The following is a 47,971-nucleotide window of genomic DNA, read 5'->3' on the forward strand; positions in this document are numbered from 1 at the left end:
ATAGTGGTAATCGTCGTTATGTCCCAGTAGAGAAAGTGTCATCATCAAGTACTACCCCATCTGCTGCCACGACACCAAGTTCAACAACACCGGTTAAGACGGATTCCGCTAAGGTAGAAACATCACAATCAGCTGCAAGCAATCTATCATCAAGTGGAACTTATGAATTTAAAACACGCACAGGTGTTAAAAATGAAGCGAAGTTGTCAAGTGAAGATTTGGCATATTATGAAGTAGGTCAGACGGTTAACTATGATAAGGTAGTGTCATCAGAAGGTTATAACTGGTTGAGCTATGTTTCTTACAGTGGTAATCGTCGTTATGTCCCAGTAGAAAAAATAGAGGAAAAAACAAGTGTTGCTACTAGTTCAACGTCAAGCAATACTTTACCTGAGACAAATGCGGCTGCTGAAATTAAAGAAACTGTCAAAGCAGAAAATGGTTACACAACACGTATTCGTTATCAAGGAACGGGTGTTTACAAAGTTAGTATTGATAACATTGATGCTCGTAAAGGAACTGTTAAAATGGCAGTTTGGTCAGAAGAAAATAGCCAAGATGACATTCGTTGGTATGACTTGACGACAACCAATACTACTGCTGAAGCTAAATTTGACGTTACTAATCACGTTGGAACTGGTCGCTATCAAATCCATCTTTATCAAAATGAAGCTGGAACAATGAATTTTCTGTCGGCAGTTAGTCAAGAAGTAAAACGTAATAATTTTGACGCACCATATTATTCACAGCGTGATGCTCGTTGGGCAAATAAGCAATATGGTCTGTCTAATATGGATGCGACAGGGTGTGTGCCTACAGTCTTGAGTATGGTATTTTCAGGTTTGACAGGTGAAGACATTAAACCAACAACAGTTGCAGACTATCTCTATAAGGAAACAGTTGCTTTCAATAAATTAGAATTAGGTACAGATGCAACAGGTATTATCTTGGCTGCTGAAAAATGGAATATGGATGCAACACCTTTGAAAACACAAGCGGATATTGAAGAAGCTTTGAAAGAGGGACACTATGTTCTAGCAGCTGTTCAAGGATCGCCGTTTGTTCGTGTTTATGGTAGTTTGAGTCATGAGTTACTTTTGGCAGGTTACGATAATGGTAAAACTTATGTTCGTGATCCATATACACCAAGCTTAAATGGTTGGCATTCTTTGAGTAATATCTTCACACAACAAAGTAAATTTGCGTCAGATATTGTAGGAATTGGTAAACCATTTGTGAAAATTACCGATCGATTGTAATTTCTAAAAGAAAAGAAGTCTGCTAGTCAGACTTCTTTTTGTTTTGAAATAAACTTAAATTTTCATATCTTTTCTAGAAGATTTGCTATATAATAGGAATAGTGATAAATGGAGGTTGTTAATGAAGGAAGAATTATTAAATCGTTTTTTAACCTATGTCAGTTATAATACTAGGAGTAATCCTGATAGTCAAACCACTCCTTCCACTCAAAGTCAGGTTAACTTTGCTCTGACTGCTTTAAAACCAGAGATGGAAAAAATCGGCTTGGTCAATGTTCATTACTTAGAAAGTAATGGCTATATTGTTGGAACTTTACCTGCTAATTCATCAGATTTTAAGTATAAAATTGGCTTCATTGCCCATATAGACACAGCTGACTTTAATGCTGAGGGTGTAAAGCCGCAAGTTATTGAAAACTATGATGGGACAGCAATTGCTCTTGGTGAGAGTGGTTATACTCTTGACCCAGTAGAATTTCCTAATTTAGCTAATTATTTAGGACAAACGTTAATCACAACAGATGGAACAACCTTATTGGGTAGTGATGATAAATCTGGTATTGCTGAAATTATGACAGCAATGGCTTATCTACAAGCTCATCCCGAGATTCCCCACGGTGAAATTCGTGTTGGTTTTGGTCCAGACGAAGAAATTGGTATTGGGGCAGATAAGTTTGATGTGGCAGATTTTGATGTCGATTTTGCTTATACGGTTGATGGTGGTCCTTTAGGTGAATTACAGTATGAAACCTTTAGTGCTGCTGCAGCTCAAGTAACTTTTTTGGGACGCAATGTTCATCCAGGAACAGCTAAAGGAAGTATGATCAATGCGCTACAATTAGCTATTGATTTTCATGAAAAATTACCAGCTAGTGATCGGCCAGAATTGACAGAAGGCTACGAGGGATTTTATCATCTCATGGATTTATCAGGTAATGTGGAAGAAAGTCATAGTTCTTATATCATTCGTGATTTTGATGCCACCATTTTTGAAGAACGTAAGGCCTTAATGTTAGCTTTGGCAAAAGAGATGAACGACCAATTAGGTAGCGAACGGGTCTTGGTTGAATTAAAGGATCAGTATTATAACATGCGTCAAGTGATTGAAAAAGATATGACACCAGTACATTTAGCTAAGGCAGTGATGGAAGATTTAGCGATTGAGCCAGTTATTGAGCCAATTCGTGGTGGAACAGATGGCTCTAAAATATCCTTTATGGGAATTCCGACTCCCAATATTTTTGCTGGTGGAGAGAATATGCATGGACGATTTGAGTTTGTTAGTTTAGAAACCATGCTGCAGGCCGTTCAAGTGATTGTTGGAATTGCGAGTTTTGATTTGACAAGAGTAGAAAAGTCGAAAAAAGTGTGATAAAATAAAGATTAAGGAGGGTTCGACATGATTACACTATTTGGTAAAAATAGGTATCATTGGCAGCCAGAATTGTCTTGGTTCATTAGTTATTGGTCAATTGCCATTACACCGATTTTTCTTAGTTTGGCCTTGGTTTATGAACATACTAGGATACCACGCAACATTTTTATTTTATTTACTTTGTTTGTGGTTTTGGTTGGTCTAGGGTTTCATCGTTATTTTGTGATAGAAGGTGCTTATCTAAGGATTGTTTCACTCAATCTTTTTAGACCTTATCGGGTAGCGATTGCAGATATTGAAAAAATTCAAGTGACCAAATCAACCTTGACCTTGATTTTCAAAAATCAAAAAAAACGCTGTTTTAGTATGCGGAAATGGCCTAAAAAATATTTTTTAGATGAATTAGCACTTCAAGAAGATTTTCAAGGAGAGGTGGAATTGGTAGATAATTTTATCAATCTCGATTACTTTGAACTTTATAAGTATGATAAAAAAGCACTTAATCAATGATCAGTGCTTTGGTTGGACAAGATTTGACAGCCAAAAGGGTATCAGAACGATTTGCTAGCTCTTGATTTAGCTCGTCAGTATGGGCGAATTTAACAATGCCATCGTCATGGTAGTCAAAAACGTCAGAATAAGTTTGGCAAAGGCCACATGCGATACATTTTTCTGGAATTAGTGATACTTTCATAGTATTATTGTAATATGAATTTTAAAAAATAACAAGGGGGACATGGTAGTGAAAAAACCGTGGGAACAAAAAGTTGATGAAAAGAAAGTCGATAAAGTCGCACGTTCAAAAAAAGGAGCTTTGATTAGCACGCCAATTTTGACTATTTTACTTAGTATCTTTTTCTTCATTGTCGTTGCGATTTTATTTATCGTTTTTTATACGTCAAATGGTGGTAGTGATGAAGCCAAAGCTACGCAAGGTTTTTATGGGGCGTCATCAGTTTCAAGTGAAAGCTCATCTAAATCATCATCTACTGAAGTAACTTCTTCAAGCTCATCAAGTACGTCAGAAACAACAAGTAGTTCTAAAAAGACTAAATCAAGCTCTAGTTCGCAGGAATCAAGTAGTGAAATCGAAAGCGAAGTAGATTATTATAGTCAAGAATATGTTGCAGAAAGTCAAGTTGAAGAATATTATGTGAGCTCATCGGAAGTTGCAACACAAACGATCACAGTTTTAGCTGGTGAAGGAGCTGGCTCAATTGCTGCTCGTGCAGGTATTTCAGTAGCTCAACTAGAAGCACTTAATCCAGGTCACATGACTCGTGGTTACTGGTATGCGAATCCTGGCGATGTTGTTTATGTAAATTAGTGGTGATCATGAAACAAATAACTATTGCAATAGATGGTCCAGCTTCAAGTGGAAAAAGTACCGTTGCCAAAATTGTTGCTGATAAATTAGGTTACACCTATCTTGATACTGGAGCTATGTATCGTTCTGTTACTTATCTAGCTTTGCAGCATGCTCTTTCAGAGGAAGACGTAGAAGAATTGGTTAAATTAGTTGATCAATATCCTATTTCCTTTTCTTTAGCAGAAGATGGAAGCCAGCTTGTCTTTTTGGGAGAACAAAATGTTACAGATGCCATTCGTCAAAATGATGTGACGGCTAATGTATCATGGGTTGCAGCTCTGCCGCAAGTTCGAGAAAAATTGGTTAAAGAACAACAACGCATTGCAAAAACAGGTGCTATTATCATGGATGGTCGTGATATTGGGACAGTGGTTTTACCAAATGCTGAGTTGAAAATATTTTTAAATGCTTCAGTTGAAGAGAGAGCAGAACGACGTTACAAGGAAAACCAAGCCAAAGGCATTGAAGCAGACTTAGAGCGTTTGAAACAAGCTATTGCAGATCGTGATTATAAAGATAGTCACCGTAAGGTTTCTCCTTTGAAAGCGGCAGATGATGCCATTACTTTTGATACCACTGGTGTATCAATTGATAGTGTTGTTGCATTTATTTTAGAAAAAGTAACTGAAATTATTGACAAGCAATGATTAGTATGATAGAATACTAATAATGAGAAAAGCAGAAGTGAGAACTTCTCGCCTTGCGACTAACGTTGTCTGGCTCTACATGTCAAGTTTCAGTGATGAAATACAAGATGTAGTGCGGACTTAGTGATAGGTCCGCATTTGTTTTTCTCTAAAAAAGTAAAGAGGTGAAGAACATAGCTAAAAAGGATTTGTTCATCAACGATGAAATTCGTGTCCGCGAAGTTCGTCTCATCGGTCTTGAGGGAGAACAATTAGGAATTAAACCGTTATCAGAAGCTCAAGCTTTGGCTGATAATGCGAATGTTGATTTGGTTTTAATTCAACCTCAAGCAACACCACCTGTTGCTAAAATCATGGATTATGGCAAATTCAAGTTTGAATATCAAAAGAAACAAAAGGAACAACGTAAAAAACAAAGCGTTGTGACGGTCAAAGAGGTTCGTCTGAGTCCTGTTATTGACAAGGGAGATTTTGAAACCAAACTTAGAAATGGTCGTAAGTTCATTGAAAAGGGGCATAAGGTCAAGGTATCTATTCGTTTTAGAGGACGAATGATTACACATAAGGAAATTGGAGCTAAGGTCTTGGCAGACTTTGCTGAAGCGACACAAGACATTGCCATCATCGAGCAACGTGCAAAGATGGATGGTCGTCAGATGTTCATGCACCTTGCACCAATTCCTGAAAAGAAATAGGGGAAACCCGTAGTTTATCAAAAGGAGAAATTTATCATGCCAAAACAAAAAACACACCGTGCATCAGCTAAACGTTTCAAACGTACAGGTTCAGGCGGTCTTAAACGCTTCCGTGCATACACTTCTCACCGTTTCCACGGAAAAACTAAGAAACAACGTCGTCATCTTCGTAAAGCAGCTATGGTGCATTCAGGAGATTTCAAACGTATTAAAGCAATGTTGACTGGTCTTAAATAAGATAGTCGCTAAGAAGTAGATTAACAGAATTTTTGGAGGAAACAATAAATGGCACGTGTTAAAGGTGGCGTTGTATCACGCAAACGTCGTAAACGTATTTTAAAATTAGCTAAAGGTTATTACGGAGCTAAGCATATCTTGTTCCGCACAGCGAAAGAACAAGTAATGAACTCTTACTACTATGCTTACCGTGATCGCCGTCAAAAGAAACGTGATTTCCGTAAACTTTGGATCACTCGTATCAATGCGGCTGCTCGTATGAACGGTTTGTCATACTCACAATTGATGCATGGTTTGAAATTGGCTGAAATCGAAGTAAACCGTAAAATGCTTGCTGATTTGGCAGTTAATGATGCAGCAGCTTTCACAGCTCTTGCAGAGGCTGCTAAAGCAAAACTTGGTAAATAATCTAAGTCTAAAAGAAGCTAACTCGTCTAGCTTCTTTTTTATTTATATTTTTTAGGTTATAATAGACAATGAAAGCGGTAAGGAGAGTAGCTATGTTGGAAAAAATGGACGCGACAGGTTTGGCAGAAAAAGTCAGATTAAAGGAAATATCACCTAGAGAATTGGTTGAGTATTCGATTGATAAAATAGAAAAATTGAATCCAAGCCTTAATGCTGTGACGAGTAAACGTTATGAAAAGGCTTTATTTGAAGCAGAAACTCGAGATTTCACGAATAAAGCATTTGCGGGTGTTCCTATTTTGTTGAAGGATTTGGGTCAAGAACAGGCGGATGAGCCATCTAGTTCAGGGTCTAAATTATTTGTGAATTACCGTGCTAAACTATCGGATAACTACGTCAAAGGATTGGAAAATCTAGGTTTCGTGATTCTGGGTCGTACCAATACGCCTGAATTTGGTTTTAAGAATATCAGTGACAGTCAGTTTAATGGCCGAGTTAATTTGCCTATGGATTTGTCACGCAATGCAGGTGGTTCTAGTGGTGGTGCTGGGGCAGCAGTGGCTTCTGGTATGGTGCCTTTGGCAGGTGCTAGTGACGGTGGTGGGTCGATTAGGATTCCAGCGTCTTTTAATGGTTTGATTGGTTTGAAAACCAGTCGAGGTCGTATTCCTGTTGGCCCATCATCTTTTCGTGGTTGGCAAGGTTTGTCTGTTAATTTTGCTTTAACCAAGTCAGTGAGAGATACCAAGCGTTTATTGGCTGGCTTACAAGTTTGTCAATTAGATAGTCCCTTTCCTTTGCCACTTCTTAGTCAAGACAGTCTGAACAGTTCATTTCCTAAAGGTTTAAAAATTGCCGTACAGAAAAACTCACCTGTTCATAGTTCAGTGTCAGATTCTGCCAAAAAGGCAGTTGATAAGCTTGCCCATTTTTTAGCTACTCAAGGTCACGAGGTAGTAGAACTGGATAATCTTCCAGTTGATGGGCTTGAAGCCATTAGCAGTTATTATGTCATGAATAGTGTTGAAACGGCAGCTATGTTTGATGATATTGAAATGTTATTAGGGCGTTCAGTGACCAAGTCTGATATGGAATTGATGACGTGGGCGATTTATCAAACAGGTAAAGGAGTTAAAGCCAAAGATTATAGTAAGCTGATTCAGCTTTGGGATCGCTACACTTATTTGATGGAAGAGTTTCATCAAGAATATGATCTAATTATTTCTCCAGCAACGGCTGATGTGGCTCCTAAGCATAATCAGTTAGATTTATCAGAAAGCTTAATAGAATCTTTGAACCATATTACTGACTATAATCAAAAACAACAGGAAGAGTTGATTGTGGAGATGTTTGCTCCTAGTTTAGCCTTAACGCCATTTAACCAGTTGTCAAATATTACAGGACAACCGTCGATTAGTCTGCCAGTTTATCGAACAGCTTCAGGTTTGCCTTTGGGTGTACAGGTTACTGCTGCTAAGGGAAGAGAGGACTTACTTTTGGCGTTAGCCCAGTTGTTAGAGGATCGAGAACTTTTATGTTATAGCAATGAGATAAAATAGGGAGAAATAGATGACGAAATTTATTGATATACCCTTGATGATAGATAGTTTCAGTTTTGTCATTAGTGGCTTACCTTATACTCTAGGAATTGCAGGTCTTGGTTTTATTTGTGGTTTAATCCTAGGTTGTTTCATTGCTTTGATGCGCTTGTCAGATAAAGCTTACTGGTCATGGCCAGCTCGTATATTTGTTTCAATCATGCGAGGAGTGCCCATGATTGTGGTTTTATTTGTTCTCTATTTTGGGTTACCCTATTACAATATTCAATTATCTGCTTTGACTTGTTCTTTGATTGGTTTTAGCGTGGTTTCTTCTGCTTATATATCTGAAATTTTTCGCTCTGCGATTAGTGCAGTTAATAAAGGTCAATGGGAGGCTGCAACAGCCCTAGGTTTACCAAAAGCCAAAGTGATTCGCTATATTATCCTTCCTCAAGCCATTCGTATTGCCATTCCACCGTTGGGAAATGTGATGATTGATCTGGTTAAAAGTTCTTCCTTGGTCGCCATGATTACAGTACCTGATATTTTTCAAAATGCCAAGATTATCGGTGGTTCCAAATGGGATTATATGTCTATGTATATCCTAGTCGCTATCATTTACTGGTCTTTGAGTTTCTTATTAGAATGTGGTCAAGGCATTTTAGAAAAACGGCTAAAATTAGACCGTTCTTAGTATCCATCACCTTGAGTTTGAGAAAAAACTTTCAAGTCTGTTAAATTTATGATAGAATAGAGAATGTAAATAAAAATAGAAGAGGTATGTGAAATGTCACGTAAACCAATTATTGCTGGTAACTGGAAAATGAACAAGAATGTTCAAGAAGCTATGGCTTTTGTAGAAGAAGTGAAAGATAAATTGCCATCAGAAGAAGTGGTAGAATCTGTTATCGGAGCTTCACCTGTTTTGCTTAACGGTGTTAAATTCCAAGCAATGGGTAGTCAATTGAAAGTTGCTGCTCAAAACTGTTATTTTGAAGATGCTGGTGCGTTCACTGGTGAAACAAGTCCAAAAGTTTTGGCTGATCTTGGTGCAGACTATGTAATCATCGGTCACTCAGAGCGTCGTGATTACTTCCATGAAACAGATGAAGATATTAACAAAAAAGCTCATGCGATTTTCCGCAATGGCTTGACACCAATCATCTGTTGTGGTGAGTCGCTTGAAACTTATGAAGCTGGTAAAGCGGTAGAATTTGTTGGTGCTCAAGTATCAGCAGCCCTTAAAGGTTTGACAGCAGAGCAAGTTGCAGCATCAGTGATTGCTTATGAGCCAATTTGGGCTATCGGTACTGGTAAATCAGCTACTAAGGATGATGCACAAACAATGTGTAAAGCAGTGCGTGATGTGGTTGCAGCTGATTTTGGTCAAGAAGTGGCTGACAAAGTTCGTGTTCAATACGGTGGTTCAGTAAACCCTGCTAACATCGCTGAGTACATGGCTTGTCCAGATGTTGACGGTGCTCTTGTAGGTGGTGCATCACTTGAACCAGCTAGCTTCCTTGAATTATTGGCAGCAGTTAAGTAATTAAAAAAGAACTGGATAACCAGTTCTTTTTTAGCGTTTCAAAACTTTTTTAATCATTTGGATAAACTTGTATTTCAAAGGACGAGGGTAGTAATAAAAACTTCCAGGTTTACGTTCAATGTAACCGTTGAAATTTTGTTTGAAACGAAGGACACCGTCCTCACCTGAAAAATCTCCAGAAAAACCGAGTAAATTGTAGCGGGTGATACCACGCTTGATACTTTGGAGCATGACATACTCTTGTAAAAGGGCAGGTGCATAAAATTTGTTGAATTCGGTATAAGAGCCACTAAAGAGGTAGATAGACTCTTGTGGTGTATAGACAAAAAGACTACCAGCTAGGAGAACATCTTGGTTGCCATACTTGTCAATAAAGTCGGCAGCTTCCTTTTTTCGGACGGTAAAGGTATCAAATTGACTTTTTAACTCACGCAATTGGTTTTGTTTTTTCTCAGAATTAGGATTTGTGAGCAAATCATTTTCTAATTTTTCAATTTTCTTTTGCAGTGTGTCTTGATCTTCTTGGAGATTGGCTAAATAATCTTGAAAGTTAAGACTAGCGACCATAAATTCACAATTGGAGCCAAAGCCATCATAAAAATATTCATAATAATCAAGACTTTTAGCGACATAACCACGTCGATCAGAAGTCGTATCGACAATTTCCTTAAAAAGTGGCAGTTCTTCACGGTTGAGGGCTCGTAGTTTAATGCCGAAGGTTTGTGCTTTTTTAACGAGTGGTCGTCCTTTTTTGCTGAAGGATTTGAGAAGCGTGTCAGGTGTTAGCCCATTTAAATTTTTAATATAGTGCCAATCACTTGTTTCAAATCCCTTAGTGAGTCCACCGTAGTGATAACCAGCTTTTTGATAAAGCTCCACCAAATCATCGTTTGCTGTTTCTAGTGGCTGACCTTGGTCATCAAAATATTGATAGGTATCATAGGGTTTGATTTCTAATTCAATAATGCCTTCTTTTTTGGCAAATAGTTTTAGTTGATTGAGAAAAGGAAGAAGAAATTCTTTTTCCTTATAAATAGGCCCATAATGGATCTCCATACGCAAGCCGCCAGCAACCGGTAAGCCAAATAAAATAGCAGCTACTTGAATCGTTTGTTTGTTATCAAATAAGCCAATGGCTTTTACTTGATAGCCTCGCTTTTCTAACAAAGACATCATTTGGCTATTTTGTTCAAAATTGGCTTCAGTTACCGTTTGATGAAACTGGTCAAATTGCTGAGGTGTGAGCAGTTCTAAATACATGACAATTACTTTCTATTGAGTAGTCGTTTGACAAGCTGAATGAGCTTGTATTTGTAAGGATTTGGATAGTATCGGAAGGTTCCCATTTTACGAACAATATAGCCATTAAAGTTTTGCTTGAAGCGAAGAACACCATCTGAATGGTCAAATTCCCCTGTAATCCCTAGGAAATTATAGAAAGAGATGTTTCGTTTCAAACTTTCCAGCATCACGTATTCTTGTAGGACTGCTGGTGCATAAAATTTGTTGAATTCTGTATAAGAACCGCTAAAAAGATAGACGGTTTCTTGAGGAGTGTAGATAAACAGGCTGGCCGCCATGATGACATCTTGGTCACCATACTTATCAATGAAGTCTTGTGCTTCTTGTTGACGAATGGCTAGGGTATCCACTTGTTTGATGACTTGTTGTCGTTCTTTTTTCTTCTTAGCAGAATCAGGATTTTGACTTAGTTCTTGTTCGATGCGTTCTAACCTACTTTGAATTTCTGCAGCTTCTAGATTGAGATTATCTTGATAATCTTGAAAATTGAGGCTGGCTACCATAAATTCACAGTTTTCCTTGAAACTATCATAGAAATCTTGATAATAGTCCAAAGATTTATCAGCATATTCACGTCGATCAGATGTCGAAGCAGTAATATCTTTGAAGATTTGCAGTTCTTCACGTTTAAGTGGACGAATTTTAATTCCAAAACTATTAGCTTTCTTAATTAGTGGTCGTCCTTTTTTACTAAAAGAAGCTGTTAGATTTTCTGTCGTAAGACCTGTTAAATCTTTGACATAATGCCAGTCAGGTTCTCCTCCAGGATAACCTGTTTTTAAGCCATCATGAGTATAACCCAAATCAGTTAATTGTTGAATAAACTCAGTATGCTCTTGGCTAGTTGCTTGACCTTGGCTGTCAAAGGTTTGATAAGTTTGATAGGGTTTAACAACTAATTCTAAAGCCCCTTGTTGTTTAGCGTAATTTTTAAGTTCTTGATAAAATTCTGGTAAATCATCCGTTACGTTGCAGACAGGGCCGCCATTGATTTCTAAGTGCAGTCCACCAGTCATTGGAAGACTGTAAAGAAGAGCAGATACCACAATTTGCCCTTTTTTTTCTAAACCAATAAAACTGGTGTTGTAGCCTCGTTTCGTTAGCAAATCTGCCATTTCAGAGCTTTGAAGAAAGGATTTTTCCTTAACTTGACTAACATGGTCTAGAAATTGCTCTTTGCTGAGAGTTTTTAGCGTCATTAGTTTTTCTTCCTTAATTTTTTACGTCCAGCGTAGGCCAACATGAAGAGTCGATAGAGAACAGGATTGATTGGTAAATTGAACTCGCCGATAAATTCTTCAATGGTTGGATTTAGTTTTGATTTAAAGTTATATAGGCCACCAGAGAGGTCATTTTCCACCCCTCCCATATTCTGCCAAGTAATGCCCATGTCAAAGGCGTGTTGAGCCGTTTGGTGCCAAGTCAGTAAGGGAGCATTGTAGCTACGGAAAATCTCATCCATTCCAGCATAAAGATTTTCAGATGTTGGTCCAAAATTCAATGACAAGGTTGCTGCAAGCGGCACCATTGAACGTCCTTTTTCAAGTTCTGTTTGAATAAAATCAAGTTCTTTTTGCAGACGATTGATTTCATTTTGAGTATTTTTGACCTTGTTTTTGTGAGTGTTTTTGGTAAATTCAGCAAAGGTTGCCTGAGCCTTAGCCAATTCTGAACTGAACTGTTCTTGTTTTTCAGTAAGATTGAGAAAAGCCATGGTGATATAGGCTTGTTCACCATAGGTTTCAAGGAGTTTAGTGTAATAGTCCTTGTTACGCAAATGGATTTGTTTGCGAGTTTCCGTTTTTTTCATCAATTCAGTAAAATCTTCTACCAAATTGAGATGACCAAATTGAATTGATACTCCCTTGTTTTGTGCCACACGAATGATTTGCTTTGTTTTTTTATGGAAATCCGCTAAATCATAATGGTCAGCATAGAGATTGGCTTGGAAACGAGGTTGAATGTTATCTGAGATGTCGGTGGTTAAACCAGTCCATTGAGCTCCCTTGGCTTGCAATAAGGCGATTTGCTTTTGAGCATCGGTTTTTTCTTGAGGATCTTGCCCAATTTGATTGGTTCGTAAATGAAGATTGGGATCAAATTTGATAAAAATAGCCCGTTGTTTGCGTCCAAATGCTTTTAGGGATTTGAAAACAAAACTAACCAATTCTTCATCATTATAATCCATAATTGGTCCTCTTGGAATATAAAGCATGGTAAAACCAAGAGGAAGTTTTCTAATTAGAATCGAGGCAGAAGCAACCAGTTCTTGATTGCGATAAAAGCCCACTCGTTGATTGCCCCAATTGTCCTTAATCTTAGCCCATTTTGAACTTTGAAGTAGATTGGCTTGGGGATGATTTTGGACGAAGGTATCGTGTTCGTCTTGGGAAATTCCAATTTTATAGCTGAACATATTATTTAAGTGCCCACTTTCTAATGGCGTAAGCAACGCCTGACTCATCGTTTGATTTGGTAATGTGTTTGGCAATTTTCTTGATTTCTGGATTGCCATTTTCCATAACAACAGGATGAGCAACGACTTCTAGCATGGCACGATCATTTTCCTCATCGCCAATCGCCATGGTTTCGGTCATATCAAAACCTAATTGTTCTGCCAAATGGATAATGGCATTTCCCTTGCTGACTGTTTTAGCCACCACTTCAAGATAGAAAGGTTGCGATTTGACCAAGGTATATTGCTCATAAAAATCACTTGGGATTTGTGAAATGGCTTGATCCAGTAGCTCTGGCTCATCAATAAACATGATTTTGACAATTTCCTTGTCCTTCATCTCTTCTGGTGTCCGATAAAAAACAGGCATATTGACCAACTGAGCTTCATGAATGGTATATTTGCCAATATCTCGATTGGCAGTATAGATACCATCTTTGGTAATGGCATGCATGTGGACGCCTAACTGACGAGCTAGGTATTCCAAAGCCAAGTAATCTTGATAGCTCAAGGTTTCTTTGACCAAGTCTTGTCCACTAGCGACATCTTGCACCAAGGCACCATTAAAAGTGATGACATAATCACCTGCCTCGGTTAAATGAAGTTCTTTTAAGAGGTTGGTGACACCAGCAATGGGTCTGCCAGTAGTAATGACAACCTTGATACCAGCAGCTTTTGCTTCTTGAACCGCCTGAAAAACCTCAGGTGTGATTTGTCGTTGGCTAGTAAGTAGCGTGCCGTCAATGTCAACGGCGATAAGTTTGACTGACATAATATTTCCTTTAATATTGATAAAAATTCCAACTACTATCTTACTAAAATTATCATCATTTGTCATGCTTGGCAGCTAACTGTCTAGTTTAATGAAGCTAATAGTTGTAAAAATCTCTCTTTATGGCTAGCAAAGAGGTCTTCTGCAAAAAGCATTTCTTTTGGAAAGTAAAACCGACGATCGCCATGGACAGTCCCCATTAAGCTAGAAACCAAGGGTGATTCGTGTGACAACTCCAGTAGGCTGTTGTCCTCTTGTAAGATGTCAATCTGGGTTCTTGGCTTGTTACTTTCTGGGCGATAAATGTCATAGGGAAGGTCAAAACTACTATTGATGGCAGTATAATAAGCAGGATCAAAGCCAATAGCAGCGATTTCTTGTCGTAGTTGTTGGATGACTGGTTCGTCTTTTTCAGCAAAGGTTACCGATTTTAGAACTCTGCGATTGATAAAACGTTGCGACAAATCAGACAAGATAGGGTCGGTGGAGTCCATCCAGGACTGGATATAAGTGTTGAGAATACTGTCATCTAATTTAAGGTAGTCTTTAAGCGTATAAGTTTTATCAAAAAATGGAATGAGTTTGGGTGATTCTTTACGGAAAAAATTTTGGTGTGTAGGGTAGAGTATCTGAGCTCGTTTCAGTAGATTTTTTAACAAAACCTCCATAGCACGACTGGCTGGGTGGAAATAGACCTGCATGTACATTTGGTAGCGGCTAATGAGATAATCTTCGACGGCATGGTAGCCACCTTTGGTAAAAACAAGACCAGAATCGAGAGGTCGTAGGCTGCTTAAAATCCTGGCTAAATCAAATTGACCGTATTGAACACCTGTCATATAGGAATCACGAAGAAGATAATCCATACGATCACAGTCAATCTGACTAGAAATGAGTTGAATGACCTGTTTATTGGGATAAGTGTGGTTAATAACGCTAGCAACCTTATCAGGAAAGTCTGGTGCTACCTTGGTTAAGATTTGGTTGATTGCTGTGGTGGGACTAGTGATGATTTCCTGAGTAAATTGTTCATGATCAGTAGCAAAAAGTCCTTCAAAAGTGTGCGAATAAGGACCATGACCAAGATCATGAAGAAGGGCAGCGACCATTGTCAACAGGTTGTCGTCTGCCTGCCAATGCTCAGCATAATTTTCACTAAAGGTGCGTGTCACTTGTCTTGCTAAATGATAGACACCAAGGCAATGAGAAAAGCGGCTATGTTCCCCACCGTGAAAGGTAAACCCAGTGGTGCCAAGTTGTTTAATTCGTCTTAAACGCTGAAATTCTGGTGTGTTAATTAGATCATAGACAACAGGATGATCGACCACAATTTGATTGTGGATGGGGTCTCTAAATATTTTTTCTTTCATATTTTCATTATACCAAAAAATGCCTTTATTCTAGGCTTGAAAGATGGTTAAAATCTTGATAAAATGAACTAAAAGAAGGGGACGATGATGAAGATTGAGATAAAAAATAAGATTGATTTAGATGGTCAAATCGAACTGATTCATGAGGAGCATGACGTGGTCGTGACTGAAAAAAATGATTGGCTATATCTGATTTACCAAAATGATGACGCAGAAAAAGTGGTGATTAAATGCCAGAATCAAGAAATGATTATGACACGGTTTGGTCAACCAAATACCATTATGCGATTTGTAAATGGTGCCTATGCTTTAGCAAGTATTCCTACGCCAATGGGGTTACAACAACTGGTGACCCTAACCAAGTCTTTTGACCGATCTGAGAACAGTTTGCGTGTGACCTATGATTTATTACCAAATGAAGAAGCAAACCAGGTCTTTGCCTCTTACACGTTACAGATTAGCTGGAGCTAGTTCTTAGTTTATTTAAGGAAATGAGCGTAAAATCCTTGTGAAATCTCTTTTTTTCGTGTAAAATAAAAAGGAAATCAAGGGAGTAGCGACGGTATTACCGTGACAAGGTCGTCAAGCCGAAAGAAATTTCCGGCCTTGTCTTAAACAGCAAGACTTGTTTAGAAAACAAACAGGTCTTTTTCTTATGAAAAAGATCGCTAGAGAGGAGTTTTATTTTGTCTAAAGAACAAAATAAAGAATTGTTTTATACGAAACATCAAGACGATGTTTTGAAATCCTTGGGGGTAACCAAGGACGGTTTGACCAATGCTGAAGCACAAAAACGCTTGGAAGAATATGGTCGTAATGAGTTGGCAGAAGGAGAAAAACGTTCCTTCTTGGCTAAATTCCTTGATCAATTCAAGGATTTGATGATCATCATTTTGATTGCAGCGGCGGTTCTTTCTTTAATTGCCTCACATGGTGAGGAGTGGGCTGACTCAGTTATCATCATGGCTGTGGTTATCTTGAATGCTGCTTTTGGTGTTTACCAAGAAGGTAAGGCGGAAGAAGCGATCAATGCCCTTAAATCAATGTCAAGTCCTCTTGCCCGTGTCCGTCGTGACGGTCATGTCGTTGAAGTGGATTCTAAAAAATTGGTGCCAGGAGATGTGGTAATGTTGGAAGCAGGAGATGTTGTTCCTGCTGACATGCGCTTGTTGGAATCAAATTCATTGAAGATTGAAGAAGCGGCATTGACTGGTGAATCTGTTCCGGTTGATAAATTCCATGAAGCTATTATTGCAGATGATGCTGGTGTTGGCGACCGTGTTAACATGGCCTACCAAAACTCTAACGTCACCTATGGACGTGGGATTGGTGTCGTAACCAACACAGGTATGTTTACTGAGGTTGGTCATATTGCGACCATGTTGCAAAATGCCGATGAAACCGATACACCATTGAAACAAAATCTTCATCAGCTTTCTAAAATCTTGACCTATTTGGTGCTTGGTATTGCTGTCGTGACGTTTGCAGTTGGGGTCTTTGTCCAAGGAACAGCTCCCCTTAAAAGTTTATTGACTGCGGTTGCCCTTGCCGTAGCAGCTATTCCAGAAGGTCTGCCAGCTATCGTTACTGTGGTCTTGTCACTTGGTACACAAGTTTTAGCAAAACGCAATGCGATTATTCGTAAATTGCCGGCAGTTGAAACCCTTGGGGCGACAGAAATTATTGCTTCTGATAAAACGGGTACCTTAACCATGAATCAGATGACAGTTGAAAAAATCTATACTAATGGTGAATTATTGCCATCAAGTGCTGATTTAGCTCTTGATAACAATACCTTGCGTGTGATGAACTTTGCTAATGATACCAAGGTTGATCCAAATGGCAAGTTAATCGGTGACCCAACAGAAACTGCCTTGGTTCAATTTGGTCTAGATCATAATTTTGATGTGCGTGACATTTTAAAAGATGAACCACGTGTGGCAGAGCTACCATTTGACTCAACCCGTAAATTGATGTCAACCATCCATAAGCAAGCGGATAATCAATTCTTTGTTGCAGTTAAGGGTGCTCCTGACCAGTTGTTGAAACGTGTTCGTCACATCGAATCAAACGGTCAAGTTCGTGAAATTACAGCAGAAGATAAAGAAGCTATCCTAGCTATCAATAAATCAATGGCCAAACAAGCCCTTCGTGTCTTGATGATGGCTTACAAGTATGTGGATAGTGTACCAACACTTGAAACAAGTATCGTTGAAAATGACTTGGTCTTTGCTGGCTTGGTTGGTATGATCGACCCTGAGCGTCCAGAAGCGGCAGAAGCCGTTCGTGTCGCTAAAGAAGCAGGCATTCGCCCAATTATGATTACAGGTGACCATCAAGATACGGCAGAAGCCATTGCTAAACGTTTAGGAATTATTGATCCAAATGACAAGGAAGACCATGTCTTTACTGGTGCTGAATTGAACGAATTGACGGATGAAGAATTCCAAAAAGTCTTCAAACAATATTCTGTTTATGCGCGTGTGTCACCAGAACATAAGGTGCGTATCGTTAAGGCATGGCAAAATGATGGTAAGATTGTTGCCATGACAGGTGATGGTGTTAATGATGCGCCATCTCTGAAAACAGCAGATATTGGTATCGGTATGGGGATTACAGGAACAGAAGTATCAAAAGGTGCTTCAGATATGGTTCTTGCTGATGATAACTTTGCAACGATTATCGTGGCAGTTGAAGAAGGACGTAAAGTCTTCTCTAACATTCAAAAAACCATTCAATACCTCTTGTCAGCTAACATGGCAGAAGTATTCACCATCTTCTTTGCAACACTATTTGGTTGGGATGTCTTGGCACCAGTTCATTTGTTGTGGATTAACTTGGTAACAGATACCCTACCAGCCATTGCCCTTGGGGTTGAGCCAGCAGAACCTGGTGTCATGAGTCATAAACCTCGTGGACGTAAGTCAAGCTTCTTCTCAGGTGGTGTCATGACGTCAATCTTGTATCAAGGTATTTTACAAACCATCCTTGTACTTGGTGTCTATGCTTTTGCTTTGAAATTCCCAGAGCATAGCACTTATCAAGAAATTCATGCAGATGCCTTAACGATGGCTTATGCAACACTTGGTTCAATCCAACTCTTCCATGCTTATAATGTTAAGTCAGTTTATCAATCAATCTTAACTGTTGGTCCATTCAAGAATCGTCTCTTCAACTGGTCAATTGTTATCGCAGGACTTCTTTTGGCGGCTACTCTTGTGATTCCAGGCTTTAAGAACTACTTCCATGTGACGACTTTAAGTTTGACACAATGGCTAGTTGTTTTGGTGGCTGGTTCTATGATGATTGTGATTGTTGAATTGGTTAAGTTTTATCAACGTAAAGTTGGTTTGGATAAAAATGCGATTTAGTGATTAACCCAAAAACTCTCGAACATTTTTGCCGAGGGTTTTTCTTATTAAAAATAGCTATCACGTCTTGAAACTTCTACTTTTTTCCTTTAAGATAGATAGTATGAACATCAAGGAAGAAATTCAACGTTTAGCTAAGGAAATTGGCATTTCAAAAATTGGTTTTACGACGGCAGATGATTTTTCTTATTTAGAAAAATCACTCCGTATGGCCTATGAAAATGGTACGAATTCTGGTTTTGAACATAAGAATATTGAAGAACGGTTGGATCCTAAATTATCTTTGGAAAGTGCCAAAACGATTATTTCGATTGCAGTAGCTTATCCTAATAAACTTCCTATTGCTCCACAAAAATCGGATTATAAGCGTGGTAAGTTCACGCCCAATAGTTGGGGGTTGGACTATCATCATGTATTACAGGATAAGTTAAAACGTTTGGCTGCTGGTATTGAGGAGTTGTGTGCAGACTTCCCCTTAGAACATAGGGCTATGGTGGATACAGGAGCTTTGGTAGATACGGCAGTGGCTAGACGGGCGGGAATTGGCTTTATTGGTAAAAATGGACTGGTCATTTCCAAAGAATATGGTTCTTACATGTATTTGGGCGAATTGATTACCAATTTGGAAATTGAACCAGATCAGCCTGTTGATTATGATTGTGGGGATTGTAGGCGTTGTTTGGATGCTTGTCCGACCTCTTGTTTGAATGGTGATGGCACGATGAATGCCAAGCGTTGTTTGAGTTTTCAAACGCAGGACAAGGGCATGATGGACTTGGAATTTCGTAAGAAAATCAAGACGGTTATTTACGGTTGTGACATTTGTCAGATTTGCTGCCCTTATAATAAAGGCATTAACAATCCCTTGGCCAGTGATATAAACCCTGACATTGCCCACCCTGAATTGATTCCCTTTTTGGAGTTGAGTAATAAGACTTTCAAGGAAAAATTTGGTATGATTGCAGGTGCTTGGCGGGGGAAAAATATTTTGCAACGTAATGCCATTATTGCCCTTGCCAATGCTCATGACCGCTCTGCTATTATTAAATTGCTAGAAATTATTGAGAAAAAGCAAAATCCCATTCATGCGGCGACAGCCATTTGGGCTTTGGGGGAGATTGTTAAAAAACCAAGTCCAGATTTGATTGAGGTAATTTTAGAAGTATCCTCGGACAATCAAGACATCATGACGGAACGTGAGCTCTTGCTCAAAAAATGGCAGGTTTAGGCCAAATATGGTACAATAAATAGACTTTAATTTAGCGAGGTAAGAAAGATGGATATGGCAGAAATTCGCCAAAAAATACAAGCCTACGAAGAAAAGCTAGCTAGCTTTGGGAGGTCTCTTTGACTTAGAGGCTTTGGAAGAAGACATTGCTCAGCTAGAAAATCAAATGTCAGCACCAGATTTTTGGAATGACAATTTAGCTGCTCAAAAGGTGTCACAAGAACTAAATGGTCTAAAACAGACCTATCAGACCTATCATGACATGGCTAGTTTACTGGATGATGTGACAGTGTTACAGGAGTTGGTGGCAGAAGACGAGAGTTTACTGGAAGAATTGAGCAACAACTTGACCCAACTGGAACAGATAATGACCAGCTATGAAATGACCCTTTTGTTATCAGAACCTTACGATAGTAACAATGCAATCTTGGAAATCCACCCAGGTTCTGGAGGAACTGAAGCACAAGATTGGGGTGATATGCTACTTAGGATGTACACTCGTTTTGGTAATGCCAAAGGTTTCAAGGTCGATGTTTTAGATTATCAAGCTGGTGATGAAGCAGGGATCAAGAGTGTTACCCTATCGTTTGAAGGGCCAAATGCTTATGGTTTACTCAAGTCTGAAATGGGTGTGCATCGCTTAGTAAGAATTTCACCTTTTGATTCAGCCAAGCGTCGTCATACCTCATTTGCCTCGGTTGAGGTCATGCCAGAGTTAGATGATACCATTGAGGTGGAAATCCGTGATGATGAAGTGAAGATGGACACCTTCCGTTCAGGTGGTGCCGGAGGTCAGAATGTCAACAAGGTATCAACAGGTGTGCGTTTAACCCATATTCCAACAGGAATTGTTGTGGCTTCAACTGTTGACCGTACCCAGTATGGTAATCGTGACCGTGCCATGAAAATGTTGCAGGCCAAGCTCTATCAACTTGAACAAGAAAAAAAAGCTCAAGAAGTGAACGCCCTTAAAGGTGATAAAAAAGAAATTACTTGGGGAAGTCAAATTCGTTCCTATGTCTTTACGCCTTATACCATGGTTAAGGATCATCGCACTAGTTTTGAAGTGGCTCAAGTGGATAAGGTCATGGACGGTGATTTGGATGGTTTTATTGATAGCTATTTGAAATGGCGAATGGAATAGAAAGGAAAATAAATGGCAATTATTGAAATGAAAGGCGTGACGAAAAAATACAGTCGTGCCAATACCGTTTTGGGAGGTTTGGATTTGACCATTGGTTTGGGTGAATTTGTTTATCTCGTTGGCCCATCAGGAGCAGGAAAATCAACACTCTTAAAACTGCTTTATCGGGAAGAAAAAGCGACTAAAGGGCGTTTGCGTGTGGCTCGTTTTGATTTGACCAAGATGAAGAAAAAAGAAATCCCTGTATTACGTCGCAGTCTAGGTGTTGTGTTTCAAGATTATAAGTTACTATCTCAAAAAACAGTTTATGAAAATGTTGCGTTTGCCATGGAAGTTATTGGTAAGAGTCGCAAGGAAATTAAAAAGCGAGTCCCTGAGGTGCTTGAAATGGTCGGTTTGAAACATAAGCAACGCTCTTTTCCAAGGCAGTTATCGGGTGGTGAGCAACAACGTGTGGCGATTGCACGCGCTATTGTCAATAACCCTAAAGTTCTGATTGCCGATGAACCAACAGGTAACTTGGATCCAGAAATCGCTTGGGAAATCATGAAGTTGCTAGAAAAAATCAATCTTCATGGCACAACCGTGATTATGGCAACTCACAATAGTCAGATTGTTAATACCATGCGTCATCGGGTTATTGCCCTTGAAGAAGGCCGCATTGTCCGTGATCAAGAGGAAGGAGATTACGGTTATCATGATTAAAAGTTTGTTTGAATCCTTGAAAAGTTTGAAGCGTAATGGCTGGTCAACCTTTTTTGCTACCACTTCAGTGGCAGTAACCTTAACCCTAGTTGGACTTTTCTTAGCAGTCTTACTCAATGTGGAACGCTTGGCAACAGGTGTGCAAAATAACCTAACCATCAATGCCTATCTAGCAGTTGATTCCACAGAAACCCAAGAAAATATTACTGACGGTGAGGGCAAGACCCAACCCAATCCTAACTATCATCAAGTTTACAATCAAATCACTGCACTTACTGGAGTTAAATCAGTTACCTTTTCTAGTAAGGATGAGCAGTTGGAACAACTCAAGGCAACCTTGGGTGATGAATGGGATACTGTTGAAGGCAATGTCTTATCTGATGTTTATGTGGTAGAAGTTGATTCAGCAGACCAGCTCAAGTCTATTGCTGAACAGATTCAAGGCATTTCAGGTATTGATGAAGTTAACTATGGCGGTCTTGATACGGAAAAATTACTAGGTATTTCTAAGATGGTTCGCTTATGGGGCTTGGTTGGCGCAGGTATTTTAGTACTGGTAGCGATTATTTTAATTTCTAATGTGATTAAAATAACTATCATGTCACGTCGTCGTGATATTGAAATCATGCGTTTAGTTGGAGCAAAAAATTCTTACATTCGTGGTCCCTTTTTCTTTGAAGGAGCATGGATTGGCTTAATCGGGAGTGTTTTGCCAGCTTTATTGACTTTCTTTTTATACCAAGTTGTTTATAATTATTTGCAAGGTGGTTTGGCAGCTTCAGGTCTTAGCCTTTATCCGCCAACCATGTTTAGCCTTAGCTTGATTCTTGGCTTGACCTTGCTGGGTATCTTGATTGGTTCATTTGGTTCTTTACTAGCTATGGGACGCTATTTGAAAAAATAATAAAAAAGCCTTAGGGCTTTTTTTATTATTGATGATGTGTTGATTTTAAGCCTTGAAATTGGCACCGTATGCCGTTTGTTCAGTTAAGTCATAGCCAGATTTTTGCCCTAATTGCCAATAAAGTTTTGAACGGAAAGAAAAGAGAAAGACAAAAATAAACCAAGCGACTGCAAGAACGTAGTCAAACCAAGTCAATACGTTTGCTTGAAAGACAGTTGTAAAATAATAGATACCGATGATTCCCATGCCAACACTTGTCACTAGTCCAGCATTATAAATGGTTTTCAATTTTATCGGAAAGATAAGAAAGTGCATAATAACTTCGGCAAATAAAAATAGCATGGCAGACAGAGTAAGAAAACTAAAGTTTGGGAAAAGCAAAGGCAGGATGTAAACTAAAAATAGAAAGCTCCAATTTCCAAACATGGAATTAAGATTATTACAATTCCACTTGGTATAATCCATCTCATCACTATTCATCATGACTTTCATCCCCATTAAAGGAAAGCCACCTGGGAAACCAAATTCCTCAAAGAAATGTAGAAAGAGAAAAATAATAGCTGTTACTAAACAAACTTGACTAGCATTAAGTGGGAAAATGAAGGCTAACGCACTGATACCAGAAAGATAGACGGAAAGATAATGCCAATTATTTACGATTTTTTTCATAAAAGTTCTCCTAAATGATTGATAGTTGTATTATAAATGTTTTTTAACTATAATAAAACAGACAATGCTAAGCAAAATGTCTAATTAAAGGAGATAATGATGGCAAGGCCTAAAAAATCAGAAAAAGATGACCTGGCAACCACAAAAATTGAAAAAGCTTTTTTGGATTTACTTGAAATAATGCCTTATTCAGACATAACGGTTCTTCGTATCTCGCAAGAGTCGGGTGTTAATCGTAATTCTTTTTACTATCATTATGCCGATAGTTATGATTTGGCACAAAAGATTTTTCTAAAATTAACTAACAATGACGTGGCTAAACAGTTTCCTATGTTATTATTGGATTCTCTCAAAAAAGAAGAAAATTTTGCAAATCTGGATGAAGCACTTTTAACGTCTTCTAAACACATTATGCTCTATGCTAGAAATGACTCGTTATATTTAAATCAATTGGTCAAGGACTTATTAAAAGATGCTTGGTTTAAGGCTTTTGGGATTTGTGAGGAGCGTTTATCAATAGAAGAAAGGCTACAAGTGAATTTTATATTTACAGGTCTGGTGGCTGTCTTGGGAAGTCAAGAGATGAAAGACAATCCATTTAAGTTATTAACATTGTCTCATTCTAAGATTGGAAAAGCCATCATAATGACCTTAGTAGATTTGGCTAAGTCGCAAGAAAAATAAAAAACCACTTCGAAACATTAGTTAGAAGTGGTTTTTTATTTTATTTACGGAAATATGTTTTAGTTTCTTTAATAATAACTGGTGATAGGGCCAAGAGAGCGATTAGGTTTGGTAGGGCCATCAGACCATTGAAAATGTCTGCCAAAATCCAGACTAGCTCTAATTGTAAAAAGCCACCTAAAGCAACCATTAGAACAAAAAAGATTCGGTAGGCTGGGATGCCTTTAGTACCAAAGAGAAACTCAAAACAACGTTCGCCGTAGTAAGACCAACCTAAAATGGTTGTAAAAGCAAATAGAATCAAACAGAAAGTCAAGGCATAACTTCCCCAAATACCAAAAACAGAAGCAAAAGCTGCTTGAGTAAGGGCAGCACCACTCAGGTCAGTTGACCATTGACCGGTCACTAAAATGGCAAGTCCTGTCATGGTACAAATGATAAGGGTATCAATAAAGGTACCAGTCATTGAAATCAAACCTTGTTCGACGGGTTCATTTGTCTTGGCGGCAGCTGCAGCAATCGGAGCAGATCCCAAACCAGATTCGTTTGAGAAAACACCACGTGCAATCCCTTTTTGAATGGCATCTTTTATGGTTGCTCCAGCAAAACCACCAATAGCAGCTGTTGAAGTGAAGGCAGATTGAAAGACGAGAGTCAAGGTTGGCAGGAGTTTGTCAATATTGATTAAAATAACACAAAGACTAGCTAAAATGTAGATAATCGCCATAAATGGCACAATTTTTTCAGAAATTTTTGAAATGGATTGAATCCCACCAAAGATAATGATAGCAGTGATAATAGCAATCACGATACTGGTCACTTGTGGTGCAAAATTAAAGCTATTTTCCAACGAAGCGGTAATCGAGTTAATTTGTGCAAAGGTTCCCGTTCCAAAAAGTGCCACTAAGATACCTGCTAGAGAAAAGAATTGAGCAAGGGGTTTCCATTTTTGTCCCATACCATGAAGAATGTAGTACATTGGCCCACCGGAAATTTCGCCATTTTGGTCGGTTGTGCGATATTTGATGGCAAGTAGCCCTTCGGCATACTTGGTTGCCATGCCAAAGAAGGCAGCAACCCACATCCAAAATAAAGCCCCAGGTCCACCAGCAGTGATAGCAGTTGCAACACCAACAATATTCCCAGTTCCAACCGTTGCAGCAAGAGCAGTTGCTAATGCGGCAAAACTTGAAATATCTCCCTCTCCCTCATCTTCAGTAAAAATTAGCTTGAAGGCGTGTGGCAGATGAATGATTTGTAATAAGCCCAAACGGATAGTTAGGTAGATGCCTGTTCCAACCAGTAAGGCGAGAAGAGGGACTCCCCACACCAAATCATCAATAGTTGTAAAAAATGCAAGCATGTATAAGCTCCTTTTCTAAAGTGATTGACAAAAAAGACTGTCCGTTAAGACAGCCTTCTGGAAACAACAAAAAGAAAGACAAAAAGACTCACACAGTCATTTTTGTTTTTTCTTCTGTCCTTTTACCTGAGAGATTGAGCATCAATGCCTTGCCCCTTCGGTGCCGTAAAATCGGTCTCTCCAGAAGTCCGTCAGTAAATCAGTCTTTATCTTACAAGTAAGACACCTGAGAGTTTTACTCCTTGGGTGAAGACCGTAGTCTTGCTTTCCTGATTTCGTCAATCGGTTTATTTAATTTATGAATTATTTTACTTCAAAATAGATTTTCTGTCAATAGGTTTCAAAAAATGATTGTTTTTGAAAGAATTTGCTTGACAATGATAGAAAAAAGGGTATAATAAAATTGTAAACGATTGCAGTAGGAGGTGGTTTTATCTTAAAATCAGAGCGAAAACGATTGATTATAGACAAAATTCACCAAGAAGGTGTGGTTAGTTTAGAAACTTTGGTTTGTCTGCTTAATACCTCTGAATCAACAGTTAGACGTGATTTGGAAGAATTAGCGGCAGATAAGTTGCTCAGACGAATTCATGGAGGAGCGGAACGCCTACCTAGCTTGCAAGAGGAATTAAGCAATCAACAGAAATCTGTCAAAAACATTCAAGATAAAAAAGAGTTGGCTCTTTTGGCGTCCGGCTTGGTGAATGAAGGTGACGTTATTTTTGTTGATGCTGGCACAACAACAAATTGTTTGATTGAAGCCCTTCCTGAACTCAAGCTGACCGTGGTGACCAATTCCATTCAACATGCTAGTAAGTTGGTGGAAAAAGGTATTGAAACCATGATGATTGGTGGTATGGTTAAACCAACAACCAATGCCAATATTGGCAGCATGTCGGTTGAACAAATCAATCAGCTAAATTTTGACAAGGCTTTTTTAGGCATGAATGGGGTGAATGACTCTTATTTCACCACACCAGACTTGTCAGAGGCCTCTATTAAAACGGCGGTTATTAAAAACAGTCAGGAAAGTTACATTTTGGTTGATTCGTCTAAGTTGGATCAAACTTATTTTGTTAAGGTTGCTACAGTTGAGGAAGCAACTGTGATTACCAATCGGAGTTCTGTTTCGTTTGTACAAAAATTAAAGGAGAAAACAAGAGTTATTGAAGCATGATTTATACAGTAACACTTAACCCGTCCATCGATTTTATCGTTCGTCTAGAACAGTTAGCATTAGGTGGTGTGAACCGCATGATTAGTGACGATAAATTTGCTGGAGGAAAAGGAATCAATGTTAGTCGCATCTTGCAACGCTTAGGGGTTGACAATACGGCGACAGGTTTTATCGGAGGTTTCACTGGTCGCTTTGTTGAAGACGGACTTTTGTCTGAGAAAATCCAAACGGATTTTGTCTGGGTTGACCAAGACACTCGTATCAATGTCAAAGTTAAGGCTGACGAAGAAACTGAAATTAACGGAGCAGGGCCAGTTATCAGATCAGAACAGTTGGCTGCGTTAGAAGAGAAATTATCTCAATTAACAGCTGATGATGTGGTTGTTTTTGCTGGTTCTGCACCAGCAAATCTAGGTAATGAAGTCTATAAGCAACTCATTCCCTTAGTCAAGCAGACAGGAGCTCAGGTGGTTTGTGATTTTGAAGGGCAAACTCTCCTTGATTCCTTGGCTTATCAGCCCTTATTAGTTAAGCCGAATAACCATGAATTAGAGATGATTTTTGGGGTTCAACTATCTGGTCTGGCTGATGTTGAAACATACGCTAAGAAAATTTTAGACCAAGGTGCTCAGCATGTCATTGTTTCTATGGCAGGTGACGGTGCTTTGCTAGTGACGCCAGAGGCAACTTACTTTGCTAAACCAATCAAGGGACAGGTAAAGAATTCTGTTGGTGCTGGTGATTCTATGGTGGCTGGTTTTACTGGCGAATTTGTCAAATCAAATGATCCTATTGAAGCTCTGAAATGGGGCGTGGCATGTGGAACGGCGACAGCTTTTTCAGATGATTTGGCAGAATTGGAGTTTATTAAAGAGATTTATCAAAAAGTGGAGGTAGAAAAATTATGAAAATTCAAGATTTATTGAGAAAAGATGTCATGATGCTTGATTTACAAGCAACGACTAAGGAAGCTGTCATTGATGAAATGGTCAAAAACTTGGTTGACAAGGGTTATGTAACAGACTTTGACACGTTTAAGGCAGGTATCGTTAAACGTGAAGAGCAAACGTCAACTGGTTTGGGTGATGGGATTGCTATGCCACATAGTAAAAATGCAGTAGTTAAAAAAGCAACGGTTCTGTTTGCCAAATCTGCTAAGGGAGTTGACTATGAAGCCCTTGATGGTCAACCAACTGACTTGTTCTTCATGATTGCTGCTCCAGAAGGAGCAAACGATACTCACTTGGCTGCCTTGGCTGAATTATCTCAATACCTTTTGAAAGATGGTTTTGCAGATCAATTACGTCAAGCGACAACAGCAGATCAAGTGTTAGCAGTATTTAACCAAGCAAAAGACAAGAAAGCAGAAGAAGTTGTGGCAAGCTCAGCAACAAATCAAGACTTCATCGTAGCAGTTACTGCATGTACGACAGGGATTGCCCACACTTATATGGCAGAAGAAGCCCTTAAAAAACAAGCAGCTGAAATGGGTGTAGGTATTAAAGTTGAAACAAATGGTGCGTCGGGTGTTGGTAACAAATTGACGGCTGACGATATTGCTCGTGCTAAGGGGGTAATCATTGCGGCTGACAAGGCTGTTGAAATGGATCGTTTTAACGGCAAACCTTTGGTATCACGTCCAGTTGCTGACGGTATTAAAAAATCAGAAGAGTTAATCAACCTAGTCTTGTCAGGTCAAGCTGATACTTACACTGCCAAATCAGGTACAACAAGTGTGAAATCAGAGCAACCAACAAGCTTGGGTGGTGCTTTCTATAAGCACTTGATGAGTGGTGTTAGCCAAATGCTTCCATTCGTTATTGGTGGTGGTATTATGATTGCCCTAGCCTTCTTGGTAGATAACATGCTAGGTGTCCCACAAGATTCTCTTGGTAGCTTGGGTTCTTACCATGAGTTTGCCTCAGTCTTTATGAAAATCGGTGGTGCAGCCTTTGGCTTCATGTTGCCATTATTAGCAGGTTACATTGCTTACTCAATCGCTGAAAAACCAGGTTTGGTATCAGGTTTTGTGGCAGGAGCGATTGCATCAAGCGGTCTAGCTTGGGGTAAAATTCCATTTGCAGCTGGTGGTGAAGAAACACTAGCACTTGCAGGGGTATCGTCAGGTTTCCTTGGTGCCCTAGTTGGTGGTTTCTTGGCAGGTGGTGTCATTCTTGTCTTGCGTAAACTTTTGGCAGGATTGCCACGCTCACTTGAAGGCATCAAGTCAATCCTTTTGTTCCCCGTTTTGGGTGTCTTCTTGACAGGTTTCTTAATGTTATTTGTCAATATTCCAATGGCTGCTATCAATACTGGTTTGAATAATTTCCTTGAAGGTCTATCAGGAAGCTCAGCAGTTCTTATCGGCTTAGTTGTTGGTGGCATGATGGCTATTGACATGGGTGGTCCAATCAACAAGGCAGCTTATGTCTTCGGTACAGGTACTTTGGCAGCGTCTGTTGCTAATGGTGGTTCAGTTGTTATGGCAGCCGTTATGGCAGGTGGTATGGTACCGCCGTTGGCAGTCTTTGTGGCAACACTTCTTTTTAAAGATAAATTTACTGAAGAAGAACGTGAGTCAGGTTTGACGAACATTATCATGGGTCTATCATTCATTACAGAAGGTGCGATTCCATTTGCGGCAGCTGACCCAGCTCGTGCGATTCCAAGCTTTATGGTCGGCTCAGCCCTATCAGGAGCTTTAGTTGGCCTTGCTGGTATTAAATTGCTAGCGCCTCACGGTGGTATCTTCGTTATTGCCTTGACAAGTAATGCCCTACTTTATCTTGTCTTTGTCCTTATCGGAGCAATTGTTTCTGGTATCCTATTTGGTGCCCTTCGTAAAAAAGCATAATATTTAGAGGTTAGGCAAATTGTCCTAACCTCTTTTTATCGCTAGTGTTTAGAAAGCGTTTTATTTTCTGATAAAAGATGGTACAATAAAGTTAGTGACAAGGAGACGATGATGAAAAAACGTGATAATGTGACTGTTTTACTTTATTTTGGAATTTTGGCTATGGGTATCATGGCTATGGTAGCCAGTATTTTTGTACCAAAAAAAGAGAGTAATCAAACTAATTCAACGACTCAGACGGCACGAATTGTGGCTAATGGGGATATTTTGCTTCATAATGTTCTTTATACCAGTGTTCGTCAGCCAGATGGCACTTATGATTTTGATGATTATTTTACCTATGTCAAGGACTGGATTAGTGATGCCGATTTAGCCTTGGGTGATTTTGAAGGCACAATCAGCTCAAATTATCCCTTGGCTGGCTATCCCTTGTTTAATGCCCCGCCAGAAATTGCAAAAACGATGAAAAAAGTCGGCTATGATGTGGTAGATTTGGCACATAATCACATTTTAGATTCTCAGTTGGATGGGGCTATTGAAACGGTACAAACCTTTAAGCAAGAAGGGATTGACAGCATTGGGGTTTATACTAAAGATCGTGCCAAGGAAAATATCTTGATAAAAGACGTCAATGGTATCAAAATTGCTATTTTGGGCTATGCTTATGGTTATAATGGGATGGAAGCTAATCTGACTAAGGAAGAATATGAAAAACATTTGTCAGATTTAGATGAAAAAAAGATGAAGGCTGATATTGAAAAAGCCGAAAAAGAAGCAGATGTAACGGTTATTATGCCTCAAATGGGAGAGGAATATGCTTTGAAGCCTACGGCAGAACAAACACGACTTTATCGTAAGATGATAGATTGGGGAGCAGATGTGGTCTTTGGAGGTCATCCTCATGTGGCAGAACCAGCAGAAACCATTGAAAAAGATGGTCAAAAGAAATTTATCATCTACTCTATGGGGAATTTTATTTCTAATCAAACCTATGAGCAGTTGGGCAACAAATGGACTGAACGTGGGCTTTTGATGGATGTAACCTTTGAAAAGACAGGTGATGAAACCATCGTGAAAACAGTCAAGGCTCATCCAACCTTAGTTTGGGCTTGGGGCAAGGGAATTTATGGTGAAGAGGGCTATGAATACTTTGACTATCGTGTGATGGTGCTGGAAGATTTTATCCAAGGCGGTCGCTATCGTAACCAATTAGATCAAAGCATGCGACAAAAAGTTGATCAAGCCTATAAGGAAATGAATCGTTTAGTCAATTTAAAATGGTAAATAAAAGATGTGTTTGCTCTACTAACACGTTACTTAATCAAGGACATAAAAAATGAGTTGCTTAGCAACTCATTTGTCTTATTTACCGAAAAGTCCTTTAACTTTATCAAGGATGCCGTTAACACCTTCGCCACCACTAACAAGTGCTTTAGCTTGTTCGAAGTACTCACCTAGGTTGTCTTTGTTTTCATTGATAAAATCTTGAGCTGCTGAAAAATCTTTTTTAGCAATCATCTCTTTAATTTGTTCTAAAAGTTCTTGTGGATTCATTTAAATATACCTCTTTTCTTATTTGTTTCTATTAAACCATAAAAAAGCCTAAAAGTCCAAGGAGTTTGCTTAAAGTTTTTGATTTATTGTGCTATAATATCAATAAAACGTTTACAAGGTAGTTGAATTGAGAGAGAAAGGATGAAGACAATCTTGACTTGGTTTACAGAATTGTCAGTGGTTTGGCAAGGTTTTTTAGGTGGTCTATTTACTTGGTTTTGTACGATTATAGGCGCTGCAGTAGTTTTTTTATTTAAGACCATCAGTCGAAAATTATTAGATACCATGCTGGGTTTTGCGGCAGGTGTCATGATTGCAGCGTCGTTTTGGTCACTTCTAGCTCCATCCATTGAGTATGCAGATACAATCTATGGCAGCTGGTCTTGGGTACCTGCTGCTGTTGGTTTTCTAGGAGGCGGCATTTTTATGCGTCTTGTGGATTTTTTGGTTCCTCATTTACATTTGGGAAATGACATTGATCAAGCAGAAGGTGGTGCCGAAATTGAACGTAAAAAATTATCAAAAATTACCCTGCTTTTTTTAGCCATTACCATTCACAACATTCCAGAAGGTTTGGCGGTAGGAGTAACGTTTGGTGCCTTGGCTAATAATCCCTCTCCTGCTGCGTTTATTGGAGCTGTCGGCTTGGCCATGGGGATTGGTTTACAAAATATCCCAGAAGGAGCAGCCCTAGCCATTCCGATTAGAACAGATGGCAAATCAAGAAAAACGGCATTTTTTTGGGGTGCCATGTCAGCGGTTGTCGAGCCCATAGCGGCTTTAATAGGAGCAGCGGCAGTTATCTATATGACACCAGTCTTACCTTATGCCCTATCTTTTGCTGCGGGAGCCATGATTTTCGTCGTGGTTGAGGAACTCATTCCAGAATCTCAAACACATGGTTATACCGACTCAGCAACCTTAGGCTTAATGCTAGGCTTTACTATCATGATGATTTTAGATGTTGCTCTTGGATAAGGAAATAGACTGGATTTATCCCAGTCTATTTTTTTGCTTCTTTGAGGATTTGAATCTCCTTGATGATAATATCTTCTTTTGGCTTATCTTGACTATCCACCTTGGTTTGGGCAATCTTATCAACCACATCCATCCCTACTGTGACTTGACCAAATACAGTGTAATTGCCGTCTCCTTGAGGATAACCACCTTTTTGATAGGCTTGGATGATTTTTTCAGGATAGAGTTGGTTATCGAGTTGATAGGTGACGTCATCTTTATTTTGGACAATGTAAAATTGACTACCGTTGGTATCAGGTCCAGCATTAGCCATGGCAAGTGCTCCACGGATATTGTAAAGGTAGTCAGACACTTCATTGACAAAACCATTACCTGAATCAATCGAGCTATCCTTACCATTCCAAATGGATTGTCCCCCTGTTCCATTTCCTTCTGGATCTCCTGACTGAATCATAAAATTATTGATGACACGATGAAATGTTAAACCATTGTAGTAGCCTGACTTAGCATGGGTAAGAAAGTTTTCAACGGCTAAGGGGGCATATTCTGGGAATAATTTGATGGTGATGTCACCAGCAGAAGTTACCAATTTTATCTGGGCTTCATTTTCTCCAACTTGATCGGAAAGTTGTGGGAAATCAGCCTTATTTAATACAGCTAGACGTTCTTCAGCTTCTTTTTGTGCTTGACTTGATGCAATATAGTCATCTCCCTTAATAGCACGATCCAAGCTAGTGCAAGCGGATAAAGCAAAAATACTAACAAAAAGAGAGAGTAGGGTAAAGCTTTTTTTCATAGAATTCCTTCTTTCTTTTAGGGTATAGATAGTTGAGTAATCTTTATTATAGCATAATGACAGAAAAAGTTTCTCACTTTGATGAGTAAACTTGACGAATACCAAACATGTTTTGATTTATTGCTATAAATATATTAAAATAATAGTCAACAGAAAAGAAGGGGCGACTCTTTAGAGGGGAATAGTTTATTGGTAAAATGACATCAGTAATGGTGATGTCATTTTATAGATAGACGATAAATAAAACGATGACAAAATCAAAAAAACAAAAAAAAGGACGAACACGTCGTCCAACTAAGGCTGATTTGGAACGCCAAGCAGCCATTAGACGTTTATTAACGGCATTATTAACAGCTTTTATTTTCTTTTTTGCGATTTTTCAGCTAGGTCGTTTTGGCGTGACCACCTATAATCTCATCCGTTTTGTCGTCGGGAGCTTGGCTTATCCAGTCATGTTTGCCTTGTTAATTTATTTATTCGGCATCAAATGGTTGAAAAAAATGACAGGCTTAATAAGTGGTAGCTTGATTTTTTTCATTGGCTTGTTATTGGAATGGCATGCTTATCTTTTTAGTCTAACGAATTTGGCTCGACAAGATGTCTTTGCGGGAACCTTTGACCGTTTAACCAGTGATTTGTTAACTTTTCAGACCAAACAATTTGTTGGTGGTGGTTTATTGGGTGCTTTGATTTACAAGCCTGTAGCCTTTCTATTTTCCAATATTGGTGCCTTTTTGATTGGTGGTTTATTTATCCTGTTAGGCTTGTTTTTGATGAGTCCTTGGGAATTGTTGGATCTCATCAATGGTTTTAAAGTCAGATGGGCTAAATGGCAGGCTGCTCATGAACTGAGAAAGCAAGAACGTTTTTTGGAGCGTGAGGAAAAACGACAAGCTCAAGCCAGTCTTTTGGCTGAAAAGATGGCAGAAAAACAAGTCGATTTTGAAACCGGAGAAATTCTTGAACCTCAGAGTATTATGTCAGAAGCTGAAATTATCTCGTATGAAGACGATAGTCTTTGGCAAGAAGAGCCAGTTTATGACGAGGAATGGTTGGCAGATTCGATAGTTGATGATGAGAGAGATTTTGCTTTTACGACTAAGGAAAACTTGTTTTATCAACTTCCTGATCTAGATTTGTTTGCGCCTGATAAACCCAAAAATCAAAATCGTGAAAAAAAATTGGTTCGAGATAATATCAAGATTTTGGAAGAAACCTTTGCCAGTTTTGGCATAAAAGTTGTAGTGGAGCGAGCAGAGATTGGGCCTTCTGTAACCAAGTATGAAATCAAACCAGCCGTAGGGGTTCGAGTGAATCGTATTGCCAATTTGGCGGATGATTTAGCCTTGGCACTAGCTGCCAAAGATGTGCGAATTGAGGCTCCTATTCCAGGGAAGTCCTTGGTCGGTATCGAAGTGCCTAACTCAGAGATTGCCACCGTGTCGTTTCGTGAGTTGTGGGAACAATCAAAAACCGATCCCAAAAAACTCTTGGAAGTTCCCTTGGGTAAAGCAGTCAATGGAACCGCAAGGAGTTTTGATTTGGCTCGTATGCCCCATCTCCTAGTGGCAGGATCTACAGGTTCTGGTAAGTCAGTTGCAGTGAATGGTATTATTTCCAGTATCTTGATGAAGGCAAGACCAGATCAAGTTAAGTTCATGATGATTGATCCTAAAATGGTAGAATTATCTGTTTATAATGACATTCCCCACCTTTTAATTCCTGTTGTAACTAATCCTCGAAAGGCGAGCAAGGCTTTGCAGAAGATTGTGGCTGAAATGGAACATCGTTATGAACAGTTCAGTCAATTAGGTGTTCGCAACTTGGAAACCTATAATAGTAAAATTGAGGCTTACAATGCTCAATCTGATCAGAAGTACATTCCTTTGCCACTTTTGGTGGTCATTGTTGATGAATTGGCAGACTTAATGATGGTGGCTAGTAAGGAAGTTGAAGATGCTATTATTCGTTTGGGTCAAAAAGCGCGTGCCGCTGGTATTCACATGATTTTGGCAACCCAACGCCCATCGGTTGATGTAATCAGTGGCTTGATTAAGGCTAATGTCCCATCGCGAGTTGCTTTTGCTGTGTCTAGTGGGACAGATAGTCGTACAATTTTAGATGAAAATGGCGCTGAAAAACTTCTAGGACGAGGAGATATGCTTTTTAAGCCCATTGATGAAAACCATCCAGTTCGCCTACAAGGTTCTTTTATTTCAGATGATGATGTCGAACGTATTGTCAACTATATTAAATCTCAGGCAAGGGCAGATTATGACGAGAATTTTGATCCGGGTGAGGTGTCAGAAGATGAGATGAGTGGATCGTCTTCTGGGCAGAGTGATCCCTTGTTTGAAGAGGCCAAGCGTCTTGTTATTGAAACGCAAAAAGCAAGTGCTTCAATGCTTCAACGTCGCTTGTCTGTTGGCTTTAATCGTGCCACTCGTCTGATGGAAGAATTGGAAGAAGCTGGTATTATTGGTCCAGCCGAAGGCACGAAACCTCGTAAAGTTTTACAAAGTTAAAATAAATAAGGTTGAAACAACATTGTTTCAACCTTATTTTAAAAGAAAAATCATTACCAACATGCCCAAGTAAAAAACTAAAGTGACCAGAAAACCAGTTCGCCAAAAAAGTTTGAAAAAAGCCTTGTAAGAAAAATAGTTGGGCTGTTTGTTTAAGAGCCAAAAGCTCACAAAGATAGCCAACAAGGATAATAAAATCAAATAATGGGGTAACAGAGAATGGAGAAAAAATTGTTTAGAGAGAAAAAAAGCAGCAACTGAGAGAGCTGGGAAAGCTAAATCAGGAAATTTCAGCCCCAATCTATGTAGTTGACAAAATTTAGTGATTAGGAAAGATACTAATGGAATTAAAACAAAGAGAGCTGTAGCCACAATTTTATAAATCATCATATCCTTATTGTAGCTTGAAAAAGCGAAATTGTAAATGCAAATGCTATAATAAAGACGTGAAATTAAAGAAAAAAACAATTCCAAGCCCCCTGGGTCAGCTCCTTATTATTGCTGATGACAAGTCTCTATACACCTTGACTTTCAGTGATAGTTCCAACCAGTCCAGTTTACTGGAAAAAATCTGTCGGCAGACAGGTGCTATTATTGAAGCGGGGACAAATGATGTGATTGAGCGAGTCGTCATAGATTTGCAGAATTATTTTGCTGGCAAGTCCATGTCCTTTAATCTGCCAATGACCTTGATTGGCACAAGTTTTCAGCAGGCAGTCTGGCAAGCTATGTCAAGGATCCCTTACGGAGAAACCGTCAGTTATAAAAGCCTAGCTTTACAATTGGGAGATGTCAAAAAAGCACGAGCTGTTGCCAATGCTTGTCGGCAAAATCCAGTTTTAATTCTTATTCCTTGCCACCGTGTCATTGCCAGTAATGGCAAACTAGGTGGTTATGTGGCAGGTTTGACCAAGAAAATGAACTTATTAAATCTTGAAAAAGAAGCTCAGTGTAAATTTTTTAAAAAAATCAAGTAAAATTCTTGCAAAAGAAATTAGGATAGGTTATACTGAAAAAGTATGCTTTAGGGCATATCTGTGGGAGGTAAAAATCTATAATTACCGCCAAAACCACAACAGGAGGATTTAGAAAATGGCTAAAAAAGTCGAAAAACTCGTTAAACTTCAAATTCCTGCTGGTAAAGCAACACCAGCTCCACCAGTTGGACCAGCACTTGGTCAAGCAGGAATCAACATCATGGGATTCACTAAAGAATTTAATGCTCGTACAGCTGATCAAGCTGGCATGATCATCCCAGTAGTTATCACTGTTTATGAAGATAAATCATTTGATTTCGTAACAAAAACACCTCCAGCTGCAGTTCTTTTGAAGAAAGCTGCTGGTGTTGAAAAAGGTTCAGGTACACCAAACACGACTAAAGTTGCTTCAGTAACTCGTGCACAAGTACAAGAAATTGCTGAAACTAAAATGCCAGATTTGAACGCTGCTAGTCTTGAAGCTGCAATGCGTATGATCGAAGGTACTGCTCGTTCTATGGGATTCACTGTTACTGACTAATAGTAAGCCCCATTTACCCGCAAGACTTCATCAGCAGATGAGCGACGTGGGAGATGAAAATCGTTAAAACCACATACAAGGAGAAAGAAAAAATGGCTAAAAAAAGCAAACAACTGCGTGCTGCACTTGAGAAAATCGACAGCACTAAAGCTTACAGCGTAGAAGAAGCTGTAGCACTTTCAAAAGAATTGAACTTTGCAAAATTTGATGCAACTGTAGAGGTTGCTTACAACCTTAACATTGACGTTCGTAAAGCTGACCAACAAATCCGTGGTGCAATGGTATTGCCAAACGGAACTGGTAAAACAGCTCGTGTCCTAGTTTTTGCTCGTGGAGCTAAAGCTGAAGAAGCTAAAGCAGCAGGTGCAGACTTCGTTGGTGAAGAAGACCTAGTTGCTAAAATCAACGATGGTTGGATGGACTTTGATGTTGTTATCGCAACACCAGATATGATGGCTCTTGTTGGACGTCTTGGACGTGTCCTTGGACCACGTAACTTGATGCCAAACCCTAAAACTGGTACAGTAACAATGGATGTTGCTAAAGCAGTTGAAGAGTCTAAAGGTGGTAAAATCACTTACCGTGCTGATAAAGCAGGTATCGTTCAAGCGATTATCGGTAAAGTATCATTTGACGCTGACAAACTTGTTGAAAACTTTAAAGCTTTCAATGATGTCATGGTTAAAGCGAAACCATCAACAGCTAAAGGAACTTACATGACTTCTGTTACCATCACAACAACTCAAGGTGTTGGTATCAAAGTTGATCCAAACTCATTATAATTTATTAAAATCTCGTCTTTGGACGGGATTTTTTCTTATTTTTCCATGATATTGACTAAGAAAATGACAGGAGAAAATTTTATCTAGTTGTGACTAGGTAAATGCGTTAAAATATGGTAAAATAATAGGGATAAAATAAGGAGTAAAGAAATAGTGAAACCAAAATATAAGCGTGTATTGATTAAGTTGTCCGGCGAAGCTTTGGCAGGTGAAAAAGGGATTGGTATCAATCTACCAACCGTTCAAGAAATGGCTAAAGAGATTCAAGAAGTAGCAGCATCAGGTGTGCAGATTGCCTTGGTTATCGGTGGTGGTAATCTTTGGCGTGGTGAACCGGCTGAGCAAGCTGGCATGGATCGTGTTCAGGCTGATTACACTGGAATGTTGGGAACTGTGATGAATGCTCTTGTTATGGCAGATAGTTTACAACAGTATGGTGTCGACACACGCGTTCAGACAGCAATTGCCATGCAACAAATTGCTGAACCTTATGTGCGTGGTCGTGCCTTGCGTCATTTGGAAAAAGGACGAATTGTTATCTTTGCTGCAGGAACAGGTTCTCCTTATTTTTCTACAGACACAACAGCAGCCCTTCGTGCAGCTGAAATTCAAGCAGATGCCATTCTTATGGCTAAAAATGGTGTTGATGGAGTTTATAACGATGACCCTCGCAAGAATGCAGATGCTATTAAATTTGATGAATTGACTCACATGGAAGTTCTCAAACAAGGCTTGAAGATTATGGATTCAACTGCTAGCTCTTTATCGATGGATAATGATATTGACTTGGTTGTCTTTAATCTAAATGAGTCAGGTAACATCAAACGTGTTGTTTTTGGTGAAAATATCGGAACAACGGTTTCAAATAAAAAAGGATAAAAGGAAGAAAAATTATGGCTAACCCAATTATTGAAAAAGCACAGGAACGTTTTCAACAATCACACCAATCACTTGGTCGTGAGTTTGCTAGTATTCGTGCAGGTCGTGCAAATGCTAGTTTATTAGATCGTATTCAAGTAGAGTATTACGGTGCACCAACCCCCTTGAATCAATTGGCTTCAATCACTGTACCAGAAGCTCGTGTGCTGTTAATCACCCCATTTGATAAATCTGTTTTGAAAGAAATTGAGCGTGCTATCAATGAATCTGATTTGGGAATCAACCCAGCCAATGATGGCTCAGTTATTCGTTTGGTAATTCCAGCCTTGACTGAAGAAACACGTCGTGAATTGGCCAAGGATGTGAAAAAAGTTGGTGAAAATGCTAAGATTGCCATTCGCAATATCCGCCGTGATGCGATGGACGAGGCTAAAAAGCAAGAAAAAAATAAAGAAATTACAGAAGATGAATTAAAAGTCTTAGAAAAAGACATTCAAAAAGTGACTGATGATGCCGTGAAGCACATCGATCAAATGACAGCTAACAAGGAAAAAGAATTGTTAGAAGTTTAAGAACAGACTTGAGCGGGATTTCCGAGAAATCCTGCTTTTTTGGCAAAATGGAAAGGGAAGGATTTGGCAGTTGTTCAAATCTAAGGAAATATGGAAAAATTACTAGCAAGAGAAGTAACAGGTCTTGTGACCGATGAAAATCAGGATTTTTACTTTGTTCAAAAAGAAGGGGTCACTCTGGCCCTATCAAAAAGTGAAGGTCAGCATGAACTAGGTGAAATGGTTAAAGGCTTTGTCTATACTGATATGCGACAAAAATGGCGTTTGACGACTTTGCCAGTCACTGCAAGTCAGACCACTTATGGTTGGGGAGTGGTAACAGAAGTTCGTCGTGATCTAGGTGTTTTTGTTGATACAGGTTTGCCAGATAAGCAAGTCGTTGTATCCTTAGATATTTTACCAGAACTCAAGGAGCTTTGGCCTAAAAAGGGCGATAAACTCTATGTCTGTCTTGATGTGGATAAAAAAGGACGAATTTGGGCTATACCAGCTCAGCCAGAAGTTTTTCAAAAATTAGCAGGACCAGCCTATGACAATATGCAAAATCAGCAGTGGCCAGCCATTGTCTATCGTTTGAAATTGTCTGGCACCTTTGTCTATCTGCCTGAAAATAATATGTTAGGCTTTATCCACCCTAGCGAACGTTACCAAGAGCCACGTCTCGGTCAGGTGTTAGATGTTCGTGTGATAGGTTATCGTGCGGTGGATCGGACCTTGAACTTGTCCTTGAAACCTCGTTCATTTGAGATGTTGGAAAATGACGCTCAGATGATTTTGACCTATTTACAGGCCAATGGAGGCTTTATGACACTGAATGATAAATCTTCGCCAGACGATATTAAAGCCACTTTTGGCATTTCCAAAGGACAATTTAAGAAGGCTTTGGGTGGTTTGATGAAGGCAGGTAAAATCAAACAAGATAGTTTGGGAACAGAATTGATTGATTAGGGCTAAAATCTCGGTTTTTCTGAGATTTTTTGCTACAATAAAGAAAACTAAGGAGGTAAGTTTATGGAGAGAGCGATTTTTGCAGGTGGTTGTTTTTGGTGTATGGTGCAACCATTTGAAGAAACCAAAGGTGTTTTGTCAGTTCGCAGTGGCTATACGGGTGGGCATGTGCCTAATCCAACTTATGAACAGGTATGTTCTAAAACGACAGGTCATACAGAGGCTGTTGAGATTATCTTTGATCCGAGCCTGTTGTCTTATACTGACTTAGTTGAGTTGTACTGGCGACAAACAGATCCTACAGATGCCTTTGGACAATTCCAAGATCGTGGTGACAGTTACAGACCTGCTATTTTTTATACCAGTGAATCACAACGAGATATTGCTGAAAAATCAAAGGAAAATTTAGCGAATTCTGGACGATTTGATCAGCCAATCGTGACAACGATTGAACCCGCTCAGACCTTTTATGAAGCAGAAGAGTATCATCAAGATTTTTATAAAAAAGATCCGTTCCGCTATGCTTTGTCTAGTAAAATTCGTCATGATTTCTTGGAGAAAAACTGGTCATGAGAAAATCTTTCTACACTTGGTTGATGACTCAGAGAAATCCGAAAAGTCAAGAAACAGTCGCCATTTTGGCAGATTTTGTTTTTGACGATAGTACCTTTCCCAAGCATAGCAATGAGTTTGAAGTAATTAGTCGTTATTTAGAAGACGAAGCGAGTTTTGCCTTTAATCTCAGTGAATTTGATCGCATTTGGGAGGATTATTTGGCTCATTAAGGAGCCATGAAGGAGTGTTAGTTGCAAGAGAAAACAATAGATATCAAGTTAAATCATCCTGAAGATGCCTTGGCACTTTTTGGGAGCAATGAACGGCATTTAGGATTATTAGAAGAACAGTTGGCAGTGACCATTCATGTTGGAACGGAATGGTTGCAGGTTCTTGGCTCAGCAGAAGCAGTAGAACAAACACGTTTGGTCATTCAAGCCCTTTTGGTCTTGGTGGGACGTGGCATGTTAATCAATACATCTGATGTGGTGACAGCTATTTCTATGGCGAAAAATGATGAGATTGACAAATTTATTGCCTTGTATGAAGAAGAAATCATCAAGGATTTTGCGGGTAAACCCATCAGAGTTAAGACTTTGGGGCAAAAGATTTATACTGACAGTGTCAAGAATCATGATATTGTGTTTGGGATTGGCCCTGCTGGGACTGGAAAAACCTTTTTAGCAGTGACCTTGGCAGTGACTGCTCTTAAACGTGGGCAGGTTAAGCGAATTATCCTAACGCGTCCAGCCGTTGAAGCAGGTGAAAATCTAGGCTTTCTGCCTGGTGATTTGAAAGAAAAGGTTGATCCTTATCTGCGTCCAGTCTATGATGCCCTGTATCGAATTTTGGGCAAAGAGCAAACCACTCGATTGATGGATCGAGAAATCATCGAGATTGCTCCCTTGGCGTATATGCGTGGTCGAACCTTGGATGATGCCTTTGTCATTCTTGATGAAGCCCAAAATACAACCATCATGCAGATGAAGATGTTTTTAACACGTCTTGGTTTTCAGTCTAAGATGATTGTCAATGGAGATGTCAGTCAGATTGATTTGCCTAAAAATGTTAAGTCAGGCTTGATTGATGCCACTGAAAAATTAGCCAAGGTCAGAGCTATTGATTTTGTACATTTTTCAGCCAAGGATGTGGTGCGTCATCCTGTCGTAGCTGAAATTATCAAGGCTTATGAGGAGTGACATGACAGACTACATTTCTTTTATCCGTTCAAAAGTTGGTCATGATAAGGTATTTCTCAACTTTTCAGTGGGCATTTTGACTGACCAAGCAGGTCGTATTCTTCTCCAAAAGCGATCTGACTTTGTTGGTACTTGGTCATTGTTAGGTGGTTGTTGGGAACTAGGCGAAAGCTCGATTGATGCACTCAAGCGAGAGTTTATGGAAGAGTCAGGTATTGAGATTGACGTTTTAGAATTACTCAACGTTTACACTAACTATGAAGAGAACTATCCAAATGGCGACGTGGCTCAGACAGTTGGATTTCTTTATAGGGTCAAAGCAGTTAAGGACTTTGACATCACAGGCTTTACTAATGAAGAAACGTTAGCTTTAAATTTTTTCTCGGAGAAGGATTTAAGTCAAATCAAAATCATTAGTCCCCAGCAAGAATTGATGATTAAAGAATATTTTACCAATAGTTTTGGGTTAGGGCATTGAAGGTAAGTTTTAATACAGTTCTTTCAGAATGAGAAGATTAGAGTTTTGATATAGTTGTCTGTCAAAAGTATGGGAGATATTATGGAAATAATGGCTATACCTAACAAAGAAACATTGATTTTTTATAATCAAGTTCGTCCTTGGATTGTTTCAGGTGAGATGAACAATGGTATTATGAATTATCGATTTTCTGAGGATACTCCAAAGGAAATTTTAGATTTATTTAGTGAGATTAAAAGTCATTTTAGTTATCCGTGTATAATGATTTATTAAAAAATTAAGGAGGTATTATCATGGAAATAATGGCTATGCCTAGCAAAGAATTGTTGATTTTTACAAAACAAATCCGTCATCCTGAAATATTAAAGCTTTATCAAGATATTAAAGTCAAAACTAGATTTTGTTTACTAAAATAATCAAGCTTTATCCATCTTAATAAACTTGTTACTTTTTAAAATACATGACTTTTGATATTTATCGTTAGTGTTGCTATGCAACTCAATAATGTGCGATGTTCGGAGACTTCTACCGTCCATTTCTCTATAAAATATTTAGCCTGTTGTTTTTTCAAATTTTGAAAAAGCTAACTGTTGAAAGGATGACTTGTGAAAATCTTAGATGCTAAAAACTTCAATCACCGTCTAGTGATGACTTTAGATCAAGCTTTACCAGAGAATTTTGCAAACCATTCTCAAGTTTCTGTTGATGATCATGTCTTCAAGGATGCTTTAATTGCAATGATTTCAGGTCAAACGTCACGTCGTATATTGTCTGTTCAATGTGATGATTTTGTTGATGTTTTAGGAAAAGAGTTGACTATTAATAGATGCTTAGGAGGAAAGATTGATGGCCAAACTCGATCGACAACTGATTTCCCTTTATAAAATTAAAGATTCTGATACGCTTCGTCAATATTTAGCAGTAAGTGGAACTTGTAAGGGTGTAGCGACAGTAGATAAAGTGACCTTGGTTTATAGCTATGAGGGTGATGAATTAGGTAAATTTGAACATTTTGTTAAGGACACCTTGTTGCGTAGTGTGATACAAAATAAGGTCTTGCCTGATAAAATTGTTCATGGTTTTGGATGATAGGCTAATCTATTTATAATAGGAGACTATTATTCTTGAATGGCAGTAGTTTCAGACACTTATATAACTGGTTGAGTTAAATCGTCTTATCTCAGTGGTAGCAATTAGCAGGTTAGAGTTGACCTGCTTTTTATGTTGTGGCAGTGTAGATTATTTAGAGAAGTCTTATCGTCAAAAAATCTGTCGTTACAATTAGACAGAATTTTGGATTGAATGATTAGCTGATAAGTTATATAATAGTAACATTAACGATAGGAAAGATGTCAATGAATATTCAACAATTACGCTATGTGGTGGCTATTGCTCGCAGTGGTAGCTTTCGTGAGGCAGCTAGTAGTTTATTTGTCAGCCAACCTAGTTTATCGGTAGCGGTCAAAGACTTGGAAGAAGAACTAGGATTTAAAATCTTTAATCGACTAGCGACAGGTGTGGTCCTGACTAAGCGTGGAAAAGTTTTTTTAGAAAAAGCACAAAAGCTAGTCACTAACTTTGAAAGTTTTGAAAATCAATATTCTCAGCTAATTGGACGAGATAAAGAATTTTCGATTGCTAGCCAACACTATGATTTTTTACCGATTCTGATGCTAGAATTTACAAGGACTTACCCTGAGTACAATCAGTTTCGACTGTTTGAGTCAACGACTGTTCAGATTCTTGATGAAGTGGCTGAAGGCTACAGTGAGTTGGGTTTGATTTATCTTAATGAGCAAAACCGTTCGAATCTCTTAACTAAAATGGAGCAAGATGGTTTGGAATTTGTTGATTTAACCAATTTTCAAACCCATATTTATCTGCGATCAGATCATCCATTGACGGCAAAAGATACGTTAACGATTGATGATTTGGCTAATTTACCTACCGTACGTTTTACCCAAGAAAAAGACGAATATCTCTATTATTTTGAGCATTTAGTTGATCGTAGTCAAAGTTCCACGATTTTCAATGTGACAGACCGAGCCACTCTAAACACGCTTTTACTAGGAACAGATGCCTATGCGACTGGTTCAGGTTTTGTGGAGCAAAAGTCGGATAAGATTGTGACACGTCCACTAGCAGACGATTCGCTCAATCAGTTAGTCTATGTGAAGCGTTCTGAGATGGCTTTGTCGCCTTGTGCAGCACGTTTTGTTGAGGTCATGTCGGCTTATTTCGGGCATAAGAAAGAAGAGGATGAGGCATGAGAAAGGTGATTATATCTCTTAGTATTTTACTTTTGCTTGGTTTAGATCAGTTAGTTAAATTTTGGGTGGTAGCTCAGATTAGCCTAGGTCAGTTAAGAACGTTTTTACCAGGTTTAGTTAGTCTAACTTATTTGAGAAATTACGGGGCAGCTTTTTCTATGCTTCAAAACCAATATGCTCTATTTTTCTTGGTGACATTTGTTGTCATAGGGGGAGCAGTTTATTACCTGTATAAGCAATTAAATGGTTCTTGGTGGCAAATTTGGGGGTTGGTTTTGATTATTGCAGGTGGTTTGGGAAACTTTGTTGACCGTTTGCGTCAAGGCTATGTCGTTGATATGTTCCAATTTGATTTCGTTGAGTTTGCTATTTTTAATGTAGCAGACATCTACTTGACCTTTGGTGTTTTATTATTGTTATTGGTGTTTTGGAGAGAAGAAAATGAAAATTGAAATTCATGAGCAGGTAGTTGGTAGTCGCTTAGACAAGGTTTTAGCCGATTTGACTCCCCTATCACGTTCTCAAGCGAATGAGGCGATTAAAAATGGAATGGTTTTGGTTAACAATCAAGTAAAAAAAGCCAAATATGCTGTGCAGTTAGGGGATTGTATTACTTATCAACTACCTAAAGAAAAAGAAGTAGCGTATGTCGCAGAAAATCTTCCTTTGGAGATTATCTATGAAGATAACCATGTTGCAGTCGTGAACAAACCTCAAGGTATGGTGGTGCACCCGTCAGCCGGTCATGTTTCAGGGACTTTGGTTAATGCACTGCTTTACCATATCAAAGATTTATCAACTATCAATGGGGTTGTGCGTCCAGGGATTGTTCACCGTATTGATAAGGATACGTCAGGCCTGTTGATGATTGCCAAAAACGACCAAGCCCATCAAGCCTTGGCGAATGAACTTAAAGAAAAAAAATCTCATCGCCAGTATTTAGCCTTGGTTCATGGCAATCTTCCAAATGATCGTGGTGTGATTGAAGCACCGATTGGTCGCAGTGACAAGGATCGTAAAAAACAAGCCGTGACGGCTAAGGGCAAGGAAGCCGTGACACGTTTTCAAGTCTTGGAACGCTTTGGCGACTATACTTTAGTATCAGTTGTTTTGGAAACTGGTCGTACCCATCAAATTCGTGTTCACATGGCTTATATTGGTCATCCAGTGGCAGGAGATCCGCTATATGGCCCAAGAAAAACACTTAAAGGACAAGGCCAATTTCTTCATGCTCAAACCTTGGGATTTACTCATCCAGTTACAGAAGAATTTTTGACATTTGAAACAGATGTCCCTGAAATTTTCAAAGAAACTCTGGACAAATTGAGATCAAGCAACCAGTAATCTTGATGTATATAATAAAAAGCTAGGCCAAAGTCCTAGTTTTTTATTTGCCAAATATTTTTTGGAAAAATGATTTTTTAGCAGTGGGTTGTTGAGTGGTTTCAGGTTCTTGTGGGAGATAGTCGCTGATGTTGTTGTAGTCTAAATTGACGGCATGGTCGGTATGGACAATCAAAGCAAAGGGTGATTGAGCTTGACTTTCATTGACAATGGTTGCACTAGCTTCTTGTTCTTGAGACAGTTTAAGGTAGGTCATTTGCTGTTTCAGGTCTAGTTTAGGTGATATTTTGACAGAGATAGGTGTGTGCTGACTGCTGATTTGTCGTAAGATTTGGGGAAAATTGCAGATAACAGTGTCCTTACTTGCGTCATCTATTTTAAGAGCCAAAATCACTCGTTCTTCAAAGGTTCCCAAAAAATAGCGTTGTTGGTCAGGGTCTAGACGGTGTTCTGCCGTAGCAGCCTCCAAAATTTTTTGTTCAAGATTTTCCATAATAACTCCTTAACATGATGTCTTTAAATTATTGTATCATCAAACTATGAGTAAAACCAGTTTTCGTGTCCTTTCAAATGATTTTTTCAAAAGATGTTGTCTTTGGTTTGCTTAATGTTTAGAATTATGATATGATAAAAAAGTAACAAATTAAACTCATAAGGAGAGTAATATAATGTCAATTATTACTGATGTTTACGCTCGCGAAGTCCTTGACTCACGCGGTAACCCAACACTTGAAGTAGAAGTTTATACTGAATCAGGTGCTTTCGGACGTGGTATGGTTCCTTCAGGAGCTTCTACTGGTGAGCATGAAGCGGTAGAACTTCGTGATGGTGATAAATCACGTTACCTAGGTCTTGGTACTCAAAAAGCAGTGGACAACGTTAACAATGTGATTGCAGAAGCACTTATTGGTTATGATGTTCGTGATCAACAAGCAATCGACCGTGCCATGATCGCTCTTGATGGTACACCAAACAAAGGTAAACTGGGTGCGAATGCTATTCTTGGTGTTTCTATTGCTGTTGCTCGTGCAGCTGCAGACTACCTTGAAGTACCACTTTACAGCTACCTTGGTGGTTTCAATACAAAAGTTCTTCCAACACCTATGATGAACATTATCAACGGTGGTTCACACTCAGATGCTCCAATTGCATTCCAAGAGTTTATGATTATGCCAGTTGGTGCACCAACTTTCAAAGAAGGACTTCGTTGGGGTGCAGAAGTATTCCATGCCCTTAAGAAAATCCTTAAAGAACGTGGTCTTGTGACAGCTGTTGGTGATGAAGGTGGATTTGCACCTAAGTTTGAAGGAACTGAGGATGGGGTAGAAACAATTCTTAAAGCTATTGAAGCTGCTGGTTATGAAGCAGGTGAAAATGGTATCATGATTGGTTTTGACTGTGCGTCATCAGAATTCTACGATAAAGAGCGTGGTGTTTACGATTATACTAAATTTGAAGGGCCAGGAGCTGCTGTTCGTACATCAGAAGAGCAAATTGCTTACCTTGAAGAATTGGTTAACAAATACCCAATCATTACAATCGAAGATGGTATGGATGAAAATGACTGGGATGGCTGGAAAGCTCTTACAGAGCGTCTTGGCGATCGCGTTCAATTGGTTGGTGATGACTTCTTCGTAACAAATACAGAATATCTTGCAAAAGGTATTAAAGAAGGTGCAGCTAACTCAATCCTTATCAAAGTTAACCAAATCGGTACATTGACTGAAACATTTGAAGCTATTGAAATGGCTAAAGAAGCTGGTTACACTGCAGTTGTGTCACACCGTTCAGGTGAAACTGAAGATTCAACAATTGCTGACATCGCAGTTGCAACTAATGCTGGTCAAATCAAAACAGGTTCATTGTCACGTACAGACCGCATTGCTAAATACAATCAATTACTTCGTATCGAAGATCAACTTGGAGAAGTTGCAGAATACAAAGGTATCAAGTCATTCTACAACTTGAAAAAATAATTGATCATAGAGCTCTCTAATCTTGTTTAGAGAGCTTTTATTGTTTTGATGAGCAATAAAAGGTCATGCGATTATTTAATAGAGGAGATCCGATGAATAAAATATTAAAGTCAGGTTTATTCAATAGATGTTTGAAATTTTCCATTCGTAAATTGTCAGTAGGAGTTGCATCGTTAGCGATAGGAGCTTTCTGGGTGGGAAGTTCTGCAACACCAACTTTTGCGGATACCGTTACTACAGGGGATTTGACTCATAGTCCTTTGGTGCAATATCACTATGTGACCCAAGATGAGTTGACGGCTGAAGAAGAACAATTGATTCAAAATGGTTTGCCCCAAAATCATGATGTGCATTGCCACAACTACTATTTGGTGTATCGTCCAACGAATCAAGGCATTCTGCCAAAAACAGCAAGTGAATCACTTTCTCTTTTGACCATGGCAGGTGAAGTCTTGTTTGTCGTTTTGGGGCTTAGTGTCATTGTAACCAGTAAGGGTAAAAAGGAGCGCATAGTTTCTTCGA

General features: G+C 39.0%; 54 protein-coding genes, 1 pseudogene, 1 riboswitch and 1 other annotated feature (1 of these 57 running past the window's edge). Of the genes and pseudogenes, 43 read left to right on the top strand and 12 right to left on the bottom strand.

Going from position 1 to position 47,971, the window contains the following annotated elements; translation table 11 throughout:
* The 3 genes from FRX51_RS03935 to FRX51_RS03945 form a co-directional block, all read left to right on the top strand.
* Positions 1-1,259, top strand: partial view of an SH3 domain-containing protein gene (locus FRX51_RS03935; RefSeq protein ID WP_146496032.1) — the 3' end only. Its footprint begins 2,185 nt before the window's first position; only the last 1,259 of its 3,444 coding nucleotides appear in the window; its start codon lies off the left edge, out of view; the stop codon is at positions 1,257-1,259.
* Between the two features lie 121 nt (positions 1,260-1,380).
* Positions 1,381-2,631: a peptidase T gene (gene pepT / locus FRX51_RS03940; protein ID WP_146496034.1), complete on the top strand. Its 1,251-nt coding sequence runs from the start codon at positions 1,381-1,383 to the stop codon at positions 2,629-2,631.
* A gap of 27 nt (positions 2,632-2,658) precedes the next feature.
* Complete coding sequence (locus tag FRX51_RS03945) at positions 2,659-3,144, top strand: EbsA family protein (protein ID WP_146496036.1); 486 nt, start codon at positions 2,659-2,661, stop codon at positions 3,142-3,144.
* Here the strand turns inward: FRX51_RS03945 and FRX51_RS03950 are convergent.
* Complete coding sequence (locus FRX51_RS03950; RefSeq protein WP_146496038.1) at positions 3,134-3,328, bottom strand: ferredoxin; 195 nt, start codon at positions 3,326-3,328, stop codon at positions 3,134-3,136. The two genes, FRX51_RS03945 and FRX51_RS03950, sit on opposite strands and share 11 nt — an antisense overlap.
* A gap of 42 nt (positions 3,329-3,370) precedes the next feature.
* On the opposite strand from FRX51_RS03950, the gene FRX51_RS03955 reads away from it, so the two are divergent.
* The 8 genes from FRX51_RS03955 to tpiA all read left to right on the top strand — a co-directional run bounded on the left by FRX51_RS03955 (position 3,371) and on the right by tpiA (position 9,077).
* The gene (locus FRX51_RS03955) at positions 3,371-3,961 is read left to right on the top strand and encodes an SAG1386/EF1546 family surface-associated protein (protein ID WP_146496040.1); all 591 of its coding nucleotides are present in this window, start codon (positions 3,371-3,373) and stop codon (positions 3,959-3,961) included.
* Between the two features lie 8 nt (positions 3,962-3,969).
* On the top strand, positions 3,970-4,650 hold the full coding sequence (gene cmk / locus FRX51_RS03960) for a (d)CMP kinase (protein WP_146496042.1): 681 nt from the start codon (positions 3,970-3,972) through the stop codon (positions 4,648-4,650).
* Positions 4,651-4,673: 23 nt separating this feature from the next.
* Positions 4,674-4,800, top strand: a sequence feature (ribosomal protein L20 leader region).
* Between the two features lie 14 nt (positions 4,801-4,814).
* A complete protein-coding gene (infC, locus tag FRX51_RS03965; protein WP_146496044.1) occupies positions 4,815-5,345 on the top strand; it encodes a translation initiation factor IF-3 in 531 nt (176 codons plus the stop codon).
* Between the two features lie 36 nt (positions 5,346-5,381).
* Positions 5,382-5,582: a 50S ribosomal protein L35 gene (gene rpmI, locus FRX51_RS03970; RefSeq protein ID WP_003025048.1), complete on the top strand. Its 201-nt coding sequence runs from the start codon at positions 5,382-5,384 to the stop codon at positions 5,580-5,582.
* Positions 5,583-5,630: 48 nt separating this feature from the next.
* Entirely contained in the window at positions 5,631-5,990 is a 360-nt protein-coding gene (gene rplT / locus FRX51_RS03975) for a 50S ribosomal protein L20 (RefSeq protein ID WP_146496046.1), read from the top strand.
* A gap of 95 nt (positions 5,991-6,085) precedes the next feature.
* Entirely contained in the window at positions 6,086-7,549 is a 1,464-nt protein-coding gene (locus FRX51_RS03980; protein ID WP_146496117.1) for an amidase, read from the top strand.
* 10 nt (positions 7,550-7,559) lie between these two features.
* The gene (locus FRX51_RS03985; protein ID WP_146496048.1) at positions 7,560-8,225 is read left to right on the top strand and encodes an amino acid ABC transporter permease; all 666 of its coding nucleotides are present in this window, start codon (positions 7,560-7,562) and stop codon (positions 8,223-8,225) included.
* Positions 8,226-8,318: 93 nt separating this feature from the next.
* A complete protein-coding gene (tpiA, locus tag FRX51_RS03990; RefSeq protein ID WP_146496050.1) occupies positions 8,319-9,077 on the top strand; it encodes a triose-phosphate isomerase in 759 nt (252 codons plus the stop codon).
* Between the two features lie 30 nt (positions 9,078-9,107).
* Here tpiA and FRX51_RS03995 read toward each other — a convergent pair whose 3' ends face one another.
* From FRX51_RS03995 to FRX51_RS04015, 5 genes are all read right to left on the bottom strand, one after another.
* On the bottom strand, positions 9,108-10,337 hold the full coding sequence (locus FRX51_RS03995) for an aminoacyltransferase (RefSeq protein WP_146496052.1): 1,230 nt from the start codon (positions 10,335-10,337) through the stop codon (positions 9,108-9,110).
* 5 nt (positions 10,338-10,342) lie between these two features.
* Positions 10,343-11,578: an aminoacyltransferase gene (locus FRX51_RS04000; protein ID WP_146496054.1), complete on the bottom strand. Its 1,236-nt coding sequence runs from the start codon at positions 11,576-11,578 to the stop codon at positions 10,343-10,345.
* On the bottom strand, positions 11,578-12,795 hold the full coding sequence (locus tag FRX51_RS04005; protein ID WP_146496119.1) for an aminoacyltransferase: 1,218 nt from the start codon (positions 12,793-12,795) through the stop codon (positions 11,578-11,580). The genes FRX51_RS04000 and FRX51_RS04005 overlap by 1 nt, the downstream gene beginning before the upstream one ends.
* 1 nt (position 12,796) lies before the next feature.
* Positions 12,797-13,606 (bottom strand): sugar-phosphatase, encoded by an 810-nt coding sequence (yidA, locus tag FRX51_RS04010; RefSeq protein WP_146496121.1) that lies wholly within the window; start codon positions 13,604-13,606, stop codon positions 12,797-12,799.
* An 83-nt stretch (positions 13,607-13,689) separates the two neighbouring features.
* Positions 13,690-14,976 carry an HD domain-containing protein gene (locus FRX51_RS04015; RefSeq protein WP_146496055.1) on the bottom strand — a complete coding sequence of 429 codons (1,287 nt, stop codon included), beginning with the start codon at positions 14,974-14,976 and terminating at the stop codon, positions 13,690-13,692.
* Positions 14,977-15,060: 84 nt separating this feature from the next.
* Here FRX51_RS04015 and FRX51_RS04020 point away from each other — a divergent pair, with 84 nt between their 5' ends.
* The 6 genes from FRX51_RS04020 to ftsX all read left to right on the top strand — a co-directional run bounded on the left by FRX51_RS04020 (position 15,061) and on the right by ftsX (position 22,328).
* Complete coding sequence (locus FRX51_RS04020; protein ID WP_398587296.1) at positions 15,061-15,447, top strand: DUF1934 domain-containing protein; 387 nt, start codon at positions 15,061-15,063, stop codon at positions 15,445-15,447.
* A gap of 215 nt (positions 15,448-15,662) precedes the next feature.
* Positions 15,663-18,347: a cation-translocating P-type ATPase gene (locus FRX51_RS04025; RefSeq protein ID WP_146496057.1), complete on the top strand. Its 2,685-nt coding sequence runs from the start codon at positions 15,663-15,665 to the stop codon at positions 18,345-18,347.
* A 103-nt stretch (positions 18,348-18,450) separates the two neighbouring features.
* Positions 18,451-19,575 (top strand): tRNA epoxyqueuosine(34) reductase QueG, encoded by a 1,125-nt coding sequence (queG, locus tag FRX51_RS04030; protein ID WP_146496059.1) that lies wholly within the window; start codon positions 18,451-18,453, stop codon positions 19,573-19,575.
* 48 nt (positions 19,576-19,623) lie between these two features.
* A protein-coding gene (gene prfB, locus FRX51_RS04035) for a peptide chain release factor 2 (RefSeq protein WP_146496061.1) occupies positions 19,624-20,719 on the top strand; the annotation gives its coding sequence in 2 pieces (ribosomal slippage) (positions 19,624-19,695 and positions 19,697-20,719; 1,095 coding nt in all).
* Between the two features lie 12 nt (positions 20,720-20,731).
* Positions 20,732-21,424 (top strand): cell division ATP-binding protein FtsE, encoded by a 693-nt coding sequence (gene ftsE, locus FRX51_RS04040; RefSeq protein ID WP_146496063.1) that lies wholly within the window; start codon positions 20,732-20,734, stop codon positions 21,422-21,424.
* Positions 21,417-22,328 (top strand): permease-like cell division protein FtsX, encoded by a 912-nt coding sequence (ftsX, locus tag FRX51_RS04045; protein WP_146496065.1) that lies wholly within the window; start codon positions 21,417-21,419, stop codon positions 22,326-22,328. The genes ftsE and ftsX overlap by 8 nt, the downstream gene beginning before the upstream one ends.
* A gap of 45 nt (positions 22,329-22,373) precedes the next feature.
* Here the strand turns inward: ftsX and FRX51_RS04050 are convergent, their stop codons facing one another.
* On the bottom strand, positions 22,374-22,997 hold the full coding sequence (locus FRX51_RS04050) for an HXXEE domain-containing protein (protein WP_146461548.1): 624 nt from the start codon (positions 22,995-22,997) through the stop codon (positions 22,374-22,376).
* A 99-nt stretch (positions 22,998-23,096) separates the two neighbouring features.
* On the opposite strand from FRX51_RS04050, the gene FRX51_RS04055 reads away from it, so the two are divergent.
* The gene (locus FRX51_RS04055) at positions 23,097-23,681 is read left to right on the top strand and encodes a TetR/AcrR family transcriptional regulator (protein WP_146461546.1); all 585 of its coding nucleotides are present in this window, start codon (positions 23,097-23,099) and stop codon (positions 23,679-23,681) included.
* 40 nt (positions 23,682-23,721) lie between these two features.
* Here the strand turns inward: FRX51_RS04055 and FRX51_RS04060 are convergent, their stop codons facing one another.
* Positions 23,722-25,044 (bottom strand): sodium:alanine symporter family protein, encoded by a 1,323-nt coding sequence (locus tag FRX51_RS04060; protein ID WP_146496067.1) that lies wholly within the window; start codon positions 25,042-25,044, stop codon positions 23,722-23,724.
* A gap of 104 nt (positions 25,045-25,148) precedes the next feature.
* Positions 25,149-25,238, bottom strand: a riboswitch (glycine riboswitch).
* A gap of 239 nt (positions 25,239-25,477) precedes the next feature.
* On the opposite strand from FRX51_RS04060, the gene FRX51_RS04065 reads away from it, so the two are divergent.
* From FRX51_RS04065 to FRX51_RS04080, 4 genes and pseudogenes are all read left to right on the top strand, one after another.
* Positions 25,478-26,221: a DeoR/GlpR family DNA-binding transcription regulator gene (locus FRX51_RS04065; RefSeq protein ID WP_146496069.1), complete on the top strand. Its 744-nt coding sequence runs from the start codon at positions 25,478-25,480 to the stop codon at positions 26,219-26,221.
* Positions 26,218-27,129 carry a 1-phosphofructokinase gene (pfkB, locus tag FRX51_RS04070; RefSeq protein WP_146496071.1) on the top strand — a complete coding sequence of 304 codons (912 nt, stop codon included), beginning with the start codon at positions 26,218-26,220 and terminating at the stop codon, positions 27,127-27,129. The genes FRX51_RS04065 and pfkB overlap by 4 nt, the downstream gene beginning before the upstream one ends.
* Complete coding sequence (locus FRX51_RS04075; protein WP_146496073.1) at positions 27,126-29,075, top strand: fructose-specific PTS transporter subunit EIIC; 1,950 nt, start codon at positions 27,126-27,128, stop codon at positions 29,073-29,075. The genes pfkB and FRX51_RS04075 overlap by 4 nt, the downstream gene beginning before the upstream one ends.
* A 228-nt stretch (positions 29,076-29,303) precedes the next feature.
* Positions 29,304-30,359, top strand: a pseudogene (locus FRX51_RS04080) (CapA family protein); the annotation flags it as partial.
* Positions 30,360-30,437: 78 nt separating this feature from the next.
* Here FRX51_RS04080 and FRX51_RS04085 read toward each other — a convergent pair.
* Complete coding sequence (locus FRX51_RS04085) at positions 30,438-30,629, bottom strand: hypothetical protein (protein WP_146496076.1); 192 nt, start codon at positions 30,627-30,629, stop codon at positions 30,438-30,440.
* Positions 30,630-30,770: 141 nt separating this feature from the next.
* On the opposite strand from FRX51_RS04085, the gene FRX51_RS04090 reads away from it, so the two are divergent.
* Positions 30,771-31,607: a ZIP family metal transporter gene (locus tag FRX51_RS04090; RefSeq protein WP_146496078.1), complete on the top strand. Its 837-nt coding sequence runs from the start codon at positions 30,771-30,773 to the stop codon at positions 31,605-31,607.
* Positions 31,608-31,632: 25 nt separating this feature from the next.
* Here FRX51_RS04090 and FRX51_RS04095 read toward each other — a convergent pair whose 3' ends face one another.
* The gene (locus tag FRX51_RS04095) at positions 31,633-32,403 is read right to left on the bottom strand and encodes a peptidylprolyl isomerase (protein ID WP_146496080.1); all 771 of its coding nucleotides are present in this window, start codon (positions 32,401-32,403) and stop codon (positions 31,633-31,635) included.
* Positions 32,404-32,651: 248 nt separating this feature from the next.
* On the opposite strand from FRX51_RS04095, the gene FRX51_RS04100 reads away from it, so the two are divergent.
* Positions 32,652-34,928 (top strand): DNA translocase FtsK, encoded by a 2,277-nt coding sequence (locus FRX51_RS04100; protein WP_146496082.1) that lies wholly within the window; start codon positions 32,652-32,654, stop codon positions 34,926-34,928.
* 33 nt (positions 34,929-34,961) lie between these two features.
* Here FRX51_RS04100 and FRX51_RS04105 read toward each other — a convergent pair whose 3' ends face one another.
* The gene (locus FRX51_RS04105) at positions 34,962-35,318 is read right to left on the bottom strand and encodes a DUF3397 family protein (protein WP_146461523.1); all 357 of its coding nucleotides are present in this window, start codon (positions 35,316-35,318) and stop codon (positions 34,962-34,964) included.
* 56 nt (positions 35,319-35,374) lie between these two features.
* Here FRX51_RS04105 and FRX51_RS04110 point away from each other — a divergent pair, with 56 nt between their 5' ends.
* The 17 genes from FRX51_RS04110 (at position 35,375) to FRX51_RS04185 (ending at position 45,473) form a co-directional block, all read left to right on the top strand.
* Positions 35,375-35,905, top strand: coding sequence for a methylated-DNA--[protein]-cysteine S-methyltransferase (locus FRX51_RS04110; protein WP_186627108.1), 531 nt, complete (start codon positions 35,375-35,377; stop codon positions 35,903-35,905).
* A gap of 115 nt (positions 35,906-36,020) precedes the next feature.
* Complete coding sequence (gene rplK / locus FRX51_RS04115) at positions 36,021-36,446, top strand: 50S ribosomal protein L11 (RefSeq protein ID WP_146461519.1); 426 nt, start codon at positions 36,021-36,023, stop codon at positions 36,444-36,446.
* A gap of 92 nt (positions 36,447-36,538) precedes the next feature.
* Positions 36,539-37,228 (top strand): 50S ribosomal protein L1, encoded by a 690-nt coding sequence (rplA, locus tag FRX51_RS04120; RefSeq protein ID WP_146496086.1) that lies wholly within the window; start codon positions 36,539-36,541, stop codon positions 37,226-37,228.
* A 150-nt stretch (positions 37,229-37,378) separates the two neighbouring features.
* Complete coding sequence (pyrH, locus tag FRX51_RS04125) at positions 37,379-38,107, top strand: UMP kinase (protein ID WP_146461516.1); 729 nt, start codon at positions 37,379-37,381, stop codon at positions 38,105-38,107.
* A gap of 14 nt (positions 38,108-38,121) precedes the next feature.
* Positions 38,122-38,679, top strand: a complete 558-nt coding sequence (gene frr / locus FRX51_RS04130) for a ribosome recycling factor (protein ID WP_146461514.1) — start codon at positions 38,122-38,124, stop codon at positions 38,677-38,679.
* 90 nt (positions 38,680-38,769) lie between these two features.
* The gene (gene cvfB / locus FRX51_RS04135) at positions 38,770-39,627 is read left to right on the top strand and encodes an RNA-binding virulence regulatory protein CvfB (RefSeq protein ID WP_146496088.1); all 858 of its coding nucleotides are present in this window, start codon (positions 38,770-38,772) and stop codon (positions 39,625-39,627) included.
* Positions 39,628-39,690: 63 nt separating this feature from the next.
* The gene (gene msrA, locus FRX51_RS04140; RefSeq protein WP_146496090.1) at positions 39,691-40,200 is read left to right on the top strand and encodes a peptide-methionine (S)-S-oxide reductase MsrA; all 510 of its coding nucleotides are present in this window, start codon (positions 39,691-39,693) and stop codon (positions 40,198-40,200) included.
* On the top strand, positions 40,197-40,412 hold the full coding sequence (locus FRX51_RS04145) for a YozE family protein (RefSeq protein WP_146496093.1): 216 nt from the start codon (positions 40,197-40,199) through the stop codon (positions 40,410-40,412). The genes msrA and FRX51_RS04145 overlap by 4 nt, the downstream gene beginning before the upstream one ends.
* A 21-nt stretch (positions 40,413-40,433) precedes the next feature.
* Positions 40,434-41,381: a PhoH family protein gene (locus tag FRX51_RS04150; RefSeq protein ID WP_146461506.1), complete on the top strand. Its 948-nt coding sequence runs from the start codon at positions 40,434-40,436 to the stop codon at positions 41,379-41,381.
* A gap of 1 nt (position 41,382) precedes the next feature.
* Positions 41,383-41,859 carry an NUDIX domain-containing protein gene (locus FRX51_RS04155; protein WP_146461504.1) on the top strand — a complete coding sequence of 159 codons (477 nt, stop codon included), beginning with the start codon at positions 41,383-41,385 and terminating at the stop codon, positions 41,857-41,859.
* A gap of 81 nt (positions 41,860-41,940) precedes the next feature.
* The gene (locus tag FRX51_RS04160; protein WP_146496095.1) at positions 41,941-42,132 is read left to right on the top strand and encodes a hypothetical protein; all 192 of its coding nucleotides are present in this window, start codon (positions 41,941-41,943) and stop codon (positions 42,130-42,132) included.
* 20 nt (positions 42,133-42,152) lie between these two features.
* Positions 42,153-42,275, top strand: coding sequence for a hypothetical protein (locus FRX51_RS05890; protein WP_261379795.1), 123 nt, complete (start codon positions 42,153-42,155; stop codon positions 42,273-42,275).
* A gap of 189 nt (positions 42,276-42,464) precedes the next feature.
* Positions 42,465-42,743 (top strand): hypothetical protein, encoded by a 279-nt coding sequence (locus FRX51_RS04165; RefSeq protein WP_146496097.1) that lies wholly within the window; start codon positions 42,465-42,467, stop codon positions 42,741-42,743.
* A complete protein-coding gene (locus tag FRX51_RS04170; RefSeq protein WP_146496099.1) occupies positions 42,706-42,948 on the top strand; it encodes a hypothetical protein in 243 nt (80 codons plus the stop codon). The genes FRX51_RS04165 and FRX51_RS04170 overlap by 38 nt, the downstream gene beginning before the upstream one ends.
* Before the next feature lie 266 nt (positions 42,949-43,214).
* A complete protein-coding gene (locus FRX51_RS04175) occupies positions 43,215-44,129 on the top strand; it encodes a LysR family transcriptional regulator (RefSeq protein WP_146496101.1) in 915 nt (304 codons plus the stop codon).
* Positions 44,126-44,581 carry a signal peptidase II gene (gene lspA / locus FRX51_RS04180; protein ID WP_146496103.1) on the top strand — a complete coding sequence of 152 codons (456 nt, stop codon included), beginning with the start codon at positions 44,126-44,128 and terminating at the stop codon, positions 44,579-44,581. Before FRX51_RS04175 ends, lspA begins: the two co-directional genes overlap by 4 nt.
* On the top strand, positions 44,571-45,473 hold the full coding sequence (locus FRX51_RS04185; RefSeq protein WP_398587305.1) for an RluA family pseudouridine synthase: 903 nt from the start codon (positions 44,571-44,573) through the stop codon (positions 45,471-45,473). Before lspA ends, FRX51_RS04185 begins: the two co-directional genes overlap by 11 nt.
* Positions 45,474-45,516: 43 nt before the next feature.
* Here the strand turns inward: FRX51_RS04185 and FRX51_RS04190 are convergent, their stop codons facing one another.
* The gene (locus FRX51_RS04190) at positions 45,517-45,966 is read right to left on the bottom strand and encodes a YueI family protein (protein ID WP_146496105.1); all 450 of its coding nucleotides are present in this window, start codon (positions 45,964-45,966) and stop codon (positions 45,517-45,519) included.
* A gap of 175 nt (positions 45,967-46,141) precedes the next feature.
* Here FRX51_RS04190 and eno point away from each other — a divergent pair, with 175 nt between their 5' ends.
* Together eno and FRX51_RS04200 are read left to right on the top strand one after the other, a co-directional pair.
* Complete coding sequence (eno, locus tag FRX51_RS04195) at positions 46,142-47,449, top strand: surface-displayed alpha-enolase (protein ID WP_146461496.1); 1,308 nt, start codon at positions 46,142-46,144, stop codon at positions 47,447-47,449.
* A 92-nt stretch (positions 47,450-47,541) separates the two neighbouring features.
* A partial coding sequence (locus tag FRX51_RS04200) for a YSIRK-type signal peptide-containing protein (protein WP_186627117.1) occupies positions 47,542-47,971 on the top strand: 430 nt, incomplete at its 3' end.

The organism is Streptococcus sp. sy010, assembly GCF_007859175.1.
GTDB lineage: Bacteria > Bacillota > Bacilli > Lactobacillales > Streptococcaceae > Streptococcus.

Bases quoted from the DNA above. Each gene is read 5' to 3' on its own strand.
- rplA (WP_146496086.1), top strand. From the start codon at position 36,539: ATGGCTAAAAAAAGCAAACAACTGCGTGCTGCACTTGAGAAAATCGAC.
- FRX51_RS04185 (WP_398587305.1), top strand. From the start codon at position 44,571: ATGAAAATTGAAATTCATGAGCAGGTAGTTGGTAGTCGCTTAGACAAG.
- ftsE (WP_146496063.1), top strand. From the start codon at position 20,732: ATGGCAATTATTGAAATGAAAGGCGTGACGAAAAAATACAGTCGTGCC.
- FRX51_RS04155 (WP_146461504.1), top strand. From the start codon at position 41,383: ATGACAGACTACATTTCTTTTATCCGTTCAAAAGTTGGTCATGATAAG.
- tpiA (WP_146496050.1), top strand. From the start codon at position 8,319: ATGTCACGTAAACCAATTATTGCTGGTAACTGGAAAATGAACAAGAAT.
- FRX51_RS04085 (WP_146496076.1), bottom strand. From the start codon at position 30,629: ATGAATCCACAAGAACTTTTAGAACAAATTAAAGAGATGATTGCTAAA.
- FRX51_RS04105 (WP_146461523.1), bottom strand. From the start codon at position 35,318: ATGATGATTTATAAAATTGTGGCTACAGCTCTCTTTGTTTTAATTCCA.
- FRX51_RS04020 (WP_398587296.1), top strand. From the start codon at position 15,061: ATGATGAAGATTGAGATAAAAAATAAGATTGATTTAGATGGTCAAATC.
- rplT (WP_146496046.1), top strand. From the start codon at position 5,631: ATGGCACGTGTTAAAGGTGGCGTTGTATCACGCAAACGTCGTAAACGT.
- FRX51_RS03995 (WP_146496052.1), bottom strand. From the start codon at position 10,337: ATGTATTTAGAACTGCTCACACCTCAGCAATTTGACCAGTTTCATCAA.
- lspA (WP_146496103.1), top strand. From the start codon at position 44,126: ATGAGAAAGGTGATTATATCTCTTAGTATTTTACTTTTGCTTGGTTTA.
- ftsX (WP_146496065.1), top strand. From the start codon at position 21,417: ATGATTAAAAGTTTGTTTGAATCCTTGAAAAGTTTGAAGCGTAATGGC.
- FRX51_RS04055 (WP_146461546.1), top strand. From the start codon at position 23,097: ATGGCAAGGCCTAAAAAATCAGAAAAAGATGACCTGGCAACCACAAAA.
- FRX51_RS03945 (WP_146496036.1), top strand. From the start codon at position 2,659: ATGATTACACTATTTGGTAAAAATAGGTATCATTGGCAGCCAGAATTG.
- FRX51_RS04100 (WP_146496082.1), top strand. From the start codon at position 32,652: ATGACAAAATCAAAAAAACAAAAAAAAGGACGAACACGTCGTCCAACT.
- FRX51_RS04015 (WP_146496055.1), bottom strand. From the start codon at position 14,976: ATGAAAGAAAAAATATTTAGAGACCCCATCCACAATCAAATTGTGGTC.
- FRX51_RS04050 (WP_146461548.1), bottom strand. From the start codon at position 22,997: ATGAAAAAAATCGTAAATAATTGGCATTATCTTTCCGTCTATCTTTCT.
- cvfB (WP_146496088.1), top strand. From the start codon at position 38,770: ATGGAAAAATTACTAGCAAGAGAAGTAACAGGTCTTGTGACCGATGAA.
- rplK (WP_146461519.1), top strand. From the start codon at position 36,021: ATGGCTAAAAAAGTCGAAAAACTCGTTAAACTTCAAATTCCTGCTGGT.
- FRX51_RS04000 (WP_146496054.1), bottom strand. From the start codon at position 11,578: ATGACGCTAAAAACTCTCAGCAAAGAGCAATTTCTAGACCATGTTAGT.
- pepT (WP_146496034.1), top strand. From the start codon at position 1,381: ATGAAGGAAGAATTATTAAATCGTTTTTTAACCTATGTCAGTTATAAT.
- yidA (WP_146496121.1), bottom strand. From the start codon at position 13,606: ATGTCAGTCAAACTTATCGCCGTTGACATTGACGGCACGCTACTTACT.
- FRX51_RS04060 (WP_146496067.1), bottom strand. From the start codon at position 25,044: ATGCTTGCATTTTTTACAACTATTGATGATTTGGTGTGGGGAGTCCCT.
- FRX51_RS04005 (WP_146496119.1), bottom strand. From the start codon at position 12,795: ATGTTCAGCTATAAAATTGGAATTTCCCAAGACGAACACGATACCTTC.
- FRX51_RS04190 (WP_146496105.1), bottom strand. From the start codon at position 45,966: ATGGAAAATCTTGAACAAAAAATTTTGGAGGCTGCTACGGCAGAACAC.
- cmk (WP_146496042.1), top strand. From the start codon at position 3,970: ATGAAACAAATAACTATTGCAATAGATGGTCCAGCTTCAAGTGGAAAA.
- FRX51_RS03955 (WP_146496040.1), top strand. From the start codon at position 3,371: ATGGTAGTGAAAAAACCGTGGGAACAAAAAGTTGATGAAAAGAAAGTC.
- FRX51_RS03950 (WP_146496038.1), bottom strand. From the start codon at position 3,328: ATGAAAGTATCACTAATTCCAGAAAAATGTATCGCATGTGGCCTTTGC.
- msrA (WP_146496090.1), top strand. From the start codon at position 39,691: ATGGAGAGAGCGATTTTTGCAGGTGGTTGTTTTTGGTGTATGGTGCAA.
- FRX51_RS04145 (WP_146496093.1), top strand. From the start codon at position 40,197: ATGAGAAAATCTTTCTACACTTGGTTGATGACTCAGAGAAATCCGAAA.
- FRX51_RS04160 (WP_146496095.1), top strand. From the start codon at position 41,941: ATGGAAATAATGGCTATACCTAACAAAGAAACATTGATTTTTTATAAT.
- FRX51_RS04170 (WP_146496099.1), top strand. From the start codon at position 42,706: ATGGCCAAACTCGATCGACAACTGATTTCCCTTTATAAAATTAAAGAT.
- FRX51_RS05890 (WP_261379795.1), top strand. From the start codon at position 42,153: ATGGAAATAATGGCTATGCCTAGCAAAGAATTGTTGATTTTTACAAAA.
- FRX51_RS04090 (WP_146496078.1), top strand. From the start codon at position 30,771: ATGAAGACAATCTTGACTTGGTTTACAGAATTGTCAGTGGTTTGGCAA.
- eno (WP_146461496.1), top strand. From the start codon at position 46,142: ATGTCAATTATTACTGATGTTTACGCTCGCGAAGTCCTTGACTCACGC.
- queG (WP_146496059.1), top strand. From the start codon at position 18,451: ATGAACATCAAGGAAGAAATTCAACGTTTAGCTAAGGAAATTGGCATT.
- FRX51_RS03985 (WP_146496048.1), top strand. From the start codon at position 7,560: ATGACGAAATTTATTGATATACCCTTGATGATAGATAGTTTCAGTTTT.
- FRX51_RS04075 (WP_146496073.1), top strand. From the start codon at position 27,126: ATGAAAATTCAAGATTTATTGAGAAAAGATGTCATGATGCTTGATTTA.
- rpmI (WP_003025048.1), top strand. From the start codon at position 5,382: ATGCCAAAACAAAAAACACACCGTGCATCAGCTAAACGTTTCAAACGT.
- FRX51_RS04175 (WP_146496101.1), top strand. From the start codon at position 43,215: ATGAATATTCAACAATTACGCTATGTGGTGGCTATTGCTCGCAGTGGT.
- FRX51_RS04095 (WP_146496080.1), bottom strand. From the start codon at position 32,403: ATGAAAAAAAGCTTTACCCTACTCTCTCTTTTTGTTAGTATTTTTGCT.
- pfkB (WP_146496071.1), top strand. From the start codon at position 26,218: ATGATTTATACAGTAACACTTAACCCGTCCATCGATTTTATCGTTCGT.
- frr (WP_146461514.1), top strand. From the start codon at position 38,122: ATGGCTAACCCAATTATTGAAAAAGCACAGGAACGTTTTCAACAATCA.